The sequence below is a fragment of the Propionicimonas sp. genome (assembly GCF_034927565.1).
Taxonomy (GTDB): domain Bacteria; phylum Actinomycetota; class Actinomycetes; order Propionibacteriales; family Propionibacteriaceae; genus Propionicimonas.
Genome location: NZ_JAYFPT010000049.1, coordinates 1 through 57,206 on the forward strand (window position 1 = coordinate 1; position 57,206 = coordinate 57,206).

Genomic DNA, 57,206 nt, shown 5'->3' on the forward strand with positions numbered 1-57,206 from the left:
GTGTCGTCGGTGAAGGCGGGGACGCCGCCGATCCAGGCATCCAGGGCGCCACCGGACAGCAGACGGTACGGGAACGCGGCGCCGGCCAGGGCACGTTCCAGCCTGGGCAGCGGCAGCGGACGCAGCGCGCCGGCAGCCACCAGGTTGCCGTAGCGACGCCCCTTCCAGACCGGCACCTCGGCGCTCAGCGCGGCGTAACGGAAGCTGGTCACGAACGCCGCGAGGCAGCGCCGCGCCCAACTGAACGGCGCCCGGTCCCCCAGGTTCATCGTCACCACGCCGCCCTCGCGCAGCACCCGCGCGGTATCGGCGAAGAACTCGACGGTTGCCAACTCGCCCGGTACCTGGGAGCCGGTGAAGGCGTCCACGATCACCGCATCGGCGTAGTCGGACGGCATCGCAGCTACCCCGCTGCGACCATCGGTCTCCCGAATCTTGATGCCGCTCCCCCGCGGCAACGGCAACCGTGCCCGCACCTGCCCGACCAGGTCGGAGTCCGGTTCGAGGACGATCTGCGCAGTATGTGGACGGCGGGCCTCCACGAACCGTGGCAGGCTCAGCCCGCCGCCGCCGAGATGCACCACCCGCACCCGCTGCGACTCCGGCCGGTTCAGGACAAAGGCATCCAGCACCTCGGCGATCCGCTGGGTGTACTCGAACTCCAGTCGCAGCGGATCGCGCAGATCCACCCAGGACTGCTCGGTCACTCCGGTGCGCACCACGAAGGCCGCCGGATGGACGTGGTCGGGAACGATCTCGCTCACTGCCGCCGCCCCCACCACACCACGAACGTGGCCACGGCACCGATCGCGGCCGCGATGGCGGCGACATAGCCGGCCACCCCCAGGTAGCCGCCCGGCACCAGGTGCGGGTCGAGGAAGGGATAGGGATACCACCACGGATCACCGGTCAGCGGACTGGTGATCAGTGGCCCGCGGACGAGGGTGTAGCCAGTCCAGATCAGGGGGAACACCAGGATGCCAGCGATCGTGCCCCAGCCGAGCGGCCGCCGTCTCGGCCCGGCCAGGACGTCAACCAGCAGGAACAGCGGCGCCACGACGTGGAGCACTTCGTTCGACCAGGGGACGGTGTGGCCCTGCGGGAGTTCCACTCCGCGCAGCAGCAGGTTGTAGACCACACCGGTAACGATCAGGTAGGTCGCTGCGGCGGCGAGAGCGAAAGCGAGGCCCGCCGATTCCTCGGCCGCTCGCCGATCGCGCGCCGTCATCCAGGCCGCTGCGACCAGCACGACGACGGCCAGCACGTTCGAAAGCACCGTGAAGAAGCTGAAGAAGTTCACCACCGTGGTGGCGACGTCGCGTCCGCCGGCTGCCGCGCCCGTGACCGTCGTGGCGAACTGCGTGGCCAGCGCCGCCATGATCGCGATGGCCATCATGGCGCGTGCCCAGACCATGAGCCCTCCCTGCAGGTTGCTGGGCAGCCTATCGTGGGGCCCTGTCCGCGCTGACCGGCGATGTCGGTGCACCACGGGAAGAACGCCATGGTCGCCCTCCCCGGCCGCGCACCCGGCGCCGGTACCAGGCGGACTCACCTGTGCGGATCAGGGCGGTCCGTACTGGCTGGCCCGTCCGGCCGGTGAGCATCGTGGGCACCCGCGCGCCGAGGGCCTGAGAGCTCAAGGCGGCACCCAAGCACACCGTCGATCCTCGGTCCTCCGCCTGGGGTCTGAGACGGCCTCAGAGCTTCAGACCGCAGCCAGGGTCACGAATCGGGACAGACCAGACCGGATCAGGCTGGATTCGCCTCACGGCCTACGATGCAGGGGTCCAGCTGCAAGGAGTCACGATGATCGTCGCCACACCCGTCACCCCCGACGGAAACGCCGCCCACGCCTGGGGCAAGGCCCACTGGATCGGGGTCGCCGAGGTGACCGACGGCGCCATCACCGCCTGGGAAATCCATGAGGTGGGCTGGGACGTCCTCCACGACGAGGGCACCGAGGGCTCACATCACGCCCGGGTGGTCCGGTTCCTGCAGAACCAAGGCATTGCGGCCGTGGTGGTCGACCACGTCGGTGCCGGGATGTTCCGGATGCTCACCACGATGGGCGTCCCGATCCTGCAGGCCAGCCCGGGGGACGCGCAGACGTCCATCCTGGCCGCGCTGCGCCGGGCCGAGGAGTGAGGCGCCGACCAACCCAGCCCGGCGGAGTCCTCGGGCAGAGGTTGGACAGGCTCGACCGCAGGGATCGACCGGCGGGGGCTGGACGGTGATGGTCGCGACCGGCTCGACCGGCGGGCTGGCAGGGTCGGGCGGCTCGTGGGTGGACCCGGGCTGGCCCCCGTCCACCAGGACGAACGAGGGCGGGAATGGGTAACGGGGCGACGCTGAGCGCACTGACCCCACAGGCGGCGGCGGTGATCGCCGGCTGGGTCGGGTCTCGCGCCGATGCGACGCTGATGGGCGGGCCGCTGCTGCCCTGGCCGCTCACTGCAGAAGCGCTGCTCGAACTGGACTCCGAGCCGACGCGCGAGGTACTGGTCCTCACCGACGCAGCCGGACGGGTGGTCGCCAGCGCCGCCTTCCTCGTCAAAGAGAACGGACGGGTGCTCCGTATCGGCCGGGTGATCGTCGATCCGTCCCGCCGCGGCGAGGGCTGGGGACGGGCCCTGCTGGAAGCTCTCCTGGCACGTGCGGACGCCGACCCGGGGGTGGAGGCGACCGAACTCGGCGTGTTCACCCACAACGCTGTCGCGCGCGGGCTCTACGAGCGACTCGGGTTCACCCCCACCGGGGAGACCAGAGAGGTTCAGGTCGACGGCGAGCAGTGGCAGGCCATCGACCTGAACCGGGTCCGCCCGGGGCTCAGCTGACCCGGGCGGCCTCGACCACCTCCAGGCCGGAACTGTCGGTGTTGACGTCGAACACCACGGTGTCACCGTCGTCGATGTCGCCGGCCAGCACCCGCTTGGCCAGGGCGTCCTCCACGGTCGTCTGTACCAGCCGCTTCAGCGGACGGGCGCCGTACACCGGGTCGAAACCGGTGAGAGCCAGCCAGTCCCGGCCCGCCGGGGAGACCTCGATCGTGATGCGGCGATCCGCCAGCCGGGCGTTCAGCCGGGCGAGCTGGATGTCGACGATCCGCGACAGCGCCTCGGTGCCCAGCGGTTCGAAGATCACGATCTCGTCCAGCCGGTTCAGGAACTCCGGCTTGAACGACTGCCGCACCACCCCCATCACCGCCTTGTTCTTGGTGTCGGCGTCGAGCTGGGTGTCGGCCATGAACTGCGACCCGAGGTTGCTGGTCATGATCAGGATCACATTGCGGAAGTCGACTGTCCGGCCCTGACCGTCAGTCAGCCGGCCGTCGTCGAGTACCTGCAGCAGGATGTTGAAGACGTCCGGGTGGGCCTTCTCGACCTCGTCCAGCAGCACGACCGAGTAGGGACGCCGCCGCACGGCCTCGGTCAACTGGCCACCTTCTTCATAGCCAATGTAGCCGGGGGGTGCACCGACCAGCCGCGAGACGGTGTGCTTCTCGCCGTACTCGCTCATGTCGATCCGCACCATGGCGCGCTCGTCGTCGAACAGGAAAGCTGCCAGCGATTTGGCCAGCTCGGTCTTGCCGACGCCGGTCGGGCCCAGGAAGAGGAACGAGCCGGTGGGCCGGTTCGGGTCGGAGATGCCGGCCCGGGAGCGGCGCACCGCGTCCGACACCGCCGCCACTGCCGGACGCTGGCCGACCAAGCGCTTGCCCAGGGCGTCCTCCATCGCCAGCAGCTTCTCGCTCTCGCCCTGCAGCAGCTTGCCGACCGGGATGCCGGTCCAGCTCGCGACCACCTCGGCGATGTCGCTGGCCGAGACCTCCTCGCTGACCATCCGCTTGGCGTTCTTCTCCGCCTCGGTGGCGCTCTCCAGTTCGGCCTCCAGGCCGGGAATCCGGCCGTAGAGGATCTCGGACGCCCTGGTCAGGTCGCCCTCGCGCTGGGCGCGGTCGGCCTCGATCCGCAGCTTGTCGATCTGCTCCTTGACCTCTCCGACCCGATTCAGGCCGGACTTCTCGGCCTCCCAGCGGGCCTCCAGGCCCCGCAGTTCCTCCTTGGCGTCGGCCAGCTCGGCGCTCAGCCGGGCGTAGCGGTCGCGAGAAGCAGCGTCCTGCTCCTTCTCCAGGGCGAAGGCCTGCATGGTCATCCGGTCGATGTCACGGCGCAACTGGTCGATCTCCTCCGGGGAGGAGTCGATCTCCATCCGCAGCCGGGAGGCCGACTCGTCGATCAGGTCGATCGCCTTGTCGGGCAACTGCCGGGAGGTGATGTAGCGGTTCGACAAGGTGGCGGCCGCGACCAGCGCCGAGTCGGTGATCCGCACCTTGTGGTGCGCCTCGTAGCGCTGCCGCAGGCCGCGCAGGATGGCGATCGTGTCCTCAACGCTCGGCTCGCCGACGAAGACCTGCTGGAACCGGCGCTCCAGCGCCGGGTCCTTCTCGATCCGCTCGCGGTACTCGTCCAGCGTGGTGGCACCGATCATCCGCAACTCACCACGGGCCAGCATCGGCTTGAGCATGTTGCCGGCGTCCATGGACGAGTCCCCGGTCGCACCGGCACCGACGACGGTGTGCAGTTCGTCGATGAAGGTGATGATCTGGCCCTCGGCGTCCTTGATCTCATTCAGGACGGCCTTGAGCCGCTCCTCGAACTCGCCGCGGTACTTCGCGCCGGCGACCATGGACGCCAGGTCGAGAGAGACCACCCGGCGTCCCCTCAGGGAGTCGGGGACGTCACCGGCAACCACCCGCTGGGCCAGGCCCTCGACGACGGCGGTCTTGCCGACGCCGGGCTCGCCGATCAGGACGGGGTTGTTCTTCGTCCGCCGGGCCAGCACCTGCACCACGCGGCGAATCTCGGCGTCCCGGCCGATCACCGGGTCGAGCTTGCCCTCACGGGCGCGTGCGGTGAGGTCAACCGAGTACTTGTCGAGCGCGGACTCGCCGCCCTCATCCTGGTCGGAGGTGATCCGCTTGCTGCCCCGGGACTCGTTGAAGGCGGCCGACAGCGCGTCTGCGCGAACGCCCAGGTCGGCCAAGATCTTCTGTGCCTCGCTCGGGACGGACGCCAATGCGATCAGCAGGTGTTCGGTGGCGACGAACGAGTCGCCCAACTGTTCGGCGCGGTTCTCGGCGTCGGCGATCACCCGGGCCAGCGCACCCGACATCCCCGGCTGGCTCACCGACGAGCCCTGGGCACTGGGCAGTTTCTTGATCGCGCCCTGGGCGGCGGCGTCCACCACCGCGGGGTCGGCGCCGGCCGCGGTCAGCAACGGGCCGACGGTGTTCTCGGGCACCATCAGCAGGGCGTGCAGCAGATGGGCGGGTTCGGCATTCGGGTTGCCGTTGGTGAGTGCCGTCCGGACGGCGGCCGTCACGGCGTCACGCGACCTGGCAGTCAGCTTGGCAGTATCCATAGGTAAGTGTTTCTCCTTGTCAACCCATACCCACGGTGGGTTGGGCTCAAAGTTGAGTTCACTAGACTCAACTAGTCTACCGCCTCGGCTATTCCAGCGGGCTTCCCCGGGACGAAACCTGGATCACCGCACCGCGACACCGGTTGAGCAGGTCGAACCCGGCGTCCTGGCGTCGCCCCAACTCGGCGGGTTGGAGCCGTCGAGAATCAGCATCGCCCTGAAGAACTGCCGCGCTGCCGCTACCAGGCCACCGACCGTCCTACCATGGCGTTGGATCCATGCAAGGAAGCAGTCGCCTGTGACCGACAACCAGACTGCGCCGAGAGCTCGCCGGCTGACAGCCCTCCTCGCCACGCTCACGCTTGCCCTCTCGGCCTGCGCCGGACAGAGCAGCGACACGCTCATCGAGCCGGAGTCCCCGCTGAACGCCTACCTGTCGGCGATCCCCGCCGCGGGCTACGCCGACTTCCCGGTGGACGGCGGCCCGTCCGAGCAGCAGGCCTTCGTGGAGCAGAAGCTGCGGGAGACCGAGAACCTGACCGCGCAGTGCATGGCCAAACAGGGCTGGGACTACACCCCCGACACAGTCTCGACGATCGTCAGCGTCAGCCAGCTCGGGGAAGACGGTCCCTGGGAGCCGGACAACCGGGAGTGGGTGGCCAGGTACGGCTACGGCCTGATCCACAGCCCCGGCCAGGAGGCCGAGGCTGCCAAACCACCGCCGACCCCACCCGGGCCGGGCCCCAACGAGGCCTACGTGTCGTCACTGTCGCAGACCGAACGTGAGGCCTACGACAAGGCCCTCAGCGGCGCCGGCTCCGAGCCGGGCGAGGACGGCAGCGTGGACCCGTACAACTGGCAGGACTCCGGTTGCACGGGCTGGGCCGAGCACGAGGCCAACGGGGACGACTTCTGGGCCAGCAGCGAGTTCACGTCCCTGACCGACGCGATCAACCGGTTCTGGGAGACCTCGGCGTCCGAACCGGGGTACGCCGCGATCGATGCCGAGTGGGCCGCCTGCATGGATCAGGCCGGCCACAGCGGCTTCCGCAGACAGTCCGAGGCCCAGGAGTCGATCTTCACGCTGATGAACGACTACACCAGCAACCAGCCCGACGATGCCGGCGAGGACTTCGGCACTGCGAAGGATCCCGGCTACGCGAAGATCGCCGAGACCGAGGTTCCACTCGCGCTGGCCGATCTGGACTGCCGGGAGAAGACCACCTACAAGCAGCGACACCTGCAGGTCCAGTACGCGCTCGAACAGCAGTTCGTCGACGATCACAAGGTCGAACTCGACGCCGCCCTGGAGAAGTTCGGAACGGGCAGATAGCCCAGGGAAGCAGTCAGCCCAGTGACCACGAAACAATCCCTGCCGAAGGCCCGTCGTCTGGCGGCCGTGCTCGCCACGCTGGCCCTGGGCTTCGCCACCCTCGCGGGCTGCTCGGGACAGGCCGAGGAGAAGCCAGCCGAGGGTAGGTCTCCGCTGGACACCTACCTGGCCGCGATTCACGCCGGCGGACATGGCAGGTTCGCGGGCTTTCCGGAGGAGGGCACGCCGGCCGAGCAGAGGGCCTACAACGCGCAGGTCCAGCGGAAGACCGAGGAACTGGTCGCCCAGTGCATGTCCAAGGCCGGTTTCGAGTATGCCCCGGACACCCGCACCACCCAGGAGGTCGGCGGATCGGACGGCATCCGCGTCGAACCGGACGACCGGGACTGGGTGGCGGCCTACGGCTATGGCCTGATCGACGGCCCGGGCGAGCCGACCGAGGAACGGCCGATCGGGCCCGACCCCAACCAGCCCTACCTCTCCTCACTGTCGGACGCCGAACGAGCGGCGTACGACAAGGCGCTGTGGGGCGCCGGTCCAACGCCGGACGCGGACGGCGAGGACGAGTACACCTGGAAGGGCCAGGGCTGCCAGGGCTGGGCCGGGCACGAACTCGACGGCGAGAGTCTGGAGGAGAGCGGCGAGTTCAACCAGTTGGCCGACGCGATCGCGCGGTTCGAGGAGACCTCGCCGTCCGACCCCGGCTACGCCGCGCTCGACGCCGCCTGGGCCTCCTGCATGAACCAGGCCGGCTACAGCGGCTTCCAGAAGCAGCAGGAAGCCCGCGCCTCGGTCTTCGATGTGATGAACACCTACAACGAGAACGACGACGGCTCGAACCCCGACTTCGGCACCGCCAGGGATCCCGACTACGTCAAGCTCGCCAGGTCGATGGAGATCCCGCTGGCGCTGGCCGACCTCGACTGTCGCGAGAAGACCGCCTACCAGCAGCAACACCAGCAGATCCAGTACGCCCTCGAACAACAGTTCATCGATGACCACAAGGCCGAACTCGACGCCGCGGTGGAGAGGTTCCGGCAGGGAAGGTAGCCCGCCCCACCACCCAGCCCACCTCTCCGGCTCGGCACCCTCCGGCTCGGCACCCTCCGGCTCCGCACCCTCCGGTTCCGCGCAGAAACCGGGCAGGAGAGTTCACCCGTCGGGATAATCCACTCGCCTCGGCTGTACTGCCCGGTTTCTGCACGACGCCCCTGCGGTACTGGCCTTCCGCTGAACGAGCCGGGAGGCGACATCGTTGAGGGTGGGATCGAGTCCGGGGCAGCCTGTTCGGCAGTCAACCTGTCCGAAGTCGCCCAGAAACTCCGGGCTGCCAGGGCCGACTGGAACATCGCCTCGGGCATCCTCACCCCTCGTGGCCCGGTCACCGAGCCATCCACAGATGCCGACGCGGTGAAGGCCACCGACCTCTGCGCAGGCCGGGATCGATGCCGCTCCTCGCACCCGGCTTGACTCCGAGTTTGTGCACTGACTTCGGTAGACAAACTCGGAGTCAGGGCGCGCGAGAGTTGGAGTGTGCAACCTCCGGAAGGACCAGGCGAAGGCCTTCCACACCAGCATTGTCACCAGCGTTGACCCGGCCGTCCCCGTCGAGTTCGAGTTCCGGTCGGCCGGGGTGTAGTCACTGCGCGGCGTTGTTCGGCGGGCGTGGGCCGGTCCGGGGCGGCTGGCCCACGCCCGCCCGTCCGACAGCCTCAGTGACCGGGGCCGCCAGGTCCTCCGAATCCACCGAAACCACCAGGCCCGCCAAAGCCACCAGGGCCACCGTGTCCACCGAAACCACCTGGCCCGATTCCGCCGAGACCGCCGGGGCCGCCAAAGCCGCCTGGGCCGTAGCCGCCGAACCACCTGCGGCCCCCGAACAGACCGAACAACCCGCCAGGACGGTCGAACAGCAGGTCAAACACCGCAGCACCGGCAAAGCCGGCCGCCAGCGAACCGAGCAGCGTCCGTCCGCTGCCGGACTGGCCGAGAATGCGGTCGAGAGCACCAGGCTGGCGCACCTCGAGTCGGGTCGCTGAACGAGCCAGAGCGTTCGGCGATGCGTCGGCAGGCACCTCGTCGGTCTGCGCGAGCGCGCGCAGCACCTGCTGGCGCTCCTCCGGGTCGAGTTGGGCGAACGCCTCGCGGTGGGCCTGCTCGATCTGGTCGGGCGATGCCGTCCTGAGCAGATAGCGGTACCGCTCGATCGCACTGCTGTTCCGGGTCGGGTAGTTCTCGTACGTGGTCATCACTGCCTCCTTCTCCTCAGGAAACCGGAAGATCCTGTGCGTCTGTTGTGGACCTCCGAGTCGTCTCCTGTGACACAGCGACCTCACGGCGTGAGACCCAGTCCTGAGCACGCCAGGTCGGGTCCTGACCGTGCCGAAGATCGCAGCGAAGGAGACTGTCCCGTAGCGAATGCCGCTCTTGGACAGCAGACCAGCAGGACTTCCCAGGACGGTAGGGCGATTCCGGCCCGGCGAGGCAGGACGGCCGCGGCCCCAGCCGCAGGAATGGTGGAACACTGGACGAGGATCGCCGATCCACCGCCACGGAGGACATCATGGCCAGGGCACGCCGGCTCGTCGTCAGCATCGCGATCAGCCTCGCGCTCGCCGGCTGCAGCGCTACCGCTGGCAGTCAGGACGACGCCCTCGCCGAGGCGGATTCCCCGCTGGGCAGCTACCTCCGTGAGGTCATGAACACCGGCCTGGCCCGCAACGCCTCCACCGAGCAGCAACAGGCCTTCCACCTCGACCAGGAGCGCCGGCAGCAGGAACTGATCGCCCGGTGCATGACCGGGCAGGGTTTCGACTACGTCCCCGACACCGGCCAGCACGTCAGCTGGGTCGGCGACGGGGAGGACGAGAACTGGCAGCCGGACGACCGGGCCTGGGTGGAGCAGTACGGCTACGGGCTGACCACGAACCCGTACCAACTCCCCGCCAACCTACCCAAGCCGGATCCGTCCGGGTCGGCGAACGCCAACGACGCCTACCTCGACAGCCTTACTGAGGCCGAGCGCCAGGCCTACCAGAAGGCGTTGTGGGGCACCCTGGACGACGACGCGGACTATGACTGGACGAAGGCCGGCTGCTTCGGCGCCGCCCAGCACCAGGTACAGGGCGAGAACCAGTGGGAGTTGAAGGAGAACCAGCCGATCGTCGACGCGATCCAGAAATTCTGGGCCACGCAGGAGAATGATCCGGCCTACGCAGCGCTGGATGCCGACTGGTCGGCCTGCATGGACCAGGCCGGCTACAGCGGTTTCCGGGCCCAGGCGGAGGCCCGACAGTCGATCGCCGAGCAACTCGACGCCTACCAGGCGAACCCCCCGGCGGGCCAGAGCCCCAGCTATGGCACCCCCGGCGACCCGGTCTACGCCACACTCACCCGGCAGGAGCTCACCTGGGCCCTGGCCGACCTCACCTGCCGCGAGCAGACCGACTACCGCCAACGGCAACTGCGGATCCGGTTCGCCGCCGAAGCCCAGTTCATCGCCGACCACCAGGCGGAACTGGACGCCATGAAGGCGCGGGCGGAGCAGGCGCAGCCGTAGTCGCCGCCCGGTCGTCCCACGGCAGGACGGCCGCCACCGGGTCAGCTGTCCACACCACCTGCACTGCAACAAAATGGCTGCCTGCGGCGTGATCCCCCTGTGGGGCGTCAGCGGCTCCGTCGCCGGATCCACCCTCGCGGCCCGCCGCCGTCCGGGCACTCGGCTGAAGGGCGGCCCGATCAGCGGTTGGGATGGAGGCATGGACGTGACAGCACGGACAGTTCTTTATCGGTTCTTCAGCCTGGGAACCGGCTCGCTTAAGGCTGCCGTGATGAGGTCTGACCATGAGCGCAACCCGACGGCGGCAACCACCCGGCGCCGGCTGTCGGCAAACTCGGTCCAGCGGAGGATACCCACTCGTCCATCCGGACGACGCGGGCGCACCCTGGCTGACAGTAGGTTGACAGCGAAGCTCCCGATCCAGGAACTCCCAACCAAGGAAGACGCCATGTCCACGTCCCGCCGTTCCCTCGTGGTAGCCGCCCTCACCACGCTCACCCTCGCCGTCAGCCTCACCGGCTGTTCCGGCGGTCCGATCGGGGGCGGCGAACCGCTCAAGGCGGAGGACTCGCCGCTGTCGAAGTACCTCAGCGTCCTCTACAGCCAGACCGGCTTCCCGCTCGATGGCACCAAGGAGGAGCAGGAGGCCTTCTACAACGAGCAGCAGAAGAAGGTCGAGGAGTTCGTCGCCACCTGCATGACGAAGGAGGGCTTCGAGTACGTGCCCAACACCACCAGCGGCGGCGTGGTGATCACCAGCGAAGACGACAACCCCTGGAAGCCCGACGATCGCGAGTGGGTGTCGAAGTACGGCTACGGCGCGGTCGACTACCCGGGCCGCGACGAGCAGCCCCAGGCCACCGAGCCCCCGAAAGACCCCAACCAGGTCTATGTCGAGGGGCTGCCGCAGGCCGAGCAGCAGGCGTACTACGAAACCCTCTACGGCAAGTCCAGCGATCAGCCGACCGATGACGGCGAAGCCGCGCAGTACGACTGGAAGAATGCCGGTTGCATGGGCGCCGCCCAGCACGAGATCTATGGCGACAACGTCTTCGACCAGGGCGACCACAAGCCGTTGATGGACGCGCTGAACAAGTTCTACGAGACCATGCAGAACGATCCGTCCTTCACCGAGATCGACGGCGAATGGTCGGCGTGCATGACCGAGGCGGGTCATGACGGGTTCGCAAAACAGCAGGACGCGCAGAACTCGATCTACACCCTGATCAACGAGTACTACGAGAAGAACCAGCCCGCCGACGGCCAGGTCGACCAGAACTTCGGCACTCCCAAGGATCCCGAATTCGCCAAGATCGCCCAGACGGAGCTTCCGCTTGCGCTCGCCGATCTAGACTGCCGCGAGAAGACTGACTACCGCCAGCGCCAGTTGCGCGCGCAGTTCGCGCTGGAGGAGCAGTTCATCACCGACCACAAGGAAGAACTCGACGCCCTCAAGGCGAGCGCAGGACAGGGCAAGGGACAGGGTAGGTAGTGGGACGCCGAGCTGATCGAAGACGCGACCAGGACTCCACGGAGGCAGACAGCCTGCTGCCCGAGTTCTTCGCGCCCGAAACCACCCCCGGCCCGACGGCCGGGCCACCGGCGCCCGAGCCGCCCGCCGAAGCCCCCGCCGGTGAGCCGGGTACCAGCCGGGTGAGCGGCTGGGGACGGGTGTTCCGCGGCAACCGAGCCCTCTGGGTGACGGTGATTGTTGCCGTGGCCTGTCTGATCGCCGGGATCGGGATGGGCCGTTTCGTCCTCTCCCCCGCTGACGCCGCCGCGAACGCCGCAGCCCCGGATCCGGGCTACATCACCGTCCCGGTCGAGTACGGGGAACTGAGCAATGACGTGACCCTGCGCGGCCAGGTCGGCTATGCCGACTCCACCGAGGTGAAGCTGACCGCGAGCGAACTCGCCGACGCCGCCGTCATCACCGGGCACGTGCCCGAGGTCGGGGACGAACTGGACGCCGGTTCGATCGCCCTGGAGATCGCCGGACGTCCGGTGTTCGTGCTGCCGGGCCAACTCCCGTCCTACCGGACGCTGCGGATGGGCGCCTCCGGCCCGGACGTCACCCAGTTGAGGAAAGCCCTCAGAGCGCTGGGCATCGACGTCAGCAAGAGCGGCAAGTTCGACAAGGAGCTTGCCGAAGGTCTTCGCACGCTGTACTCCGACGCCGGCTACACCCCGGCGGTGGACGCCACCGCGAAGGCCGGGGTCACGACCGCGCGGCAGGCGGTTCGGGACGCCGAGAAGGCGCTCGCCAGCGCCAGGACGGCCCTGAAGAACGCCGGGGTGACCAAGTCCACCCGTCAGACGTTGAACAATGCGGTGATCCAGGCCCAGAACGCTGTCAAGGTGGCCAAGGCCAAGCTGGCGGAGGCGAAGAAGGCCGGCGCCCTGGATTCGGAGCTCCTGGAGCTCAAAGGCCAGGTCAAGGCGGCCGAGGGCCAGGTGAAGGTGGCGAAAGCAGCACGCACCGAGGGCCTCAAGGTCGACACCTCGTCCTACAAGGCCGCCGTCACGTCAGCCGAGCAGCAACTCGCGGACGCCAAGAAGCAGCTGACGACGGCCCAGAACGCCGCTCGTCCCTACCTGCCGGCCGCCGAGGTGCTGTACCTCACCCAGTTGCCCCGCCGGGTGGACGTGGTGAACGTCCAGCGTGGCAGCCTGATCGACGGGCCGGTGATGAGCGTCTCGGGTGCCACGATCGAACTCACCGGCTCGGCCGCCGACGCCGATGCCAAACTGCTGGAGATCGGCGGGGAGGCCAGCTTCGAACTGCCTGACGGCACGCCCCATCGTGCCGTGATCGCCAAGATCGAGACCGACCCGGCAGGTGGCCGGGCCACCATCACCTTCACTCCCGATCCGCTCACCACCGAGCAGGCCCAGCAACTCCAGGGCAGCAACGTCCGCGTCCAGATACCGGTCGGGGCCACCGAGGGCAAGGTGCTGTCAGTGCCCTTCGCGGCGCTCACCGCCGGACCGGGCGGGGAGTCCCGGGTCGAGGTGGTGGTCGGTGATCCGCGCGACAAGGAGCACGCCACCACCACGCTGGTGGTGGTCAAGACCGGCCTGGCCGCCGACGGGTACGTCGAGGTCACTCCGGTGGAGGGGACGCTGAACGAGGGCGACCTCGTGGTGGTGGGTACGTGAGCATGCCGCTCCCGCCCGCGGGCGGTGGCCCGAACGCGACGCCTACCGGCGCACCGGCCACGGTCGCGATGGGCGGACCAGTACCGCTGGTCGAGTTCGTCGACGTCACCCGGGCCTTTCCCGGGCCTCCGGAGGTGCAGGCGCTGAAGGACGTCAACCTCGCCATCGGCCAGGGAGACTATGTCTCGATCGTCGGTCCGAGCGGCTCGGGAAAGTCGACGATGTTGAACATCCTCGGCCTGCTGGACCGGCCCTCGGTCGGCCAGTACCGGCTCGCGGGCGCCCACACCGGCGACCTGACCGAGGACGAACGGGCCGCCGTCCGGGCCCGCTTGATCGGGTTCGTCTTCCAGTCCTTCCACCTGATGCAGCACCGCTCGGTGCTGGACAACGTCCTGATGCCGATGCTCTACAGCGGCGTGCCCCGCGCCGAGCGTGAGTCGCGTGCGCTGGCCGCGCTGGAGCGGGTCGGGCTGTCCCATCGGCTGGGCTTCCTGCCGTCCACACTGTCGGGCGGCGAGCGGCAACGTGTGGCGGTGGCGCGGGCGGTGGTCAGCGGGCCACAGCTGCTGCTGGCCGACGAACCGACCGGCAACCTCGACCAGGCCACCTCGGGCGAGGTACTGGCGCTGTTCGAGGAGTTGCACGCCGACGGGTTGACCCTCGTGGTGATCACCCACGACACCGCTATCGCACAGCGCGCCTCCCGGCACATCAGGATTCTCGACGGCCGGTGTTCGGAGGCGGCATGAAACTCCACAACCCCTTCCGTCACCGCCCCTCCCAGCCCGCCTCCGAGGAGGCGGGTGCGGCCGAGGTCGAGCCGCTTGTCCCGCCGATTGCCCGGGCCGACCGGTTCACCGCCCAGGACCTGCTCGCCGAGGCCACCAGCGGCATCGGGTCGAGGCCCGGACGCCTGGTGGTGACCATCCTGGGCACCGTGCTGGGCATCGGCTCGCTGATCGCCACCGTGGGGTTCGCCCAGACCACCGCGCGGCAGATCGAGCGGCAGTTCGACGCCGTGGCCGCTACTCAGGTGGTGATCAAACCGGCCACCGCGCGCACCGGCAGCGGGGACAGCGTGGCGACGATCCGGCTGCCCTGGGACTCGCCGCAGCGCGTGGAGCGACTGGCCGGCGTCGAGCACGCCGCCCTGCTCGCCGACGTCGACCTCCGTGGTGGCACTGTCACCGCTGTCCCGGTGAACGACCCCTCGGCCCCTGCCACGGCACCGCCACCCGTCGTGGCCGCCTCCTCGGGCCTGCTGGACGCCGTCCGGGGCCGGGTGGTGACCGGACGGTCCTTCGACGCCGGCCACGACCAGCGCGGCGACCGCGTGGCGCTGCTCGGTGCCCGGCTCGCCGAGCAACTCGGGGTGAGCCGGGTGGATCGCCAGCCGTCCATCTTCATCTCGGGACTGGCCTACTCGGTGATCGGCATCGCGGACGACATGCAGCGCCGCGCCGACCTGAAGGACGCCGTGATCATCCCGCTCGGCGCCGCACGGGCGGACTTCGGGATCACCGCGGCCTCCGAACTGCAGGTGCAGATCGTGGTCGGTGCCGGGAAACAGGTCGCCGAACAGGCTGCCATCGCGCTTTCGCCGGACGCTCCGGAGAACATCGAGGTCTCGGCACCGGCCGGACGCAGCGAGTTGGGAGCGAACGTCCAGGCCGATGTCAACGTCGTCTTCCTGGTGCTGGGCGTGATCGCCCTGCTGGTCGGCGGGCTCGGGATCGCCAATGTGACCATGCTCGGCGTGATGGAGCGGGTCGGCGAGATCGGCCTGCGCCGGGCGTTGGGCGCCACCCGTCGGCAGATCGCCTCACAGTTCATGGTCGAGTCGGTGATGATCGGCCTGCTGGGCGGTCTGATCGGCGCCAGCCTCGGTGTCTTCGCCGTGGTCGGGGTCGCGCTGGTGCAGCAGTGGACGCCGATCATCGATCCCCTGCTGGCGGTGGCAGCCGCCCTGCTGGGCGCGCTCGTCGGCCTGGTCGCCGGCTGGTTCCCGGCCCGCCGGGCATCCCGGATCGAACCGGTCACGGCGTTGCGAAGCGCCTGACCGCGCCCGCGTTCACAGGCGCGCGGCGATCCGGGGCGTCCGGCGCAGTTGCCGGGCTGCAGCCAGGCAGAGCCCGAGCAGCACCAGGCCGGCCACCACCCCGATGTTGACCACCACCTGCTGCAGCACCGAGTAGCGGAGCTCGACGTTGTCGCCGCGCGGCAGCCACTTGAACGGTGCGACCACGCCCCAGGCGACGTAGGCCAGCCCGAACCAGCGCAGCCACGGCGGCAGGTGCCGACGCTGCCACAGCACGATGCCCAGCGGCACGATCCAGACGTAGTGGTGCGACCAGGAGATCGGGGAGGCCAGCAGGCTGGTCAGTCCCGCGATGCACAGCGCCAACTGCTGCTCGCTGGCCCGATGCAGCGACACCGAGACCACCAGACCGCAGACCACCACCAGCAGGCTGACCGCCAGACCGCCGCGGCTGGCTTCGCCGAACAGCCGGTTCCAGACCCCCAGCACCGACTGGTTGGTGGCGTACACGATGCCGCTGTTGATCCCGGTGTCCCCGGTCAGCAGACCACCCCAGTAGTGCAGCGACGCCTGCCAGAGCGTGACGAACCCCACCAGGGTCGCCGCGGCGAAGGCGAAGAAGGCGACCAGGCCGGGGCGCCGCCGTCCGGCGAAGAAGTTGTGCGCGGCCACCACGGCCGGCGTCAGCTTCACAGCGGTGGCGACGCCGGTGAGCCACCCCTCGGGGAGGATCCTGCGGCGCAACAGCCGTTGCCCCGGCATCGAGTCCACGACGACGGCGGCGACCAGCAGGATGCCGAGATTGCCGAAGCCGAGAGTCTCGGCCACCGGCTCGACGAACAGCACGCAGACCGTCGTCGCCACGCTCAGCATCCAGCCGGAGAAGCCCAGCCGGTACAGCACCGCTGCCAGGGCTGCCACGTTCAGCGCCAGCCACGTCACGGCCGCCACCTCGAACGGCAGCACCGCCCACGGCACCGTCAGCAGGGCGGCGAACGGCGGGTAGATCCAGGGCAGCCCGTCGGCGGTGAAGAAGTCCTGTCCGGCGAGCAGCATGGTGCCGGTGCGCTGGTAGACCTCGAGATCGATCATCCCGGGGTGCCACGGCCACAGCACGCTGCCGGTGATCTGTGTCCCGGCCACGTAGCAGGCGGCCAGCAGCGGCAGCAGCACCAGGCCCACCAGGCTGAGCCGGCCCTTCCAACCCCGGGTGTCCATCGTCTCCTCTCGACTGATCCGTTCAAGCCTAATGGACGCCACCGGGACGCTACGCTCAGGCCAACACCAGGAAGGAAGGCCCATGAAGAAGCACGGGATCCTCAATGCCGACCTCAGCTACGCGATCGCGAAGCTCGGTCACAAGCAGATCGTCTTCGTCGTGGACGCCGGCATGCCACTGCCGGCCGATGCCCCGGTGGTCGACCTGGCCCTGGTACTCGGCGTCCCCTCCTTCGGCCAGGTGCTGGACGCTCTGCTCTCCGAGATCGTGGTCGAGGGCAGCACCATGGCCAGCGAGGCCGAGGGCACGGTGGTCGAACGCTGGTTGGCCGAGCGGAACCTGCACCCGGGACAGGTGAGCCACGACGACCTCAAGACCATGCTGCCGCGGGCCTCGCTGATCGTCCGCACCGGCGAGGCGACCCCCTACGCCAACGTGGCGCTCTACTGCGGCGTGGCCTTCTGACCCGTCACGAGCCTGACTGACTGATGGGGACGGTTCCCAGGTGAGTCACCTGACTCGAATCAGAACCGTCCCCAAGCTGAGTCAGAGCACCAGGGAGACGCCCAGGGCGACCATCACGACGGCGATGACGGCGTCGAGGATGCGCCAGGCCCTCACGGTGGACAGCCAGCGTCCGAGGAAGCGGGCACCGTAGCCGAGCGAGGTGAACCAGGTCACGCTGGCCAGCATCGCCCCGGCCGCGAACAGCCAGCGCTGGTCGCCGTGGCTGGCACCCACCGACCCCAGCAGGAAGACCGTGTCGAGATAGACGTGCGGGTTGAGCCAGGTCAGCAGCAGGCAGTTCAGCGCCACCGCACCGGCCGTGGCGGACGCGATCCCGGCGCGGGTCGCGGTGACCGACCCGGACCGGGCCGGTGCATCACCGGTCGGACCGGGCCGGGTCTGTGCCTCACCGATCGGACCAGACCGGGCCGGTGCATCACCAATCGGCTCCAGGCCGGCCTCCGGCACCACCTGCAGCGCCTCCCCGGAGGGACGCCAGGCCCGCCGGGCGGCCAGCAGTCCGTAGCAGACCAGGAAGGCTGCGCCCAGCCAGCGCACCGCCTCGACCAGCCAGGGCAGCGCGGCGGTGGCCGCTCCGATACCCGAGATCCCGACCACGATCAGCACCACGTCGGACAGCGCGCAGATCGCGACGACCAGGCCGACGTGCTCGCGGCGGATCCCCTGCCGCAGCACGAAGATGTTCTGCGCGCCAATGGCGATGATCAGGGAGAAGCCGAGGCCCAAGCCGGCAAGGACGGAGGTCACGTCAGTGACCGTAGAACCACCAGCCAATGAAGTACAGCTCAGGTTTCTTAGCCAGCATTAGCATTGCTTAGGTGGAACTACCGCTCGACCTGGTCCGGACCTTCGACGCCGTGCTGCGGACCGGCTCGCTGGAGGCAGCCGCCGACGAACTGAGTCTCACCCCCTCGGCGGTCTCGCAACGGATCAAGACCCTGGAGACCCGGCTGGGACGGGTGCTGCTGGTGCGCTCCCGTCCGGTCCGGGCCACCGCGGCCGGCCAGGTGGTGACCCGGCTGGCCCGGCAGTTGGCCGACCTCGAGCACGGCGCACTCGCCGACCTGGGGCTGGCCGGGCCGGACGCCACCACCGTCCCGCTCGCGGTGAACGCCGACAGCCTGGCCACCTGGTTCCTGCCGGCACTCGCCCCGCTGGCCGCCCGCGGCATTGTCTTCGAGCTGCACCGCGACGACCAGGACTTCACCGCTGGCCTGCTCGAATCCGGGACGGTGACCGCGGCCGTCACCTCCCAGGACCGGCCGGTGGCCGGGTGCTCGGTCCGTCCGCTCGGAGCGATGCGCTACCTGCCGGTGGCCGCCCCCGGCTTTGCCGCCCGGTGGTTCTCCGGTGGGGCGACGCCCGAGGCCGCACCGCTGGTCGATTTCGACCGCCGCGACACCGTCCAGACCCGGTACCTGGAGGCCCTCGGGCTGGATCCGGCGCTGCCACCCCGGCACCAGGTGCCGGCCTCCGCTGACTTCGCCACAGCCGTGGAGTTGGGTTTCGGCTGGGCGCTGGTTCCCGAACTCCAGGCCGCCGAGCGGCTGGCCGACGGCCGGTTCGTCCCGATCCTGGGCGACCCGGTGGACGTCACGCTGTTCTGGCAGCGCTGGAAGCTCCGCTCCCCCCTGCTGGCCTCGATCGAGGACGCCGTGGTCGCCGCAGCGCGGGCGAAGCTGCGCCCGATGGGGAGGTGAGAGGACTCTCATCAGCTTCTCCCTGGCGCCTCATCGGGGGTTGGTTTCGTAGAGGTCGTCACGATCCCCGGAAAGGAAACGACCATGAAGATCACCCGTTCGACAGCCGCCTGGGCCGTCACCGGAGCCCTCGGCCTCAGCGTTCTCGGCGGCCTCGGCGTCGCCTGGGCGGACACCACCAGCCCGACGCCGGCGCCAGCGAGTACTGCTTTCGGCACCCCGGGCGCGTCCGCCACTCCCAGCCTGGCCACGCCGTCAACCAGCGACACCGCCACCCAGGCGCCGACCGGGACCGCCGCGCCCACGGTCACGGTGAACACTGCACCGTCCGCGCGGAGCGCCAACACCCCGCAGACCGCCCGGACAGCCGTGACTGCGAACTCCCCGGTGTCCGCCCGGACGCCGAAGAGCCCGGTCACCGCCAAGAGCCCCATCAGCCCGAAGTCCCCGGTCAGCGCGAAGTCTCCGGTCAGTGCGAAGTCTCCGATCAGCCCGAAATCCCCGGCCAGCCCCGTGAGCCCGGCTAGCGCCCGCTCGGCACATTCGGGAGACTGACCCCGTGACGGCCACGTTCACCCGCGAGACGGACCTGCTGACCTCGTCCGAGGCGGCCGATCTGCTCCGGGTGGCGCTGACCGGCGACCCGGAGGTAGTCCTTCCCGGTTTCACCACCCACTTGGACGACCTCCACTACCGGCCCGGCTCGGAGGTCACCGCGATCTACACGGTGACCTTCGAGGCCGGGCCCGGCCAGACCACCACCGAACACCTGCTGGCAACCACCGCGGAGGTCGCCGGCCAGGTGGCCACGCTGAGTCGGGACGGTGTCACGCTGCGGGTCTGGCGGCATCCGGCCGATCCCCGGCTGCCCGGCCTGGCGCCAGCCTGCGACCCCGCCACCGTGCTGGCCTGGCTGGCCACCGCCGACCCGCGGGCCGCCACCCCCGGCAGCCTTCAACTCGACCTGCTGAGCTACCGGCCGCTGCGCCGCGCGGTACTGCGGGCCGTCGTGGACGGCGAGGAGTTCTTCCTCAAGGTGATGCGCCCCGGCTACGACGACCGGCTCGCCACCCGGCAGCAACTCCTGGCCGGCGCCGGACTCACCGTCCCGGTGCTGGCCCGCCCCGCCCCGGGTGTCCTGCTGTCCTCGCGGGCGGCGGGCGAGTCGCTGGCCGGTGTCCTGGTTGCCTGGCAGGACCACGCAGCGTCCCCGCCCACCGCGGACGACCTGCTCGCCCTGCTCGACCGGCTGCCGCCGCAGGTCGCGGAGCTGCCGAAACATCCGTCCTGGAGCGGCAACCTCGCCTTCCACGCCGCCACCGCCCGGCAGCAACTGCCCGCCGACGCCACTCGGGTGGACGCCCTGGTTTCTGGCATCCAGGCCGTCCTGGACGAGGGCCGACACGGGCCCGAGGTACCCACCCACGGCGACTTCTACGAGGCAAACCTCTTCACCGACGGCCAGCACTGGCAGTTCATCGACATCGACTCGGTCGGCCCCGGGCTGCGCGAGGACGACCTGGCCTGCTGCCTGGCCCACCTCGCCGCCCTGCCGCCGCTGGATCCGACCGGTTGGCGCGGCATCCCCCGGGTCGTCGACGCCTGGCAGCGGCGGTTCGAGGAGGTGGTCGACCCGGCCGACCTTCGCGCCCGGGTGGCCGGCGTGCTGCTCAGCCTGGTCTCGGGCGCCGAGTCCGGTCAGGACGCCGTCCGGCTCGCGCTGGCCGAACAGTGGCTGGCAAGCGCCAGGGAAATCCAGCCCCGATGAGAAGACTCTCATCGGCCTGGGCTGGTTCCTCTCATCGGGGCTGCCTAGCCTGAGGGGGTCGAAAGGAGTCGCCATGGTGCTGTCGAAGTCCGCCGTCGCCTGGGCGGTGTCCGGGACCCTCGGTGTCGGTGCCTGCGCGCTCGGAATCGCCGCGATGGGTGCCGGGACCCCGGCCAGCGCCGACCCCCGTCCGGCCATCACCGTCGGGAGCGCGCCGACCAGCCCGCCACCGTCCGCTGGCGCATCGCCGTCGATGACGCCTACCGCGAGTCCGTCCGCCGAGCCGACCACGGCCAAGCCGACGACCGGACCCACTGCCTCCTCGACCAAGCAGCCGCCCCGGCAGACGACCGTGTCCGCGAAGACCGCTCCCTCGGCGAAAACCCCGGCGAGCGCGAAGTCACCCGTGACAGCGAAGTCCCCAGGCACCCCGGTCAGCCCTCCCTCCCCGGTCAGCGCCAACTCCGGGGACTGACCCAAGACCCCCCGTCCAGCCTCTGCCCGCAACCTCCTCCGGTCGGCGTCGGCACGCAGCGCGATGACGGTCGCGTCGAACCAGCCGACACCGATCCGGCACCAGACCTGCATCCAGCACCGGCCGCCACCCGCAGTCACCGGTCCGGCGCCGGAGCTGTCCCCCATACCGTCACACCAGCCGGTAGCCCATCCCCCGGACGGTCTCGAAATAGTCGGCGCCGAGCTTGCGGCGCAGGTACCGGACGTAGACGTCGACCACATTGGAGCCCGGGTCGAAGTCGTAGCCCCAGGCGCCGGACAGCAGTTGCTCACGGCTGAGCACATGCCCGGGATTACGCAGGAACATCTCCGCCAGGGTGAACTCACGTGCGGTGAGGTCCACCTCCCGTCCGGCCACCGAGGCGCGCCGGGTACGCAGGTCGAGCGACAGCGTGCGGTGGGTCAGCACCATCGCCGACTCGCCGCCGGTGTCGGTGCGCAACCGCAGCTGGATCCGGGCCAGCAGTTCCTCGAAGCTGAACGGCTTGGGCATGTAGTCGTCCGCCCCCGACTGCAGCCCGGCGACGGTGTCGGCCACCGACGACCGCGCCGTGAGCATGATCACGGGGGTGGTGACCCCCTGACCACGGATCCGCGCCAGCACTTCGAAACCGTCGATGTCGGGCAGCCCCACGTCCAGCACGATCAGGTCGGCCTCGCCGCCGATCGCCAGGCTGACGGCGTTGTGACCCGAGGGCTCGACCAGGGTGGCGAAGCCGGCCGCCTTCAGCCCCTTGGCGATGAAGGCCGCGATCCGCGGTTCGTCCTCAACGATCAGGATCTGGCTCATCGTCCTCCTTCGCTGTTGCCGTGGTGGGGATGACGATCGAGATCCGGCTGCCGACGCCCACCGCGGAGTCGACGTCGACCCGGCCGCCATGGGCGGTGGCGATCGATGACACGATTGCCAGCCCGAGACCGGTCCCTTTGCCGGAGCGTCCCTTCACCGTGCGGTCGAGAATGCGCTGGCGCTCGTCGGGAGGTATGCCCACGCCCTCGTCACGCACCCACAGGCTCAGTTCGCCGCCCGCGAGCCAGCTGCCCATGCCGATCGTCGAACCGTCCGCCGAGTACTGGACGGCATTGGCTGCCAGCTGCAGCCACGCCTGGGCGATCCGCTGCGGGTCGAGGTCCACCTCGGTGTCGGCCAGTTCGTCCAGCACCCAGTGCCGCCGCCCCAGTCCGGACGCCTTGGCCAGGGTCTCGTCGGTCAGCCGCGCGATGTCGGTCGACTCGGTCGTGACGAAGTCGGGTTGTTCGGCCTTGGCCAGGGTCAGCAGGTCGTCGGTCAGCCGGCGCATCCGGTCGAGTTCGTCGAGCACCAGCAGGCGTGTGGCCGCCACGTCGGCCGGGTCGCCGGTGTCCATCAGCTCGAGGTGACCGCGGACGATGGTCAGCGGCGTGCGCAACTCGTGGCCGACGTCATCGAGCAGGTCGCGCTGGGCGCCGACCGCGGCCTCCAGCCGGTCGAGCATGCCGTTGATCGTGACCGCCAGGGCAGACAGGTCGTCGTTGCCGTGGACCGGGATGCGCTGGCCGATGTCGGTCTCGGTGATCCGCGCGGCGGTCTCGCGCATCCAGCTCACCGGACGCAGCAGCCGTCCGACGAGCAGCCAGATCAGCATCGCCACCAGCAGCAAGGACCCGAGCGCGACCAGGGTGTAGGTCAGATAGACCGGCTGCAGCACGGCCCGCTCGGCGGCGATGTCGGCGACCTGCACCATCGCCCCGGTCTGCCCGGAGGCTGCGAACCGGAGCGGCACCACGATGTAGCGGTACTCCCGCAGTGGCGTGGTCAGGCTGCCGGAGACCACCTGGGGGCTGCTGGCCAACGGCAGCATGGCCGCGACCAGATCGGCGTCCTGTTCGGGACGCAGGCTCACCCCGGCCTGCGCGGTCCAGCGGATCTGGTCGCCCACGATCGCGAACGAACCCTCTGAGGCCGGCAGGACGGCCCGCTGCATGGCGACCTTCAGCAGCGCGTCAGGGCTGGTGAACGGCCGGCCGGTCGCGGGGTCATCCTCGGCCGCCAACAGCTCCACCTCGTCGGCCGCCCGGGAGAGCGAGGCCGCCACCCGCTGCTCGGTACTCGTCCGGCCCTGCACGTAGATCAGGACGCCGGAGAGCAGCAGCGCCAGTCCGGTCAGCACCATCACGCCGGCGATCACGCGCGCCCGGATGCTTGCCGAGGTCCAGATCGCCATCCCCCCAGTCTGCCGGACGCTGTGCGCCGATCGTCAGTGCATGAGAGGACTCTCACGCGTTTGCCGGCACCCCGTGCGCTCACCACCGGACCCGGCAAGTCCTGACCACCGGCAGGTGGGATCTGTCACGCACCTGACCGGGGGTGCGCCCGGCCAGGTGCATTCGACCAGCGTGTCGGGATTCTGCGTCTCGATGTCCACCGGAGCGTCCAAAGCCTCAGCGAGCACCGTCGACATGCAGGATCGCGACAGGCCGGTCGCAGCGGGCAACGATCCGACCCGCCACCAGGGTCACGTCCCCGCTTGCCGGGGCGACGATCCCCACCGATGGTGATCGCGCGTCCCTGGATGGCTCTTACAGTGAGGGGATGAACAGTCGTCCAGGCCCGCTGACCCCGCGCAACCGGGTGCGCGAGCTCTACGCCACGCCGCTGGGTCGCGACATCGTGGACAAGATCCTGCTGCAGAGCGGCGCCCCGGGCTCCCTGGTCAAGCTGGCCGGTGGGCTACGGCTGTCGACACTGGAACGCCTCACCCGGCGCTTCACCGGGCCCGGCCTGGTGGACGCCCTGCTCGGCCTGGTGAACCAGCACACCGAGCCGGTGCCGGACGGGGAGCCGTCCCAGGCCTGGTGGCGGGAGGCAGTGTTCTACCAGATCTACCCACGCTCCTTCTGCGACGCCAACGGCGACGGCATCGGCGACCTGCGCGGCATCAGCTCCCGGCTGGACTATCTGGCCGAGCTCGGCGTTGACTGCCTGTGGCTGTCGCCGATCTTCGCCTCACCCAACGAGGACATGGGCTACGACATCAGCGACTACCGCGCCGTGATGGCCGAGATGGGCACCCTGACCGATGTCGATGAACTCGTCGCCGGCTGCCACCAGCGCGGCATGCGGATCATCCTCGACCTGGTGGTCAACCACACCTCTGCCCGGCACGCCTGGTTCCAGCAGGCGATCGCCGACCCGGACGGACGCTACGGCGACTACTACTTCCTGCGCGAGGGTGCCCCCGACCGGCCGCCGAACAACTGGGACTCGTTCTTCTCCGGCCCGGCCTGGCGGTGGATCCCGGAGGCCGACCGCTGGGCGCTGCACCTGTTCGCCGCGCACCAGATGGACCTCAACTGGTCGAACCCGGCGGTGCGCGACGAGGTGGCCGACATCGTCGGGTGGTGGCTGGATCGCGGCGTCGACGGCTTCCGGCTGGATGTGATCAACTACATCTCCAAGCCGGACGGGCTGCCCGACGGCAACCCGTTCGTCGGACGGTTGATGGAGTTCACCGGCATCGAGCACTACTTCTACGGCCCGCAGCTGGACGAGTATCTGCGGGAATTGCGCCGCGACGGCTTCACCCGCCCGGACGGCAGCGTCGCGGTGATGGTCGGCGAGACCCCCGGCATCGGCGTCGAGGGCGCCCGGCTGCTGAGCAACACCAGCCGGGCCGAGTTGGACCTGGTGTTCAACTTCGACGTGCTGGACCTGCCCGGCCGCACCCGCTGGCACGACTACCGCTACGACCTGAACTACCTCAAGCGGTTCTGGCTGAGCTGGCAGCAGCGGCTGCGCCCGGGCGACTGGATCGCGCTCTTCCTCGACAACCACGACAACCCGCGGATGCTCAGCAAGGTGGGCCACGGGGACGAGCGCGACCCGGCGGTACGGACGTCCATCGCCAAACTGCTGGCCACCCTGCAGCTCACCATGCGCGGCACCCCGTTCCTGTTCCAGGGCCAGGAGTTGGCGGCCACCAACCAGTCCTTCGCCGGCCTCGACGAACTACGCGACGTCGAGTCTCTCAACCGCTACCAGGAGCTGCTGGTTGCCGGGACGGCACCCGAGGCGGCCTGGGCTCAGATCATGGCCGGCGCCCGGGACCACGCCCGGGTGCCGATCCGCTGGGGTGACGACCAGGACTTCGGGCCCACAGCGTGGCTGCCCGGCAGGGACGACACCCCCGGCTTCACGGCGGCCGAGCAGCAGGCTGAGCCCGATTCGGTCTGGCACTGGTACCGGCAGCTGATCGCGCTGCGCCGGGAGCACCCGGCGCTGACCCGCGGCAGTTTCCGTCCGGTCGAGCCGGGACGCAAGGACTACCTGGCCTACGTCCGCGAACTCGACGGCGAGGCCTGGCTGATCGAGGCCAACCTCTCCGGCAGGCCGCGGCGCCGGCCGCGGCACGGCCTGGTGGCCGAGCCCGTTCTGGGACGGCCGGCGGGCCCGACACTGGGGCCCTGGGAGACGATCGTGGGGCGGATCGACGCGGTCCAACAGCGGCGGTAGGACGCAGGTCGCCCCAGGGGATTCAGCAACAACGGCAGCACATGGACCCGCGCCCAGAGCGATCGGCAACGGCCGGAGGCAGGCCACGCCCGGGGCGGCCAAGGCCGAGGATCATTGGCCTGTGGCCCGCACCGCTGAGACCGCCACCCAGTAGGGTCAAGCCATGAAACGACTGACCATCACCCTCCTGGTCGCTCTGAGCCTGCTGCTGGCAGCACCACGCGCCCTCGCCGCGGACCTGACCCCCTGGACCCTTGAGGACGCGAACCTCAGCCTCTCCCTGCCCTCCGACCTCTCGGTGATCACACGCGAGGGCATCCAGAGCAATCCCGAACAACTGCAGGAACTCGGGCTGGACGAGAGCCAGCTGCGACCGATGCTCGAAACCGCGAACGCCTACCTCGACGCGGTCGCCAAGGACGGAAGCCACGAGTACATGGTGATCGTCGTCGAGCCGACCGCACAGCAGCGGGTGTGGAACCTCAACACTGCGACAGACGCCATGCTCACGAGCATGGCCGACGTCCTGGTCAAGCAGATGGCCGGCGAGGGCTACACGACCAGCTACGACGGCACCCACCAGGTCGGGGACGTTCTCTACACGATCTTCTCCGGCGCCGAGGACTCCGGTGCGGATCACTATCTGCAGTACTACACGATCGTCAACAGCCGGATGACCTCCATCACCCTGCACTCCTACACCGGCCCGCTCACCGATGCCCAGAAGGAGACCCACCAGCAGGTGGTCGACTCCGCACAGTTCCTCACCCTGACCGAGGACCCGAACCCCTCCCAGGATCCGACCGGGGGCAAGCGCGATCTGGCCTACAACCTGGGCTACCTCATCGGCACGATCATCGGTGCGCTGGCAGTGGTGGCGGCCATCGTGGTGGCGGTCATCCTGCTGGTCCGCCGCAGCGGCCGCAAGAAGCGCGCAGCCGCCGAGGCCGCGTTCGTACCGGGTATGCCACCCGTCCCGGGTCAGCCGGATGACTACCCGCCAGCCCAGCCAGGTGGATACCCGCAGACCCAGCCGGGCGGCTACCTGCCAGCCCGGCCGGGCGACTACCCGTCCGCTCCGCCGGCTCGGCCCACCGGAGCCGACCCGCAGGCACCGACGCCGCCGACCACCGATCAGCCGGTCGCCGACCAGCCTCCGGTATCCGGCGCTGTGCCGCCGGAGGCAGGCCACCAGTCATCGTCCGGCCCCCAGGAACCACCGGCAGGCAATCCGCCCAGCGCCCCCAGCGCCTGAACCGAGCCGTACGCCAGGGGCCGGGGAGCGTCGCTCCCCGGCCCCTGGTGGTTTGCCGTTGCGCTGTCGTGATCAGCGGGTGATTGCTCGCGGCGTCCGGACGCGCACCCGTCCCAGGTGCACCTCGCCGGTCTGCGCAGCGGTGAACAGCCGGGTCTCGCCGCCGGTGAGGTGCAGGTGTTGTACCAGCGTGGTGAGTTGCGCCACCTGCTGGCGGACGTCCTCCAACTCGGCCTCCAGTTCGAGGATCCGGCGGATGCCCTCCAGGTTGATCCCCTCGGTCTGGGAGAGGTGCTGGATGTGCCGTAGCTTGGCGATGTCCCGCAACGAGTAGCGCCGGCCGCGGCCGCGCGCCCGTCCGGGCACCACCAGACCCAGCCGGTCGTAGCCGCGCAGCGTCTGGGGGTGCATCTCGGCCAGCTGGGCCGCCACCGAGATCACGAAGATTGGGGCGTCGGGGTCGATCCGGTCGGGCAGCCGGGCGGGGCCGTCGGCGGTCATCGGGCAGCTCCGAACAGCCCGGACCGCGGATCGGCGCCATCGACCAGGGCGGTGTACTTTCGCAGCGCCTCGGACGCCTCGGCAGACATCCCGGTCGGCACCTGCACCTCGACGGTGACCAGCAGGTCACCGGTGTCACCACGCGAGGTCTGGGCACCCTTCCCGCGCACCCGGAAGGTGCGGCCGGTCGGGGTTCCGGCCGGGATCTTCAGCCGCACCCGCGCGCCCGACAGGGTCGGGACGTCGATGTCGGCACCGAGGGCCACCTCGGTGAAGGTCACCGGGACGGTCACCGTGAGCTGATTGCCCTTGCGTCCGAAGATCTTGTGCGGACGGACGTGCACGGTGACGTACAGGTCGCCGCTGGCGCCGGAGTTCTCCCCGGGTCCACCGCGGCCGGTCAACCGGATGCGCTGGCCGTCCGCCACCCCGGCGGGGATCCGCACCTGCATGGTGCGGGTGGAGCGGCCGCGGCCGGTGCCGCCGCAGACCGGACAGGGATCCTCGACGACCAGGCCCCTGCCGTGGCAGTCGGGGCACGGCTCGGACACCGAGAACATGCCGCCGGAGCTGGTCGACACCATGCCGCTGCCCTGACAGGTGCGACAGACCTTCGGCACCGTCCCGGCCTTCGCCCCGGTGCCGTGACAGGCCTCGCAGGGTGCGTCGGAGACGGTCTGCATGCTGACGGTGGCACCCTCGACGGCCTGGACGAAGTCAATGGTCACCTCGCCCTCGATGTCGCTGCCGCGCCGGGGCCCGCGAGCCGGCCCACGCCGTCCGCTGCCGAAGAGGTTGCCGAAGATGTCGCCCAGACCGGAGTCACCGACGGTGCGGAACACCTCGTCCATGTTCGGGCTGGCGCCGCCGCCCGTCCCTGAGCGCGGGAACCGGAAGCCGACACCGAACAGGCTGCGGGCCTCGTCGTACTCCTTGCGCTTGGCGGGGTCGGACAGGATGTCGTTGGCCTCGGAGATCTCCTTGAACTTCTGCTCGGCCTCCGGGCTGTGCTGGTTGGCGTCCGGGTGGTACTGCCGTGCCAGCTTGCGGAATGCCTTCTTGATCTCCTCCGGTTTGGCGTCGGAGGAGACGCCCAGGACCTTGTAATAGTCCTTCTCAAGCCAGTCCTTGGTACTCATCGCGCCCTACCTCCTCTCATCACGCCACCGAATCCTGGGCCGGGGGACGGTTCCCCGGCCCAAGCCGGGACAACGGAACCGTCCGCTGTCCCAAGCAGGCTGACCGTGGGCCAGCGGAACCGTCCCTGGGCCCGGACGGACTCACTGTGGATCGGCCACCGCAACACGGGCCGGTCGCAGTATCCGGTCGTTGATCCTCACACCTTTCTGCATCACCGCCGAGACCGTGGTCTCGGTGATCTCGTCCTCGCCGGGGTACGGCATGTGCATCAGCGCCTCGTGGACCTGCGGGTCGAAGACCTCGCCCACCTCGCCGTACACCTCCAGGCCGTATTTGATCGCGAGCTTCTCCAACTCGTCGGCGACCAGCTTGAAGCCGCCCACCAGCTCGTCATGCTCACGTGCGGCCTCAATGCTGTCCATCACCGGCAACAGGTCGGTGACCACCGCCTCGACCCCGCCCTGGCGTGACAGCGCACGGTCGCGGTCGACCCGCTTCTTGTAGTTCGCGTACTCGGCCTGCAGCCGCTGCAGGTCGGCGGTCCGCTCGGCCACCAACTCCTCCAGTTCGCAGACCTTGGCGTTGACCACGGGCCCAGCGTCCGGCAGTTCGTCGGGCTCCCCGCCGGACGCCTCGTGCCTGCGCGGCTGGCCGGTCTTGGGATCGACCCGGCGCCGGTCGTGGACGGTGGGACCGGGCTTGGCGGCCCGGCCCTCGTCAGCGGCCGGGGCACCGGGGGCAGGGACCTCCTGGTCGGGGGTCACCTGCTCCCCGGAAACCTCGTCCGGCGTCGAGCCGTTCGGATAGGTCGGCTCGCTCACTTGGTGTCCTTACCGTCCTCGTCCACGATCTCGGCATCCACCACGTCGTCCTCGGACGGGGGCTGCGTCCACTGCTGGTCGCCGGCTGCGGCGCCGTCCGTCTCCGACTGCTGCTGGGCCTGGGCAGCGGCGTAGATCGCCTGCCCCATCGCCGAAGCCTTGGTGTTGAGGTCGTCCATCGCGGCCTTGACCGCGTCGTTGTCCTCGCCCTTCAGGGCTTCCTTCAGCGTGTCGAGCGCCTCGGTGACCGGCGCCTTGACGTCGTCGGTCAGGGTCTCGGCATTGTCGGCGAGCAGCTTCTCGGTGCGGAAGGCGAGACCGTCGGCCTCGTTGCGCATCTCCACCGCCTCGCGACGCAACCGGTCCTCCTCGGCGTGAGCCTCGGCCTCGCGCATCATCTTGTCGATCTCGTCCTTGCCCAGGGCCGAACCGCCGGTCACAGTCATCGACTGCTCCTTCTGCGTGGCCAGGTCCTTGGCGTGGACGTGGACGATGCCGTTGGCGTCGATGTCGAAGGTGACCTCGATCTGCGGGACACCACGCGGTGCCGGCAGCAGGCCGGTCAGCTCGAAGTTGCCCAGCGACTTGTTGTCCCGGGCGAAGTCACGCTCGCCCTGGTAGACCTGGATCATCACCGAGGGCTGGTTGTCCTCGGCGGTGGTGAACACCTCCGACCGCTTGGTCGGGATGGTGGTGTTGCGCTCGATGATCTTGGTCATCACGCCACCCTTGGTCTCGATGCCCAAGCTCAGCGGGGTCACGTCCAGCAGCAGGACGTCCTTCACCTCACCCTTCAGCACACCGGCCTGCAGGGACGCGCCCAGCGCCACGACCTCGTCGGGATTGACGCCCTTGTGCGGCTCCTTGCCGCCGGTCAGCTCCTTGACCAGGTCGACGACGGCCGGCATCCGGGTGGAGCCACCCACCATGATGACGTGGTCGATCTTGGAGACCGAGGTGTTCGCGTCGGCGATCACGGCGTTGAACGGGGCACGGCAGCGGTCGAGCAGATCCTGGGTCATCCGCTGGAACTCGGCTCGGGTGAGCTTCTCGTCCAGGTGCAGCGGGCCCTCGGCGCCGGCCGTGATGTACGGCAGGTTGATCGAGGTCTCCTGGGTGGCCGACAACTCGATCTTGGCGCGCTCGGCAGCCTCCTGGAGGCGCTGGCGGGCCATCTTGTCCTTGCTCAGGTCGACGCCGTACTTGTTCTTGAACTGGGTGACCAGCCAGTCGACGACCCGCTGATCCCAGTCGTCGCCGCCGAGGCGGTTGTCACCCTTGGTGGCCTTCACCTCGAAGACGCCGTCGGCGATCTCCAGCAGCGAGACGTCGAAGGTGCCGCCGCCGAGGTCGAAGACCAGGATGGTCTGCTCGACGTCGCCCTTGTCGAGGCCGTAGGCCAGAGCTGCCGCGGTGGGCTCGTTGATGATCCGGTCGACGGTCAGGCCCGCGATTTCGCCGGCCTCCTTGGTGGCCTGCCGCTCGGCGTCGGAGAAGTACGCCGGGACGGTGATGACCGCGTTGGTCACCGGCTCACCCAGGTACGCCTCGGCGTCCCGCTTCAGCTTCTGCAGCACGAAAGCGCTGATCTGCTGGGGCTTGTAGGTCTTGCCGTCGATGTCAGTGCTCCAACTGGTGCCCATATGCCGCTTCACCGAGCGGATGGTGCGATCGACGTTGGTGACGGCCTGCCGCTTGGCGACCTCGCCGACCAACACCTCGCCACCCTTGGCGAAGGCGACGACCGAGGGAGTCGTGCGGGCGCCCTCGGCGTTGGGGATGACAGTGGGTTCGCCGCCTTCGAGGACGGCGACGACGGAGTTGGTGGTGCCGAGGTCGATGCCGACTGCTCGTGCCATGGTTGTTAACCTCCAGTGATGTCGTGGTTTCGTGGTTGAGCCTAGCACGCTCAATCACGAGGTTGAGTACACCAGACTCAACTATGGGTCAGCTGAGGGTATTCCCTGCCTGGCCAAGGAACTGGCCTCGCTCTTTCCGGCTCGGGAGGACGCTGTCGCGATTCTGCAGATCGATGCGATCAGAGCGGAAAAATCGCGCATGAGCAGACCTCGACGTGCAGAATCACGACATGGCGGCAACGACCTGCCCGGGGAATGCCGCCGCCGAACCGCCGCCACCCGCGCTCACCCGGCCAGCACGGCGCGGGCAACCGTCACCAGGGCGGGGAAGGAGTGCCACAACTGGTGGCCGAGCCCGCGAACCTCGATGGTCGGGCCGGCAACTCCGGCGTCCTCCAACTGGCGGTCCAGCGCCTCGAAAGCCGGACGGGGGCACAGCGCGCTGCGCTCCCCGCGCACCAGGGCGACTCTCGCCGGACTGGACCGGCCCAGCGCCGCCGGCAGTTCGTCGGCCCTCAGCACCTGGGTCAGGGCCAGCAGGTCGCCGAAGGTGTAGTGCACGGCGTGGTCGCTGAGCATCCGTCCGTGCAACGGCCGCAGCCAGCCCTGGTGCCGGTTGGTGGTCAGGGCGGCCGGCAGCCGGGCCAGGTCAGCGGCGTCGTGGAGGGCCAGCGCCGCCAGACGCCGCGGCGCGATCGCCACCGGCTCGATCAGGCTGAGCACCTCGGGCGTCCCCAGTTCGGCCAACCAGGGCAGGGACGCGGTAGCCAGCGAGCAGCCGGTGGAGTAACCCAGCAGCTGGCGCACCGGCAGTCCGTCCAGGGTGCGCAGCGCAGCCGCAACGTAGCTGAAGTTCAGTTCGGCCCAGGACTGCAGCCGCTGACGCAGCAGATCGCGTCGGACGGCTTCGGGGATCGGGTCACCGTGGTGGCTCAGCCCGGGCAGTTCGCTCACCACGACCGCCAGGCCGCTGGCGTCAGCGAGCAGCTGGCATTTGGCGACCTCCCACTCCCCCAGCGGGGTGTTGAAGCCGGGAACGTAGACCAGCGCCCCGGTGGCATCGGGCGGGGTGGCCACCAGGGCGTCCAGCGGCGCCATCCCCGGCTCGGGACGCAGGGTCAGCCGGCGCACCGGGATCACCGGGCGGCGCAGCGGCGTCCGTCCGATCGGCTGCACGCTCAGCCGTCTCCGCGCCATATCGCCTCCTTCCGCCCAGCGTAGGGCGTACCGGGAAAATCGCCCGGTTCGCGGCGAACTCGCCAGCGCGAAAGAATGGCGGCATGGCAGGAGCAATCGTCTTCGACATGGACGGAACCCTCACCGACACCGAGGCCATCTGGGACACCGTACGGCGCGGGCTGGCCGCGTCCGAGGGCCTGCCGTGGCCGGACGGGGCGACCCAGGCGATGATGGGGATGTCCACCCAGGAATGGTCGGCCCACCTGGTCGAGGCGGTCGGCCTGACCGGCACTCCCGAACAGGCCGCCCAGCGCACCATTGATGGCATGCTGCAGGCCTACCACCAGGGGATTCAGCTACTGCCCGGGGCGGTCGACGCGATCCGGCGGCTGGGCGCCCACTGGCCGCTCGGGCTCGCCAGTTCGTCCCCACGGGTCCTCATCGAAGCCGGGGTGGAGGCGATGGGGGTCACCGGAGCCTTCGCCGTCACCTTGTCGACCGAGGAACTGGACGGCGCCGGGAAGCCCGCGCCGGACGTCTACCTGGAGGCCGCACGGCGGCTCGGCGTCGAGCCGCGGCTCGCGGTGGCCATCGAGGACGCGCCCAACGGCATCAAGTCCGCCCACGCGGCCGGACTGTCGGTGATCGCCGTCCCGCCCCACTTCCATCCGCCGTCGGCCGAGGTGCTCGCCCTGGCCGACGTGGTGGTCGACACCCTGGACGACATCGATGTCGACCTGGTGCAGTCGCTGATCGAAAGGCGTTGAGAATGCTACGTACCGTCCTGCTGCAGGCTGCCCGGAGTGATCGGTTGCGGAAAGTGGTGTCTGCGGCACCGTTCACCAGAACCGTCGTGGCGCGGTTCATCGCCGGGGACACCATCGCCGCGGGGCTGGAGGCGGCAAAGGCGCTGGCCGTCCAGGGCATCCAGGCCACCATCGACGTGCTCGGCGAGGACACCACCGATCCGGCCCAGGCCGAGCGCGCCACCGCGTCCTACCTCGAACTGCTGGCCGGGATCCCGGACGCCGGGCTGGTCGGCTCGGCGGACGTCTCGCTGAAGCTCACCTCGCTGGGCTCGGGGCTGCCCGGTGGCGCCGAACTCGCCTATCGCAACGCCCGCCGGATCTGCGAGGCCGCCCAGGCGGTCGGTGCCACTGTCACGATCGATGCCGAGGACCACACCACGCTGGACCGGATGCACGCCATCGTCGAGCAACTGCGCGTCGACTTCCCCGGGGTGGGGCTGGTGCTGCAGACCATGCTGCACCGCACCGCCGCCGACGCCGTGCAGTTCAGCGGGCCGGGCTCGCGGGTGCGACTGTGCAAGGGCGCCTACGACGAGCCGTCCGGGGTCGCGCTGCAACGGCGGGAAGAGGTCAGCGCCGCGTACGTGGCAACCGCCCGCGCCCTGTTCAAGGGTCAGGGCTACCCGATGCTGGCCACTCACGACCCGGAGATGATCGAGGCCGCGCAGGTACTGGCCGCCGAGAACGGCCGCCGGCCCGGTGACTACGAGTTCCAGATGCTCTACGGCATCCGCACCGACGAGCAGCGCCGGCTCGCCCGCGCCGGCCACCGGGTGCGGGTCTACGTCCCCTGCGGCACCGACTGGTGGGGCTACTTCGTCCGCAGACTGGCCGAGCGCCCGGCGAACCTGCTGTTCTTCCTGCGGGCGCTGGTCGGCCGCTGAGTCAGACGCGCTCAGCTGCCGGCCCGGTCCAGGCCGGACTTCAGGTCGGCGAGCAGGTCGTGGACGTCCTCGACGCCCACGCTGAGCCGCAGCATGCCGTCGGTGATGCCGGCCGCAGCGCGCGCCTCGGGGGACATCGCGGCGTGGGTCATGGACGCGGTGTGCGAGACCAGCGACTCCACCCCGCCCAGCGACTCCGCCAGGCAGAAGTGGTCCAGCCCGTCGACGAACCGGGTGACGGCGGCCTCGTCGGCCAGTTCGAAGGTGACCATCGCCCCGAAGCCGTCCTGCTGGCGGGCGGCGAGGTCGTGGCCCGGGTGGTCCGGCAGGCCCGGATAGTGCACGGCGTGCACCGCGGGGTGGTCGACCAGCAGCTCCACCAGCGCGGCGGCATTGGCCTGGGCGGCCGCCACCCGCAGGTGCAGGGTCCGCAGACCGCGCAGGGTGAGGTAGGAGTCGAAGGCGCCGCCGGTCACCCCCAGGCAGTTGGCCCACCAGGCGAGCTCGTTGTGGTGCTGTTCCTGCGCGGCCACCACCACACCGCCCACGACGTCGCTGTGGCCATTGATGTACTTGGTGGTCGAGTGCAGCACCACGTCCGCGCCGAGGGCCAGCGGGCGCTGCACCATCGGGCTGAGGAAGGTGTTGTCGGCGACCACGAGCGCGCCGACCCGGTGTGCCAGCCCGGCGACCGCGGCGATGTCGGTGATCCGCAGCAGCGGGTTGGACGGGCTCTCGACCCACACCAGCGACGTTCCGGACGTGATCGCCGTCTCGGCAGCGGCCAGGTCGCTGAGGTCGACCAGGTCCAGGTCGAAGCCGCCGCGGCGGGCGAGCGCGTCCAGCAGCCGCCAGGTGCCGCCGTAGCAGTCGAACGGCGCGACCAGACGGCCGCCGGCAGGCATCAACGCGTTCAGGACAGTGGTGGCAGCGGCCATCCCCGAGGCGGTGACCACCGCGCCGAACCCGCCCTCGAGGCCGGCCAGGACGTCGGCCAGCATCGTGCGGGTGGGGTTGCCGGAGCGGCTGTAGTCGTACTCCCCCCGGTCGGCGAGGCTGTCGAACGCATAGGTGGACGAGAGGTAGAGCGGCGGCACCACCGCGCGATGGGCCGGGTCGATGGTGACCCCGGCACGGACGGCGCGGGTCGCCGAGGTGGGCTCCGTCATGGTTGCCGACCCTACTACCCGGCTGTCTGGCTGCTGCGGCGTGCCCACCAGGCACCGGTGCTGTCTGACTGCTGCGGCGTGCCCACCAGGCACCCGGTGTGGCGCGTCCGTGCCCGGCCGAGGCCGGGCAGACACCTGAGCAGCCCTACGACGGGCAGCCGGCTTGGCATCAAGCTTGTGCCCGGTCCCGCCGCCATCACCTGTGCGACGGCCCACCGACCTCAACCACGCCTCTGCCGACCTTCCACCGCTGCCCGTGGCCGACAACCCGTTCTGCGACGAAGCCAGGCCAGTCCCCTGCGCGTGAGGGATAACCCGCGCAACAGCGCCCCCTCCCAGGTGATCCCGGCCAGTCCCCTGCACGTGAGGGACAACCGTTCTTGGTGTGCGGCGGAGGTTAGGTCCAGCCCCCGCATATGAGGGAAAACCCCCGGCCAGCACGATCCCGGGGTCAGCCGCCGTCCAGTCCCCGCGCGTGAGGGACAACCCGGTCACTTGGTGGGCGGCGTCGCGGCCCAGATGTCCAGTCCCCGCGCGTGAGGGACAACCCGCCCGCTGACCGTGGCGGTCAGCCAGGCCGAGGTCCAGTCCCCGCGCGTGAGGGACAACCTGGCTTGTATGGTCTTTAGGGGGTAAAACTCGGGTCCAGTCCCCGAGCGTGAGGGACAACCCCTCACGCTCGCCGGAATCGCGCACCCGCTTCTGTCCAGTCCCCGCGTGTGAGGGACAACCCTGCCTCCGCAAATCGACCCGTCCCTGTCGCGAGTCCAGTCCCCGCGCGTGAGGGACAACCGCAAGGTCTCGCGGCGTTGGCCACGGTTCGATCCTCCAGTCCCCGTGCGTGAGGGACAACCGGGCTGCTCGTCGACGGCTAGCACGTCGATCACCGCCAGCCCCCACGCATCAGGGACAACCGCAGGTGCCTGAGTTCGAGCGGATGATTGTGAACCAGCCCACTGCGCGTGAGGTACAACCCTTGTTCAGTCGCTGGCCGGGAGCCAGCTTCGTCCAACCCCTCCTGCGCGACGACAACCCACTCCAGGGCTTCACTCCGCTGACCATCGTCGCTGGCCCCTCCCCGCGCGACCGACCCCCCTTGCCAACCGCCCCACCCGTGCGGTCGGCCCGCCTGCGCACCGAGGGCGGCGGCGTTCGCTGGGCCGGCGGCGAGCGTCGGCCCAGCCGGCCCCCCGGCAGACCACGGGCGGTGCCATCGACAGTGGACTCGCCGGGAGCACCCCTTCCCAGCGGCGCGCAGGAAAGGTAGCTTCGGCTCCATGAAGATCGAAGATGTGGTGCGTGCCAAGGGCACCGAGGTCGTCACCGTCGGCCCCGAGGCCACGGTCAAGCAGTTGGTCGACCTGCTCGCCGAGCACAATATCGGCGCCGTCGTGGTCACCGCCGACGGGCGCCACATCGACGGAATCGTCAGCGAACGCGATGTGGTGCGCCGGCTCGCCTCGGCGGGCGCCGGGGTGCTGGACGCCCCGGTCTCGCAGATCATGACCGCCCAGGTCAAGACCTGCTCCCCGTCCGAGGATCTGGAGGACACCGCCCGCGAGATGACCTACGGCAGGTTCCGTCACCTTCCCGTTGTGGTCGACGGTGAGTTGAAGGCCGTGGTCTCCATCGGGGATGTGGTCAAGTACCGGATCGACCAGTTGACCGACGAACGCAACCACCTGCTCGGCTACCTGCACACCTGATGCCCGACCAGGCCCCGTCCCGGGCCGTCGCGGCGTTGCAGGCGCTGCGGGTGCCGCACGTGGCCACCCAGTACGAGCGGGCCAACTCACTGACCGAGGCCGCCGCCCAGCGCGGACTGACCCCGGCCGACATCGTGAAGTCGATGGTGGTTCGCCGCGGTGAGGATGACTACCTGTTCGTCCTGGTCGGTGGTGACCGGGAGATCTCCTGGCCGAAGCTGCGCACCCTGCTGGGGGTGAGCCGGCTGTCGATGCCGAGCGCCGCGGTGGCCCTGGCGGTGACCGGCTATGAGCGCGGCACGATCACCCCGTTCGGCTCTCGCCACCCCTGGCCGGTGATCGTGGACGCCGACATCCCCGGCCGCCGGATCTCCATGGGTGGCGGCCGCCACGGGCTGGCGATCGCCCTGGACGCCGACGACCTGGTGTCAGCCCTGGACGCCACGGTGGCCGACATCGCCGACCCGCCGGGGCTCTGACCGTCGAGGTCCGACTGCGCGCCGCACGCTGACAACTCGCCGTCGCGGCGACGCACAATCCGGCGGCAACTCGCTGGTCGAGGGAATGTCCCCCTCGGGCCCCGATCTCGAACCGGATTCGGCAGGTCCAGCTCAGTTGTCGGTGGACGCCCCGATCAGGGGTTCTTCGGCGCTCCACGGGAACGAGATCCACTCGTCGGTGCGCTTCCAGACGTAGTCGCACTTCACCACCGACTGCGATTTCTCGTACAGGACGGCGGTGCGAGTCTCCGCAACGTGCTCGGCGGCGAAGTCGCGCACCAGTCGCAGGGTCTCGCCAGTGTCGGCGACGTCGTCGATGATCAGCACCTTCTGGCCGGACAGGTGCACCGAGGCCGGCACCGGCGGCAGGAATACCGGCATCGGCAGCCGTTCATCCACCCCGGTGTAGAACTCGACATTGATGATGTGCAGGTTCTTGATCCCCATCGCGTAGCTGATCGTGCCGGCCGGCAGCATGCCGCCCCGGGTGATCGAGAGGATCAGGTCGGGGCGGTACCCGGAATCGACCACCTGCCTGGCGAGTTCGCGGGCCGCAACTCCGAACCCGTCCCAGGTAAGCACCTCGCGCACTGTCGTCATTGCTCCATCCTGCCAGTCCGGACCAGGTGGCCATCACCACTGGGCGGAGTTCGCCCGGATCCGGAGTACCACTGACCGGCAGGGTGGGTCGTGGCCGGTGTTGTGCGCTGTACCACCCGACGGGGACCACCGCCGTCCGGGAGGGTGTGCCCCTTAAGCTGGGCCGGTGCATCGGGCGATCATCCTCGTGGACGGACGGGTCCAGGGCGTCGGCTTCCGCTGGTGGGCCGCGGACCAGGCCCGGCAACTCCGGCTGGCTGGCCATGTCCGCAATCTCGACGACGGACGAGTGGAGCTCCTCGCCCAGGGCGAACTGGAGTCGATCGCCGCGCTGGTCCACCGGGTGAACGAGGTACCCAGCACCACCGGGCGGCCGGGCTGGGTCACCGACACCGACCTCACCTGGCACTCTCCGCAGCCGGGCCTCACCGGCTTCTGGGCCTCCTGAGACAGCCGGACACGACGATGGCCAGCCCGCGTCGGGGTGCCCTGGCGGTGGTCGCCGCGGGCATCCTGTTCGGCACCACTGGAACCGCCCAGACCTTCGCGCCCTCAGGTGCCGAGCCGCTATCGGTCGGAGCCGCCCGGCTGTTCCTCGGCGGCGTCCTGCTGGGCCTGATCGGCGTGGTGAGGTGGGCCGGCACCGCCCGGAGATCTCGCACGACACCTCCGGACCCCATCCCCGGGGCCCGGTCGTCACCCACGCCGGTCGGACAGGCCGCCCACAGTGTCCAGCAGCCGCCCCAGGACGCAGAACTTCTTTCTCCCACCCAGGACGTGGGGCCGTTCTCTGTCCCCCAGGACGCGAGGCCCTTCCCTGCCACCCAGGACGCGGAGCCCTACCCTGCCACCCAGGACGCGGAGCCTTACCCTCCCACTCAGGACACGGAACACTCCCCTGCCCGACCCCGGAACGCGAAACCGCTCCCCGACGCGACGTCCCCGGCTCCGACTCCACCCGGGACGCCGAACCTCTCTGCACCGGCCAGTCCCACCTGGAGCCCCGCCCGCCTGCCCCGCTGGCTGCCAGTGGCGCTGTGGGTGGCGCTCGGCGCCGGTTGCGTGATGGCCTACCAGGCCACCTTCTTCGCCGGCACCCGGGCCAACGGCGTGGCTGTGGGAACGGTCGTCGCGCTCGGTTCCAGCCCACTGTTCGCCGGGCTGTTCGAGTGGCTGGCCTTCCGGCGGCGGCCCACGCTGCGCTGGCTGGTCGCCACCGGACTGGCCGTGCTCGGCGTCGTCCTGCTCGCCGGGTTGATCGACGCCTCCGACGCCCGTGCCGACGCCGGCGGCCTGCTGGCCTCGCTGGTGGCAGGGGCCTGCTACGCCGGCTACACGATCGCCACCAAGGCACTGCTGCTGCGCGGCTGGGGGTCGGTGCAGGCAGTGAGTGCCGTGATGGCGGCCGGGGCCGCGCTGGCGCTCCCCGTCCTGCTGGCCGGTGACACCACCTGGCTGACGCTGCCTGCCGGGATCGCGGTGGTGGCCTGGCTGGGAGTGGTCACCGTCGTGGTCACCTATCTGCTGATCGGGGTCGGCCTGATCGGCCTTCCAGCGGCCACCGTGGCGACCCTCACCCTCGCCGAACCGGCTACTGCCACCCTGCTCGGAGTGCTGGTGCTGCACGAGCCGCTTGGTCTCGCGCAACTGCTCGGTATCGTGGCAGTGGCCTCCGGAGTGTTGACCGCAGGGCTGGGCAATTCTCACAGAACACGCACAGCAAGTCCCTAGCCCGTTCATGCCCAGTGCTGGGAGAGTACGGCTATGACCCTCCGTACGCGCACCGGCAACGAACCGCTGACCCGCGCCGACGGCAGCCCGATCAAGGTGCTCGCCGTTGACGACGAACCCAGTATCACCGACCTGCTCTCCATGGCCCTGCGCTACGAGGGCTGGCAGGTGGCCACCGCGGCGTCCGGGCTGGCGGCCGTGAAGACCGCTCGCGAGTTCCGCCCGGACGCGATCGTGCTCGACGTCATGCTGCCCGACTTCGACGGCCTGGAGGTGATGCGCCGGATCCGCACCGAGCAGCCTGACATCCCGGTGATCTTCCTGACCGCCAAGGACGCCGTCGAGGACCGGATCTCCGGGCTCACCGCGGGTGGCGACGACTACGTCACCAAGCCGTTCAGCCTGGAGGAGTTGGTCGCCCGGCTGCGCGGACTGCTGCGCCGGGCCGGCGCCACCACCTCCCGGGAGGACTCCCTGCTGGTGGTCGGCGACCTCACCCTCGACGAGGACTCCCACGAGGTCTTCCGGGGCGGGGAGGAGATCAACCTGACCGCCACCGAATTCGAGCTGTTGCGCTTCCTGATGCGCAATCCGCGCCGGGTGCTCTCCAAGGCACAGATCCTTGACCGGGTGTGGAACTACGACTTCGGCGGCCAGGCGAACGTTGTCGAGCTGTACATCTCCTACCTGCGCAAGAAGATCGACGCCGGCCGGCCGCCGATGATCCACACCATGCGTGGGGCGGGCTACGTCCTGAAACCGGCCGCTGAATGACCATCCCCGTACCGGTGCCGCCGCCGCGTCCGATGGCACGGGGAACGCTCGCCCGCCGACTGGTGCTGCGCACCACCGCCCTGGTGGCGATCGCGACCATCGCACTCAGCTTCTTCACCGCGCTGGCGAGCTTCCAGATCCTGCAGGCCCAGCTGGACGGACGGCTGCAGTCCGCTCTCAACGCCTCACCGCGGGGGCCGGACAGCGGAACCAAGCCGGGCGATCCCGAGGGGTCGGGGCTGATCCGGTTGGTGCAACGGGCGCCGGGGAGTGGCCTGTTCGACTCGACACAGGCCCCCGACGCCCTCACTGCCGACGCGGCCGCCACGCTGGTCGTCCTCGATCCGGCGGACACCCCGGTCACCATGGGGGTGGAGGGTCTGGGGCTGTACCGCGTCCTGGTCAAGGTCGACCAACGAGGACGGATCAATGTCGCCGCGCTGCCGTTCAGCGCTGTCATCACCCCGCTCACCCGGCAATTGTTGATCGCCGGGGGCCTCACGCTGGGCGCGATCGCGCTGTCCTTCGTCGGCGCCCGCCAAGTGGTCGAGCGCTCGCTGCGTCCACTCAACCGGCTGGCCGCAGCCGCCACCGAGGTGGCCAGCCTGCCGCTGTCCTCCGGCGATGCCCATCTGCCCGTCCGGGTCACCGCCGCCGACGCCGACCCCTCGAACGAGGTCGGACGGGTGGGCGCGGCCTTCAACCGGATGCTCGACCACGTCGAGGCCGCGCTGGCCGCCCGGCACCGCAGCGAGACCCGGGTGCGGCAGTTCGTCGCCGACGCCTCCCACGAACTGCGCAACCCGCTGGCGGCGATCCGCGGCTACACCGAACTCACCCTGCGGGACGCCGACACCCTGCCGCCGGACGCCTCGCACGCGCTGGAACGAATCGACGCCGAATCCGACCGGATGTCAGCGCTGGTGGAGGATCTGCTGCTGCTGGCCCGGCTGGACTCGGGCCCGGCCCTCGACCTGCAGCCCACTGACGTCACCGAGCTGGTGCTGAACGCCGTCGACGGCGCCCGGGCCGCCGGCCCACAGCACAGCTGGGTGCTCGACCTGCCCGACGAGATCGTGATGGCCAGGGCTGACCAGCACCGGCTCTACCAGGTGGTGGCGAACCTGCTGGCCAACGCCCGGGTGCACACCCCACCCGGCACCCGGGTGGTGACCCGGTTGCGGCGCGAGGGCGACCAGGCCGTGATCAGCGTGAGCGACAACGGCCCCGGCGTCCCACCCGAGATCCGCGACAACGTCTTCGAGCGGTTTGCCCGCGCGGACGCCAGCCGGGTCCGGCAGGCAGGCGGCTCGTCAACCGGCCTCGGCCTGGCGATCGTGGCGGCCGTCGTGGCCGCCCACGGTGGCACGGTCACCCTCGACAGCGCCCCCGGCCACACCACCTTCACCGTCCGCGTCCCCTCCCCCTGACCCCCATCGGTTGTGCGGAGTTCCGCCGGGTGTCCGGGGCGCCCGTCCCGTCCGAACTCCGCACAACCGACTCGGGGCTGAGCGGGACTTCGCACGGAGCCGGCTCACAGAAGGCTGACAGAGGAACCCCAGCGGTCGCCCAGCCACTGCGGTGACGCTCTTTGCATGACCCAGACCCAGCAGGCGTCCCCGCCACCGCTTCCGTTCGCATCCGATGCGGCCCCCGACGGGGACGCTCCATCGGTGAGCCCGCCGGCAGCCGGTACCGCCTCCGTCCGAGCTGCCGGGCACCCCGGACACCTCGAACGCTGGACGCTCGCCGGTCTGCTGGCGGCCACGGCCGCGCTCTACCTGTGGGGCCTGAGCGCCTCCGGATGGGCGAACTCGTTCTACTCGGCGGCCGCCCAGGCGGGATCACAGAACTGGACGGCCTGGTTCTTCGGGTCACTGGACGGCGGCAACTCGATCACCGTCGACAAACCGCCGGCGGCGATCTGGCTGATGGCGCTGTCGGTGCGGATCTTCGGGCTCAGCTCGTGGAGCATCCTCGTCCCCGAGGCACTGCTCGGGGTGGCGAGCGTCGGCGTGGTCTATGCAACCGTCCGCCGGACGCTGCGGGCCTGGGGCGGGGCGGGCAGCACCCACGGTCTCAGCCCCCGCCAGGCCCACTGGGCTGCGCTGGCCGGAGCAGCTGTCTTCGCCGCAACCCCCGCGGCGGTGCTGATGTTCCGGTTCAACAACCCCGACGCCCTGCTGGTGTTCACCATGGTGCTCGCCGCCTACTTCACCGTGCGAGCCACCGAGAAGGCATCGCGGGGCTGGCTGGCCCTGGCCGGGGTGGTCATCGGGCTGGGCTTCCTGACCAAGATGCTGCAAGCCTTCCTGATACTGCCCGCCCTGGTCGTGGCCTACGCGATCGCCGCCCCCGCATCGTGGAAGAAGAAGATCGTCGATCTGCTCGTCGCGTTCGCGACGATGGTCGTCTCCTTCGGCTGGTACATCGCCGTCGTCGAACTCACCCCGGCCTCGCTGCGTCCCTACATCGGAGGCTCCCAGACCAACTCCATCCTCGAACTCATCATCAGCTACAACGGCCTCGGCCGGATCACCGGCGACCAGGTCGGCTCGGTTGGCGGTGGCGGCAACGGTCGCAGCGCGAGCTGGGGCAGTGTCGGGCTGACCAGGCTCTTCGACGGGGTCTCCGGCGGAATGATCTCCTGGCTGATCCCTGCAGCATTGGTACTCTCGATCGCCGCGCTCGTCCTGCTGGCCCGGCGGCAACCAGCCACTGTTCCCGGCGCCCAGACCCCGCGGCAGGCACTGGCCGGTGGGATCACCATCTGGCTGGGCTGGCTGGTGGTGACCGGCCTGACCTTCAGCCTCATGGAGGGCATCTACCACGACTACTACACGGTCGCTCTGGCCCCGGCGATCGGCGGCGCGGTGGCGCTGGGCGCTGCGGCGCTGTGGGCCAATCGGGGCCTGCCGGCCGCCCGCGCGGTGCTCGCCGTCACCGCTGCCGGGACGGGAGCCTGGGCCCTCAGTCTGACCACCCGGGCAGGCGGGGTGTACCAGGCCCTGGGCTGGGTCGCGCTGATACTGGGGCTGCTCGTCGCCGCAGGTCTGCTGTTCGCCAACCGGCTGCCGCGGGTGCTCGCAAGCGTCCTGGTGGGTGCAGGTTTCGCCGCCGGTATGGTCGGCCCGACGGCCTACGCCCTGAACACCGCCGCGACGCCGCACACCGGTTCGATCGTCACCGCCGGCCCTGTCAGTTCAGGACGGGGTGGCGGAGGTGGCGGCCGCGGCCAGGGCCAACCCGGGCAGCCGGGCACGAACCAGCCTGGCGGAAACGGCCGAAGCGACGGCGGCAGCCCGGACGGGAACGGACGAACCGGCGGCGGGAACCGTCCCGGCGGTGGTAGCGGTCGCCAGGGCAGTACCCAGCCGGGCAGCAACACCCAATCCGGCAACAGCCAGCCGGGTGGCAACAGCCAGTCGGGTGGCAACAGCCAGTCCGGTAGCAACCCTCCGTCCACCGGCACCAGCCAACAGGGCGGCACCGGCCAGAACCGCAACGGCGGAGGAATGGGCGGCCTGCTCAACGGCTCCACCGTCAGCACCGAGCTGGCCGAACTGCTGGCCACCGACTCCGGCTCCTACACCTGGGTGGCTGCAACCATCGGTGCCCAGAACGCGGCCAGCTACCAGTTGGCCACCGAACTGCCCGTGATGGCGCTCGGCGGCTTCAACGGCACCGACCCCTCCCCCACGCTCGACCAGTTCAAGCAGGACGTCGCCGACGGGCGGATCCACTACTTCATCGCCGGCGGGATCGGCGGACGCGCAAACGGCGGCTCGCAGGTGGCAAGCGAGATCGCCACCTGGGTGGCGGAGAACTTCACTGCCCAGAGCGTCGGCAACGCCACCGTCTATGACCTGAGCGGCAACTGAGGTGACCACGATGAGCGCTCTTCCCCGCCCGGCAGCCACCCACCGTCCGACCCGGCTGGCCAGCGTCGACATCGTGGTGCCGGTCTACAACGAGGCAGCCGACCTGGCCGCGTCCATCACCCGGCTCGACACCTTCCTGGCCGAGACCTTCCCCTACGAGTACCGGATCGTGATCGCCGACAACGCCTCCACCGACGACACCTGGATGGTCGCCCGGCACCTGGCTGCACACCGTCCGCAGGTCCACGCCAGCCATCTCGACCAGAAGGGACGGGGACGCGCGCTGCGCCGGGAATGGCTGGCGTCCGAGGCGGACGTGGTGGCCTACATGGACGTCGACCTGTCGACCGACCTGAAAGCCCTGCTACCGCTGATCGCCCCACTGGTGTCCGGCCACTCCGACATGGCGATCGGCTCGCGCCTGGGCCGGGGGGCACGGGTGGTGCGGGGAGCGAAGCGGGAGTTCATCTCGCGCAGCTACAACCTGCTGCTGAAGCTCAGCCTCGGGGTGTCCTTCAGCGACGCCCAGTGCGGTTTCAAGGCCGTCCGGCGGGACGTCGCCGACCAGCTCCTGCCGCTGGTGAAGGACGACAACTGGTTCTTCGACACCGAACTGCTCGTGCTCGCGCAGCGGTCCGGGCTGCGGATCCACGAGGTACCGGTCGACTGGACCGACGACCCCGGTTCGACGGTCGACATTGTGGCCACCGCGGCGGAGGACCTCCGCGGGATCTGGCGGCTGATCCGCGGGTTCGCTACCGGGCGGATCCCGATCGCCCAGGTGCGCGCCGAACTGCGCCCGGCCAGTGCGACGGTGGCGGCCGGGGGACGCCATACCCTGCTCGGCCAGCTGCTGCGGTTCGCGGTGGTCGGGGTGGGCAGCACGCTGGCCTACGTGGCGCTGTACCTCCTGCTCCGGCTGGGGATGCCGGCTCAGGCGGCCAACCTGGTGGCGCTGCTGGTGACAGCGGTGGCCAACACCGCCGCGAATCGCCGGCTGACCTTCGGCCTGTCCGGAACCGAGAAAGTCCTGCAGCACCACATCGGTGGCCTGGCCGCGTTCGGTATCGCGCTGGCCCTCACCAGCGGCTCGCTCGCACTGCTGCACCAGCTGTGGCCCGGCGTCGGGCGGCTGGTTGAACTCGCCGTGCTGGTGGTGGCCAATGCCGCCGCCACCCTGGTCAGGTTCCTGATCCTCCGACTGCTGATGGGCCGCACACCGACGCCGGACCGTAGCGTCCGTCCTCACGCGCGACGCCCCGAGGACATCCTGTCCCCCTGACCCGGCCACATCAGACCCCATCGGTTGTGCGGAGTTCCGCCGGGTATCCGGAGCGCGTTTCCCGTCCGAACTCCGCACAAACGGGTCAGCGCTGGGGCGGAACTCCGCACAACGAGTCAGCGCCGGGTGGCTGTGACCAGGAGATACTCCCAGTCGAAGGCGGACTCTCCCACGCCGAAACGGTGGGCCAGGCCGACCAGGTCCTGGTCGAGCCGTGCGACCAGTTCCGGCTGATCGGCAATGCCACGGTAGGCGGCAATCGTCGGACCGTAGTAGGCCTTGAAGAAGTCACGGAACGCAGCGCCGGTCGCGAAGCTCTCCACCCGCAACACCTGCCGGGTGGCAACCAGGTTGGTCACCCGGTCGCCGAACAGCGTTCGGAGGTGATCCTCCGTCCCCCACAGCGGACCCGGTTGGGCGCCCGCCGGTGGCGCGGCGACGTACGGCTTCATGGTGGCGAACATCTGCCCGATGAAACCCTTCGGCGTCCAGTTGATCAGCCCGATCGTCCCCCCGGACCGGGTGACCCGCACCAGTTCGTCGGCCACCGGCTGGTGGAACGGTGCGAACATCACACCGACGGTTGAGATGGTCGCGTCGAACGTCTGATCGGCAAAGGGGAGGTGCTCGGCATCGGCCTGCTGCCAGTCCAGGTCGAGCCCGGCTGCCTCGGCCCGCCGCCGTCCGATCTCCAGCAGTTCGGGGGTCAGGTCGGTGGCCACCACCCTGGCTCCCCGCTGGGCTGCGGGGAGCGCGGCATTGCCCGACCCGGCGGCGACGTCGAGGACGTCGTGGCCGGGAGCGATGTCGAGGGCGGAGACCAGGACGTCCCCAAGCGGGGCGACGACCTCGGTCGCCACCTTGTCGTAGTCGCCCAGAGCCCACAGTGCCCGATGCTTGGTCTTGATCGGGTCGAGGGCGAGAGGCGTGTTGGTTACTGTGTTTGTCATGCCTCAACCCTCGCCGCGCGGACGGGGGCGACGCCTCGGCGGCACCACCCAACCTCATCCGAACGGCCAATCATGAAACTGGCGGGAACCCGCCACGTCAGACCAGCCGAATCCGGTTCGAACTGCCGGTCAGAGGGGAATGCTCCCCCGGCTCGCGGTTTGGTACCGGATTCGGCCGGGACGAGAAGCTGCTCGGCGACCCGGATCAGCCGCGGGCCAGCAACCGGGCGACAGCGGCGGCACGGGCCGAACGCCCCTGCAGCCCGAGCTTGGTGTAGACGTTCTGCAAGTGGCGCTCGACCGTCCGCAGCGAGACCACCAGGGCGTCGGCGATCGCCTCATTGGACAGCCCCTGGGCAACCAGCCGCACCACGTCCAGCTCCCGCTCGGAGAGAGCGGACAGATCGGCGGAGGGCAGTGGCGTCACCAGGTCACGGTCAGGGGCCAGGAAACGCTCGACCTCGGCGACAAAGACCGCCCAGGCCGGCTCGTCCTCCAGCAGGATGTGGTTGTTGCTGTCCAGCGGTACCAGAGTGGCGTTCGGGATCCCCGAGGCGAGGTGACGTCCCTCCTCGAACTCCACCGACTGGTCGCCGGTCGCATGCAGGACGAGGGTCGGTTGGGTGACCTGCGAGAGCAGGTCGGTCACGTCCGCGCGGTTGTACTCCTTGCGTGAGACGAACACTGTCTCCGCCGACGCGGCGACCTTCTGCAGGTCGTCCAGCCAGCGCATCTGCTCCTCGGTGGCCTCCGGAATCATCAGGGAGGTGAACACCCGCCGGAAGGTCGGTTCCGGACGCCCCCAGCCCACCCGTACCAGCTGACCGAGGGTCTCGGAGAGGGCCAGCGCGTCCGGGGAGGTGTCCCGCTGGCCCACGGCATAGCTGTCGTAGAACACCAGACGGGTGACCCGTTCCGGAAAGCGCACCGCGTAGTCGACCGCGATCGGCCCGCCCTGGGACATCGCCATCAGCGCGAACCTGTCGAAGCCGGCGTCGTCAGCCACCGCCACCAGGTCCGCCAGCCGCGCCTCGTGGGAGTAGTCGGTGACTTCCCAGTCCGACAGGCCGTGGCCGCCCAGTCCGACAGGCCGTGGCCGCGTTCGTCGAACCGGACGACGGTGGCGAACCTGCCCAGGTCGCGGAGGAAGTGCCGCCAGACCGGGCTCTCCCAGTCGGTCAACAGCTGGGACACCCAGCAGGTCGAGATCAGCAGCGGAGGCCCGGAGCCGTGCACCGCATAGGCGATCCGCACTCCGTCCGGGGCACGGGTGAAGCGGACGTCCTGGGTCGCTGGCACGACGCGCCGGACAGGCATGTGACAAGGGTAGCCGTCACCCCGCGCGGCATCACCCCGGCCCACCGCGGATACGCAAGGTCACGCAGCGTCCCTCGTCCGCGCGGACGGCACGGGCGCCCGACCAGCATCGACGGGCCGGCGGATCCGGGCTGAGGAGGGCCTTCCCGCGACAACCGCCTGCGACGAGCCCGCCCAGCGCGACCACGTCGCGACCACGTCGCGACCACGGCCCGGGGCCGGGGATCAGGCGGCCAGGATGGCGTCCACTCTCCCCGCCGCACTCCGGCCCGCCGGCGCGTCGATGGCCGCCCGCACCGAATCCGGGACGACATCACGCAGCCCACGTATCCACCACTCTCCCCGCCGCACTCCGGCCCGCCATCACGTCCAAGCCCGCCCGCACCGAATCCGGGACGGCATCACGCGGCCGACGTGGCGTCCGCTTCTCCCGCACTCCGACCGGCCGACGCGTCGGGCGTCGCCGTCGCCGGGTCCGGGGCGGCGGTACGCAACTCCTCCAGCAGGCGTGCGCGGTCCCGGTCCTGGCGGCGGTCCACACCGGGGCGCCAGTCGAGGGTGGCCCGGCGATGAGCGGGGCCGAGGGCGAGCACCAGCAGCAGAATCGTCCCGCCCCCGATCAGGAATCCGGTCATGCCCCACGTCCTTTCGCACGAGCGGTTGCCCGCGACTCCGCTTCAGGTTGCTGTGAAAGAGGAACCACGTCCTCGCCCACGGCGGGCCGCTGGCTGACTGGGCCGAGACCCCGGACGTCCCGCTGGCAGAAATCCTTCCCCAGGCCTGATATCCGCCACAAGCGGCTGGAACGCCACCCCTCGAAGGATTTCCGCCACTACACTGGCGGTCATGGCGGTGCGCAGCGTGAGCGTGATCCTGCTCGAACCGGTGGCGGTGTTCGAGTTCAGCGTCGCGGTCGAGGTCTTCGGCGTCGACCGCAGCGACCACGGACTGGAGCCGTTCGACTTCCGGGTCTGCGGCATCAAGCCCGGCGTCCCCCTGCAGGCCAAGAACGTCGAACACTTCACCATCACCCCCACCCGCGGCCTGGACGCCGTCGCCGGCACCGATGTGGTGATCGTCGCCGCCAGTCCCATCCGGCGGCGGGAGGACTACCCTCCCGAGGTGCTCGACACCGTCCGCCTGGCCTACCGCGGCGGCGCCACCATCCTCAGTCTCTGCTCCGGCTCGTTCGTCCTGGGTGCCGCCGGCCTGCTAGACGGACGTCGCTGCACCACCCACTGGATGTACGCCGACCTGATGCAACGCTGGTATCCGGACGCGCAGGTGGACCCGTCCGTCCTGTACGTCGACGATGACCGGGTGATCACCAGCGCAGGCACGGCCGCCGGCATCGACGCCTGTCTCTATCTGGTGCGCAAGGAAGTGGGGACGGCGGTCGCCGCCACCATCGCGCGCCGCATGGTGGTACCGCCGCAACGGGACGGCGGCCAGCAGCAGTTCGTCGACCTGCCGATCCCGGCCTGCTCCTCGGACGGGCTGGCACCCGTGCTGGACTGGGTGGTGGAGCATCTCGACCAGGAGCACACGGTGTCCTCGCTCAGCGCCCGGGCGTTGATGAGCGAACGGACCTTCGCCCGGCGCTTCGCCGCCGAGACCGGCACCACCCCGCACCAGTGGCTGATCCGGCAGCGGGTGCTGGCCGCCCGCCACCTTCTGGAGGAGAGCGACCTGCCGGTCGAGCAGGTGGCGGCCCGGGTCGGCTTCGCCTCCCCCGTGCTGCTGCGCGACCATTTCCGCCGACTGGTGGGACTCCCGCCGTCCGAGTACCGGCGGCGGTTCGGCGCTCGCGAGATGCTGCCGGCCTGATCATCCCGGCACCGGGGCGCGCCACAGCACCAGCGGACGGTGCGACTGCGCCACAGCACCCGTGCCCCAGGCCCGCACCGCCACTGGGGTAACTGGTGGGACCGGTGGCCACACTCACCTGCTCCGGCGGCAAGGAAGTTCTGGACGAGCGAAGCAAGGAGTAGCGTCGGACCATGAAGCTCACCCGCGCCGAACTCGCCCGCTACGTCGACCACACGCTGCTGGCACCCACCGCGACGCCTGCTGACGTCACCGCCCTGCTCGCCGAGGCCGAGGAATTGGGCACCTGGTCGATCTGCGTCTCACCGTCGATGCTGCCGGTCACCGGCGGGAACGGCCACGTGAAGATCGCCACCGTGTGCGGGTTCCCTTCCGGCAAGCACACCCCCGCGACGAAGGCGGCCGAGGCTGCCGAATCGGTCGCCCGCGGTGCCGACGAGGTGGACATGGTGATCGACCTCGGGCTGGCGAAGACCGGCAACCGGGAGGCTCTGGTGGCCGAGATCGCCGCCGTGAGGGCGAGCGTGCCGGCCCCGGGGGTACTCAAGGTGATCATCGAGTCCGCCGCGCTGACCGACGACGAGATCGTGCTCGCCTGTCAGGCCGCCGAACAGGCCGGCGCCGACTTCGTGAAGACCTCCACCGGCTTCCATCCGGCCGGCGGGGCCAGCGTCCACGCCATCGAGTTGATGGCCCGGACGGTCGGCGGACGGCTCGGCGTGAAGGCCTCCGGCGGCATCCGCAGCTACGAGACCGCGATCGCCCTGATCGAGGCCGGCGCCACCCGCCTTGGCCTGTCCGGGACGGCGGCGGTGCTCGACGGCGTCACCGCCGAGGGCGACTACTGAGCAGGAGAGGTCGCCCGGGCGACCCGGCTAAGCGAGCCTGACCGACCGCAGCACGGTCGGCACCAGCAGCCCGTCGGGGTCGGCGCCGGCCAGTCCCCGGACACCGAAGCTGTGGGTCTCACCGGGGAACAGGTCGATCAGCAGGCTGTCGACCTCGGCGTTCTCCGCCACCCGGTCGGGGAACAGGCACAGCGAGCGCAGGAAGGACGTGGCCCGGACGGTGACCGTCGCACCGTCGGCATCCGCCGTGGCGTACGCCTGGTAGCCCGGCTCGGGCAGGGCCGCCGCGACGTCCTCGGTCAGCAGCGCGACCGTTCGCTCGGCACCGGCGATCGTTGCGACCAGCGCCAGGTCGGCGACCGGCAGCCCCGCCGGATCCAGCCGCACCGCGATGTCGAGCTTCGAGCGCACCCGCACCACCGCGGAGACCGCCTGTGACCACAGCACCTCACCGGACAGCCGGCGCAGGTCCAGGACGCCCTCGGCCGGCCAGTCGCCGGTACCGTCGTTGACCAGGACCGCCGTCCAGCCGTCCGCCCTGCGCTGCAGGGTGACCAGCCGGTCGGCGTAGGCCGAGCGGACGGCGTACCACAACGGCTTGCGGCGGGCGACCGGTGCGCCGGTGGCGTCGGTCCCCAGATCGAGCATCGACCAGGAGGTGACCGGCCAGCAGTCGTTCAGCTGCCACAGGATCGACCCCCGGCAGCGGCCGCGCAGCGACCGCCAGCGTTCGATGCCGAACCGGACCGCCCGGGCCTGCTGCAGCTGCATCGCGAACAGCCAGTCGTCGAAGTCGTCGACCCCCTCGCCGGGCTCCGGCAGATGCCCCCGGATGCCGTTGCGCAGCTTGAGGTTCCCGTCCTTCGCCTTCTGGTGGACCAGCATGGCCGCCGAGCTGGCGCTGCGGTCGGCCGGGGCCAGCGTCCGCGCCCAGGTCGCAAAAGTGGCCGGGCCCTGGTATCCGAACTCCGCGACGAAACGCGGCGCATAGTCGCCGTAGCCGGTGTAGTCGCGCTCGTTCCAGACGTCCCAGACGTGGATCGTGCCGCGGTCGGGGTCGTTCGCCCGCAGTTCCGGGCTACCGGACGACGGGCTGCCCGGCCAGTACGGACGGGACGGGTCGAGCTCGGCGACGATCCGCGGGAACAGCTCGTCGTAGTAGCCGCCGCCCCAGCTGAGGTCGCCGCCGGGAAGCTCGTCCCAGCCCCACTCCTGGTGGCCCCAGCTCGCCTCGTTGTTGCCGTTCCAGATCACCAGGGACGGATGAGCGGAGAGCCGCACCACGTTGTCGCGCGCCTCGGCCTCGAACTGGGACCAGAACGGCTCCTCCTCCGGATAGGGCGAGCAGGCCAGGGCGAAGTCCTGCCAGACCAGCATGCCGAGCTCGTCGCAGGCCGCGTAGAACTCGTCGGTCTCGTAGAGTCCGCCGCCCCAGACCCGCAGCAGGTCGACATGGGCGTCCCTGGCCTGCTGGATCCGCTCCCGGTAGCGCTGCGGGGTCACCCGGGTGACGAAGGCGTCGTCGGGGATCCAGTTCGCGCCCCGGACGAACACCTCGACCCCGTTGATCACCAGCCCGAAGGTGGCACCTGTGCCGTCGGCGTCCTCGGTAGTGTCCAGGACGGTGGAGCGGAAGCCGGTTCGCCGGCTCTCCCGGTCCAGGACGGTGTCACCGTCGTGCAGCACCACCTCGACCTCGTAGAGCGGCTGGTCGCCGAGGGAGTGCGGCCACCAGGGCTGCACCGGCAGGTCGAGTTCGGCCGAGGTCCAGCCGTCGGGGGCCGGTTCGGCGGGCACCGTCACGGTGGCGTCCGCACCCCGCCCGCTCACCGTCACCGTCAGCTGGGCGCCGCCGGCATCGCCCGCCGTCCGGGCGGCGACCCGCAGCCGTCCTTGCCAGGCACCGTCCGCCGGCTCGGCGGTCGCCAGCACGCTGAGGTCGGCCAGCCGGGCCCGCTGCCAGCCGACCAGCGCCAGCGGCTTCCAGATCCCGGCGGTGATCAACCGCGGTCCCCAGTCCCAGCCGAAGTTGCAGGCCATCTTGCGGATCAGGTTGTAGGGATCGGCCTCGACGTGGTGCCGCTCGCCGACCAGCTGCTGCATCCGGGCGATGTACTCCAGCGCGGGGGCGAAGCCGATCTCCAGCAGATTGCCACCGGGCCGCAACGCCTCGCCGGCGGCGAACGCGTAGCGCCGGTGCATGTTGGCCGTGCTCCCCAGCGGCGTGCCGTTGAGCGTCACGTCGGCGACGGTGTCGAGGCCGAGGCAGACCAGGTCGCAGTGCCCGGCCAGCAGGTCGCTGTCGGGGGCGAGCTCGAACTCGTGGCGGTAGCACCAGGTCTGCGCGCCCACCCAGTGCTGGTCGGCCTCCGAGGTGCCCGGGTACGGGTCGTCGATCAGCCCGGCCGCCAGCAGGTCGGTGTGGACACAGCCCGGGACGGTCGCGGCGATGCCCGCCGCCAGCCGGTCGCGGGCGGCCGGCGGCACCTGCTGCCAGGCCGCGGTGCCCGGGATGGCCCGCAGCGTCCAGCGGGTTCCGGAAAGCTCGAGTCGGGTCCTGCCCACCGGTCATCCTCTCCTCGTCGTCGCGCCGGCTCCGGCGGGTCGAACCGGGAGAAAAGAGCTCCCGGCTGCCTTCCTCGGCGTTCCAGCCCTGGCCGAACCACAGGCTTCCACGGTAGGCGACCAGCCCGCCCCAGGCGAGGATTCCACCGGATCCGAGGTCGCGGTAGGTGAGCGGGTCATCGAGCCGGTAGCGCGCCTGCCCGGTGGCGGTTGACCACGTCCACGACGTGCCGGATCGCGGCGGCACCGCTCAGGTAGCCGCCCGTCCTCGATCTTGGCTGTAGGCACAGCAGAAGCCGATCCCGCCGCTGTTCTCCCAGCGCACCGGCCCCACGGCGGCAGGGTGGCGCCCCAAACCGGGGGATGCCGGCCAGGCCCCACCGCCCCGGTCTGGACGCGTCCGGCCCCCGACATGGCAGTGGGCCCGGCGGTCTCCCGCCGGGCCCACTGGCTGCTGTCAGGCGCTACGCAGAGCTGCCCGCGCCGCGGCGAGCCGGGCAACCGGCACGCGGAACGGCGAGCAGGACACGTAGTTCAGACCGACCTGGTGGCAGAACTCGACCGAGGACGGGTCGCCGCCGTGCTCGCCACAGATGCCGAGCTTGATGTCGGGACGGGTCTGCTTGCCGAGCTCGGCAGCCATCTTCACGAGCTTGCCGACGCCGTTCTCGTCGATCCGGGCGAACGGGTCGTTCTCGTAGATCTTCTTGTCGTAGTAGGCATCCAGGAACTTGCCAGCGTCGTCCCGGCTGAAGCCGAAGGTCATCTGGGTCAGGTCGTTGGTGCCGAAGGAGAAGAACTGCGCCTCGGTGGCGATCTCGTCGGCGGTCAGCGCCGCCCGCGGGATCTCGATCATGGTGCCCACCAGGTACTCCAGCTCGACGCCGGCCTCGGCGATGACCTGATCGGCGGTGGTGGTGACGATGTTCTTGACGAACGCCAGTTCCTTCACCTCGCCCACCAGCGGGATCATGATCTCCGGCACGACCTTCCACTCCGGATGGGCCTTCTGCACGTTGATCGCGGCCTCGATGATGGCGCGGGTCTGCATCTCGCCGATCTCCGGGTAGGTCACGTCGAGGCGGCAGCCACGATGGCCCATCATCGGGTTGAACTCGTGCAGCGAGGCGATCTTCGACTTCAGGTCGTCCACCGAGATCTTCATCTCGGCGGCCAGGGCGACGATGTCGTCCTCCTCGGTCGGCAGGAACTCGTGCAGCGGCGGGTCGAGCAGCCGGATGGTGACCGGGAAGCCCTTCATCGCGGTGTAGATGCCCTCGAAGTCACCGCGCTGCATCGGCAGCAGCTTGGCCAGCGCGGCCTTCCGCTGTTCGACGGTCTCGGAGACGATCATCTCGCGGATGGCCGCGATCCGGTCGGTCTCGAAGAACATGTGCTCGGTGCGGCACAGGCCGATGCCCTCGGCCCCGAACTCGATCGCCTGAGCGGCGTCGCGCGGGGTGTCGGCGTTGGTGCGGACCTTCAGGGTGCGGAACTCGTCTGCCCACTCCATGACGCGGCCGAAGTAGCCGGAGATCTCGGCCGGGACGGTCTTGATCGCCTGGCCGTAGACGTTACCGGTGGAGCCGTCCAGGGAGATCCAGTCGCCCTCGCCATAGGTCTTGCCACCCAGAGTGAACGACTTCTCGTCCGCCCCGAACTTGATCTCACCGAGGCCGGCGACGCAGCAGGTGCCCATACCGCGGGCCACCACGGCGGCGTGCGAGGTCATGCCACCGCGGGCGGTCAGGATGCCCTGGGCGTAGTGCATGCCCTCGATGTCCTCGGGGGTGGTCTCCAGCCGGACCAGGACGACCTTCTTGCCCTGCTTGCCCTCGGCAGCAGCGTGTTCGGCGGTGAAGACCACCTGGCCGGAGGCGGCACCCGGGGACGCCGGAAGACCCTTGCCGATCGGGGTGGCGGCCTTCAGCTCGGCGGTGTCGAACTGCGGGTGCAGCAGAGCGTCGATCTGCTTGGGGTCGATGGAGAGCACGGCCTCCTTCGGGGTGATCTTGCCCTCGTCCACCAGGTCGCAGGCGATCTTGAAAGCGGCGGCGGCGGTGCGCTTGCCGTTGCGGGTCTGGAGCATGAAGAGCTTGCCCTCTTCGATGGTGAACTCCATGTCCTGCATGTCGCGGTAGTGGTCCTCCAGCCGGCCGACGATCTCGACGAACTGGTTGTAGACCGCCGGGTTCTCGTCGCGCAGCTGGTCGATGGTCTCCGGGGTGCGGATGCCGGCCACGACGTCCTCGCCCTGGGCGTTCATCAGGAACTCACCGAACAGACCGGACTCACCGGTGGCCGGGTTGCGGGAGAACGCCACGCCGGTACCGGAGGTGTCGCCCATGTTGCCGAACACCATCGACTGGACGTTGACCGCGGTGCCCCAGTCGGACGGGATCTCGTTGAGCCGGCGGTAGTAGACCGCACGCGGGTTGTCCCAGGAGCGGAACACGGCCTTGATGGCGCCGAACAGCTGGTCGATCGGGTCGGACGGGAACTCCTCGCCGATCTTGCTGAAGTACTCGGCCTTGAACTGGCCGGCGAGCTCCTTGAGGTCCTCGGCGGTCAACTCGACGTCCTGGGTGACGCCGCGGGCTTCCTTCATCTCGTCGATGAGCTTCTCGAAGTACGCCTTGCCGACCTCCATGACGACGTCGGAGTACATCTGGATGAAGCGGCGGTAGGAGTCCCACGCGAACCGCGGGTTGCCGGACTTGCGGGCGATGGTCTCGACGACGACATCGTTCATGCCGAGGTTGAGGATGGTGTCCATCATGCCCGGCATCGAGGCGCGGGAGCCGGAGCGGACGGAGACCAGCAGCGGGTTCTCGTCGTCGCCGAACTTCTTGCCCATCGCAGCCTCGAGGGTGGCGACGTGCTCCATGGTCTCGGCGCGGATGGCGTCGTTGATCTGCTCGCCGTCGGCGTAGTACTGGGTACACGCCTCGGTGGTGATCGTGAAGCCCTTCGGCACCGGCATGCCCAGCCCGGTCATCTCGGCGAGGTTGGCACCCTTGCCGCCGAGCAGGTTCCGCATCGAGGCGTCGCCCTCGGCGAAGTCGTACACATACTTGGTCATAGTGAGGTTGAGTCTCCTTCGATAGCTCCGGGCAGTGCCACATGAGACCGTCGCACGCGGCCCTTCGGCGCCGGCCGGAACACCCCGACGCCATTGGCGTTTTGCGCCTCTTACCGTACCGCCTAACGGCATGAGGTTTCACATCGTTCGCGTCACAACGACCTCAGGTAGTACTTCCACGACCTCGGGGTGCCACCTCGGTCCCGTCCGGGCAGCGAGGTCAGGCGGTCGGACGGGGCGCCGACGGCTCGATCCCGGCGTACCCGGACAGTGGCAGCAGTTGCACCCCGTCCGGATCGTCCAGGCTGGCGAGCAGCCGGCGACCGGCCTCGTCTGCCTCCCCCGCCTGGTCGAGACCGGCGGCCAGCAGGTCGCGCAGCCGTCCCACCCGGACGAGCCGGCCACCGTCGGCGGAGAGCACCGCCCGGTCGGCGGCCAGCGCGATCAGCAGCATGCCGTGCACCGGCGGCTGGCCCGGGCCCACCGACGGCTGGAAGTACGGCAGGTCGAAGGCCAGCCCGCCGTGCCGGGCATAGAACTCCAGCCGGCGGGACGGATCGCCCTGCACCGCGTCGGCGGTGTGGAAGTCCGGCCGGTCGACCTCTGCCACCACCAGCTTCACGCCCGGACATGCCCGCCAGCGGGCCACCGCCGCATCCAGCAGCTTCCCGCCGGTGCCCCGGCTGCGCACCCCGGGAGCAACCGCCAGGTAGACCAGCAGGACGACGCCGTCGGCGAACTCGCCGACCGCCACCGCCTGCGGGCCGTCCACCCCCGGCACCACGAGCAC

50 protein-coding genes (1 of these 50 running past the window's edge) are annotated in these 57,206 nt (G+C 70.0%); 28 read left to right on the forward strand and 22 right to left on the reverse strand.

The window, feature by feature from the left end:
• On the reverse strand, window positions 1-764 hold a 764-nt coding region (locus VB080_RS09795), incomplete at its 3' end, for a fused MFS/spermidine synthase (RefSeq protein ID WP_323418257.1).
• Entirely contained in the window at window positions 761-1,414 is a 654-nt protein-coding gene (locus VB080_RS09800) for a Pr6Pr family membrane protein (protein WP_323418258.1), read from the reverse strand. The genes VB080_RS09800 and VB080_RS09795, both read right to left, overlap by 4 nt.
• A 392-nt stretch (window positions 1,415-1,806) precedes the next feature.
• Here VB080_RS09800 and VB080_RS09805 point away from each other — a divergent pair, with 392 nt between their 5' ends.
• Window positions 1,807-2,145: a NifB/NifX family molybdenum-iron cluster-binding protein gene (locus tag VB080_RS09805; protein WP_323418259.1), complete on the forward strand. Its 339-nt coding sequence runs from the start codon at window positions 1,807-1,809 to the stop codon at window positions 2,143-2,145.
• Window positions 2,146-2,330: 185 nt separating this feature from the next.
• On the forward strand, window positions 2,331-2,834 hold the full coding sequence (locus VB080_RS09810; protein ID WP_323418260.1) for a GNAT family protein: 504 nt from the start codon (window positions 2,331-2,333) through the stop codon (window positions 2,832-2,834).
• On the opposite strand, the gene clpB is transcribed toward VB080_RS09810, so the two are convergent.
• Window positions 2,827-5,421 (reverse strand): ATP-dependent chaperone ClpB, encoded by a 2,595-nt coding sequence (clpB, locus tag VB080_RS09815; RefSeq protein ID WP_323418261.1) that lies wholly within the window; start codon window positions 5,419-5,421, stop codon window positions 2,827-2,829. The two genes, VB080_RS09810 and clpB, sit on opposite strands and share 8 nt — an antisense overlap.
• 298 nt (window positions 5,422-5,719) lie before the next feature.
• On the opposite strand from clpB, the gene VB080_RS09820 reads away from it, so the two are divergent.
• Both VB080_RS09820 and VB080_RS09825 read left to right on the forward strand, forming a co-directional pair.
• A complete protein-coding gene (locus VB080_RS09820; RefSeq protein WP_323418262.1) occupies window positions 5,720-6,754 on the forward strand; it encodes a hypothetical protein in 1,035 nt (344 codons plus the stop codon).
• Window positions 6,755-6,775: 21 nt separating this feature from the next.
• Complete coding sequence (locus VB080_RS09825; protein ID WP_323418263.1) at window positions 6,776-7,804, forward strand: hypothetical protein; 1,029 nt, start codon at window positions 6,776-6,778, stop codon at window positions 7,802-7,804.
• A gap of 662 nt (window positions 7,805-8,466) precedes the next feature.
• On the opposite strand, the gene VB080_RS09830 is transcribed toward VB080_RS09825, so the two are convergent.
• Window positions 8,467-9,003 carry a hypothetical protein gene (locus tag VB080_RS09830; protein WP_323418264.1) on the reverse strand — a complete coding sequence of 179 codons (537 nt, stop codon included), beginning with the start codon at window positions 9,001-9,003 and terminating at the stop codon, window positions 8,467-8,469.
• Between the two features lie 314 nt (window positions 9,004-9,317).
• On the opposite strand from VB080_RS09830, the gene VB080_RS09835 reads away from it, so the two are divergent.
• The 5 genes from VB080_RS09835 to VB080_RS09855 all read left to right on the forward strand — a co-directional run bounded on the left by VB080_RS09835 (window position 9,318) and on the right by VB080_RS09855 (window position 15,534).
• A complete protein-coding gene (locus tag VB080_RS09835) occupies window positions 9,318-10,313 on the forward strand; it encodes a hypothetical protein (protein ID WP_323418265.1) in 996 nt (331 codons plus the stop codon).
• Window positions 10,314-10,761: 448 nt separating this feature from the next.
• Window positions 10,762-11,805, forward strand: a complete 1,044-nt coding sequence (locus tag VB080_RS09840) for a hypothetical protein (protein WP_323418266.1) — start codon at window positions 10,762-10,764, stop codon at window positions 11,803-11,805.
• Window positions 11,805-13,472 (forward strand): hypothetical protein, encoded by a 1,668-nt coding sequence (locus VB080_RS09845; RefSeq protein ID WP_323418267.1) that lies wholly within the window; start codon window positions 11,805-11,807, stop codon window positions 13,470-13,472. The genes VB080_RS09840 and VB080_RS09845 overlap by 1 nt, the downstream gene beginning before the upstream one ends.
• 2 nt (window positions 13,473-13,474) lie before the next feature.
• Window positions 13,475-14,224: an ABC transporter ATP-binding protein gene (locus tag VB080_RS09850; protein WP_323418318.1), complete on the forward strand. Its 750-nt coding sequence runs from the start codon at window positions 13,475-13,477 to the stop codon at window positions 14,222-14,224.
• On the forward strand, window positions 14,221-15,534 hold the full coding sequence (locus VB080_RS09855) for an ABC transporter permease (protein WP_323418268.1): 1,314 nt from the start codon (window positions 14,221-14,223) through the stop codon (window positions 15,532-15,534). The genes VB080_RS09850 and VB080_RS09855 overlap by 4 nt, the downstream gene beginning before the upstream one ends.
• A 12-nt stretch (window positions 15,535-15,546) precedes the next feature.
• On the opposite strand, the gene VB080_RS09860 is transcribed toward VB080_RS09855, so the two are convergent.
• Window positions 15,547-16,731, reverse strand: a complete 1,185-nt coding sequence (locus VB080_RS09860) for a glycosyltransferase 87 family protein (RefSeq protein ID WP_323418269.1) — start codon at window positions 16,729-16,731, stop codon at window positions 15,547-15,549.
• Window positions 16,732-16,813: 82 nt separating this feature from the next.
• Here VB080_RS09860 and rbsD point away from each other — a divergent pair, with 82 nt between their 5' ends.
• The gene (gene rbsD, locus VB080_RS09865; protein ID WP_323418270.1) at window positions 16,814-17,197 is read left to right on the forward strand and encodes a D-ribose pyranase; all 384 of its coding nucleotides are present in this window, start codon (window positions 16,814-16,816) and stop codon (window positions 17,195-17,197) included.
• Window positions 17,198-17,278: 81 nt separating this feature from the next.
• Here rbsD and VB080_RS09870 read toward each other — a convergent pair whose 3' ends face one another.
• The gene (locus VB080_RS09870) at window positions 17,279-18,007 is read right to left on the reverse strand and encodes a LysE/ArgO family amino acid transporter (RefSeq protein ID WP_323418271.1); all 729 of its coding nucleotides are present in this window, start codon (window positions 18,005-18,007) and stop codon (window positions 17,279-17,281) included.
• 71 nt (window positions 18,008-18,078) lie between these two features.
• Here VB080_RS09870 and VB080_RS09875 point away from each other — a divergent pair, with 71 nt between their 5' ends.
• The 4 genes from VB080_RS09875 to VB080_RS09890 all read left to right on the forward strand — a co-directional run bounded on the left by VB080_RS09875 (window position 18,079) and on the right by VB080_RS09890 (window position 21,203).
• Window positions 18,079-18,960, forward strand: coding sequence for a LysR family transcriptional regulator ArgP (locus VB080_RS09875; RefSeq protein WP_323418272.1), 882 nt, complete (start codon window positions 18,079-18,081; stop codon window positions 18,958-18,960).
• An 84-nt stretch (window positions 18,961-19,044) separates the two neighbouring features.
• Window positions 19,045-19,515, forward strand: a complete 471-nt coding sequence (locus tag VB080_RS09880; RefSeq protein ID WP_323418273.1) for a hypothetical protein — start codon at window positions 19,045-19,047, stop codon at window positions 19,513-19,515.
• Window positions 19,516-19,519: 4 nt separating this feature from the next.
• Entirely contained in the window at window positions 19,520-20,728 is a 1,209-nt protein-coding gene (locus tag VB080_RS09885; RefSeq protein WP_323418274.1) for a hypothetical protein, read from the forward strand.
• Window positions 20,729-20,801: 73 nt separating this feature from the next.
• The gene (locus tag VB080_RS09890) at window positions 20,802-21,203 is read left to right on the forward strand and encodes a hypothetical protein (RefSeq protein ID WP_323418275.1); all 402 of its coding nucleotides are present in this window, start codon (window positions 20,802-20,804) and stop codon (window positions 21,201-21,203) included.
• Between the two features lie 171 nt (window positions 21,204-21,374).
• On the opposite strand, the gene VB080_RS09895 is transcribed toward VB080_RS09890, so the two are convergent.
• Window positions 21,375-22,034 carry a response regulator transcription factor gene (locus VB080_RS09895; RefSeq protein ID WP_323418276.1) on the reverse strand — a complete coding sequence of 220 codons (660 nt, stop codon included), beginning with the start codon at window positions 22,032-22,034 and terminating at the stop codon, window positions 21,375-21,377.
• Window positions 22,012-23,448 (reverse strand): HAMP domain-containing sensor histidine kinase, encoded by a 1,437-nt coding sequence (locus VB080_RS09900; protein ID WP_323418277.1) that lies wholly within the window; start codon window positions 23,446-23,448, stop codon window positions 22,012-22,014. The genes VB080_RS09895 and VB080_RS09900 overlap by 23 nt, the downstream gene beginning before the upstream one ends.
• 368 nt (window positions 23,449-23,816) lie before the next feature.
• Here VB080_RS09900 and VB080_RS09905 point away from each other — a divergent pair, with 368 nt between their 5' ends.
• Together VB080_RS09905 and VB080_RS09910 are read left to right on the forward strand one after the other, a co-directional pair.
• A complete protein-coding gene (locus VB080_RS09905) occupies window positions 23,817-25,736 on the forward strand; it encodes an alpha-glucosidase (RefSeq protein WP_323418278.1) in 1,920 nt (639 codons plus the stop codon).
• Window positions 25,737-25,899: 163 nt separating this feature from the next.
• Window positions 25,900-26,991, forward strand: a complete 1,092-nt coding sequence (locus tag VB080_RS09910; RefSeq protein ID WP_323418279.1) for a hypothetical protein — start codon at window positions 25,900-25,902, stop codon at window positions 26,989-26,991.
• Window positions 26,992-27,063: 72 nt separating this feature from the next.
• On the opposite strand, the gene VB080_RS09915 is transcribed toward VB080_RS09910, so the two are convergent.
• The 5 genes from VB080_RS09915 to VB080_RS09935 all read right to left on the reverse strand — a co-directional run bounded on the left by VB080_RS09915 (window position 27,064) and on the right by VB080_RS09935 (window position 32,509).
• Window positions 27,064-27,492: a heat shock protein transcriptional repressor HspR gene (locus VB080_RS09915; protein WP_323418280.1), complete on the reverse strand. Its 429-nt coding sequence runs from the start codon at window positions 27,490-27,492 to the stop codon at window positions 27,064-27,066.
• Entirely contained in the window at window positions 27,489-28,631 is a 1,143-nt protein-coding gene (gene dnaJ, locus VB080_RS09920; RefSeq protein WP_323418281.1) for a molecular chaperone DnaJ, read from the reverse strand. Before dnaJ ends, VB080_RS09915 begins: the two co-directional genes overlap by 4 nt.
• A gap of 141 nt (window positions 28,632-28,772) precedes the next feature.
• Entirely contained in the window at window positions 28,773-29,453 is a 681-nt protein-coding gene (grpE, locus tag VB080_RS09925; protein ID WP_323418282.1) for a nucleotide exchange factor GrpE, read from the reverse strand.
• Window positions 29,450-31,312, reverse strand: coding sequence for a molecular chaperone DnaK (gene dnaK, locus VB080_RS09930; protein WP_323418283.1), 1,863 nt, complete (start codon window positions 31,310-31,312; stop codon window positions 29,450-29,452). The genes grpE and dnaK overlap by 4 nt, the downstream gene beginning before the upstream one ends.
• A gap of 285 nt (window positions 31,313-31,597) precedes the next feature.
• Window positions 31,598-32,509 (reverse strand): hypothetical protein, encoded by a 912-nt coding sequence (locus VB080_RS09935; RefSeq protein ID WP_323418284.1) that lies wholly within the window; start codon window positions 32,507-32,509, stop codon window positions 31,598-31,600.
• 83 nt (window positions 32,510-32,592) lie between these two features.
• On the opposite strand from VB080_RS09935, the gene VB080_RS09940 reads away from it, so the two are divergent.
• Window positions 32,593-33,258, forward strand: a complete 666-nt coding sequence (locus tag VB080_RS09940) for an HAD family phosphatase (RefSeq protein ID WP_323418285.1) — start codon at window positions 32,593-32,595, stop codon at window positions 33,256-33,258.
• Window positions 33,259-33,260: 2 nt separating this feature from the next.
• A complete protein-coding gene (locus VB080_RS09945) occupies window positions 33,261-34,184 on the forward strand; it encodes a proline dehydrogenase family protein (RefSeq protein WP_323418286.1) in 924 nt (307 codons plus the stop codon).
• A gap of 11 nt (window positions 34,185-34,195) precedes the next feature.
• Here the strand turns inward: VB080_RS09945 and metB are convergent, their stop codons facing one another.
• Window positions 34,196-35,353: a cystathionine gamma-synthase gene (gene metB / locus VB080_RS09950; RefSeq protein ID WP_323418287.1), complete on the reverse strand. Its 1,158-nt coding sequence runs from the start codon at window positions 35,351-35,353 to the stop codon at window positions 34,196-34,198.
• Between the two features lie 1,277 nt (window positions 35,354-36,630).
• Here metB and VB080_RS09955 point away from each other — a divergent pair.
• Both VB080_RS09955 and VB080_RS09960 read left to right on the forward strand, forming a co-directional pair.
• On the forward strand, window positions 36,631-37,059 hold the full coding sequence (locus VB080_RS09955) for a CBS domain-containing protein (RefSeq protein ID WP_323418288.1): 429 nt from the start codon (window positions 36,631-36,633) through the stop codon (window positions 37,057-37,059).
• Complete coding sequence (locus VB080_RS09960; RefSeq protein WP_323418289.1) at window positions 37,059-37,538, forward strand: aminoacyl-tRNA deacylase; 480 nt, start codon at window positions 37,059-37,061, stop codon at window positions 37,536-37,538. The genes VB080_RS09955 and VB080_RS09960 overlap by 1 nt, the downstream gene beginning before the upstream one ends.
• Before the next feature lie 132 nt (window positions 37,539-37,670).
• Here VB080_RS09960 and VB080_RS09965 read toward each other — a convergent pair whose 3' ends face one another.
• Window positions 37,671-38,159, reverse strand: coding sequence for a phosphoribosyltransferase (locus VB080_RS09965; protein WP_323418290.1), 489 nt, complete (start codon window positions 38,157-38,159; stop codon window positions 37,671-37,673).
• Window positions 38,160-38,325: 166 nt separating this feature from the next.
• Here VB080_RS09965 and VB080_RS09970 point away from each other — a divergent pair, with 166 nt between their 5' ends.
• The 6 genes from VB080_RS09970 (at window position 38,326) to VB080_RS09995 (ending at window position 45,827) form a co-directional block, all read left to right on the forward strand.
• Window positions 38,326-38,607 carry an acylphosphatase gene (locus tag VB080_RS09970; protein ID WP_323418291.1) on the forward strand — a complete coding sequence of 94 codons (282 nt, stop codon included), beginning with the start codon at window positions 38,326-38,328 and terminating at the stop codon, window positions 38,605-38,607.
• Between the two features lie 17 nt (window positions 38,608-38,624).
• Window positions 38,625-39,890, forward strand: a complete 1,266-nt coding sequence (locus VB080_RS09975) for a DMT family transporter (protein ID WP_323418292.1) — start codon at window positions 38,625-38,627, stop codon at window positions 39,888-39,890.
• 33 nt (window positions 39,891-39,923) lie between these two features.
• Window positions 39,924-40,664 (forward strand): response regulator transcription factor, encoded by a 741-nt coding sequence (locus VB080_RS09980; RefSeq protein WP_323418293.1) that lies wholly within the window; start codon window positions 39,924-39,926, stop codon window positions 40,662-40,664.
• Complete coding sequence (locus tag VB080_RS09985) at window positions 40,661-42,094, forward strand: HAMP domain-containing sensor histidine kinase (RefSeq protein WP_323418294.1); 1,434 nt, start codon at window positions 40,661-40,663, stop codon at window positions 42,092-42,094. The genes VB080_RS09980 and VB080_RS09985 overlap by 4 nt, the downstream gene beginning before the upstream one ends.
• 165 nt (window positions 42,095-42,259) lie before the next feature.
• Window positions 42,260-44,545: an ArnT family glycosyltransferase gene (locus VB080_RS09990; RefSeq protein WP_323418295.1), complete on the forward strand. Its 2,286-nt coding sequence runs from the start codon at window positions 42,260-42,262 to the stop codon at window positions 44,543-44,545.
• Between the two features lie 10 nt (window positions 44,546-44,555).
• A complete protein-coding gene (locus tag VB080_RS09995) occupies window positions 44,556-45,827 on the forward strand; it encodes a glycosyltransferase (protein WP_323418296.1) in 1,272 nt (423 codons plus the stop codon).
• Between the two features lie 116 nt (window positions 45,828-45,943).
• Here the strand turns inward: VB080_RS09995 and VB080_RS10000 are convergent, their stop codons facing one another.
• The 4 genes from VB080_RS10000 to VB080_RS10015 form a co-directional block, all read right to left on the reverse strand.
• Window positions 45,944-46,777, reverse strand: a complete 834-nt coding sequence (locus VB080_RS10000) for a class I SAM-dependent methyltransferase (RefSeq protein ID WP_323418297.1) — start codon at window positions 46,775-46,777, stop codon at window positions 45,944-45,946.
• A gap of 205 nt (window positions 46,778-46,982) precedes the next feature.
• A complete protein-coding gene (locus VB080_RS10005) occupies window positions 46,983-47,783 on the reverse strand; it encodes a LuxR C-terminal-related transcriptional regulator (RefSeq protein WP_323418298.1) in 801 nt (266 codons plus the stop codon).
• The gene (locus VB080_RS10010; RefSeq protein WP_323418299.1) at window positions 47,747-48,094 is read right to left on the reverse strand and encodes a hypothetical protein; all 348 of its coding nucleotides are present in this window, start codon (window positions 48,092-48,094) and stop codon (window positions 47,747-47,749) included. The genes VB080_RS10005 and VB080_RS10010 overlap by 37 nt, the downstream gene beginning before the upstream one ends.
• A 401-nt stretch (window positions 48,095-48,495) precedes the next feature.
• Window positions 48,496-48,729 carry a hypothetical protein gene (locus VB080_RS10015; protein ID WP_323418300.1) on the reverse strand — a complete coding sequence of 78 codons (234 nt, stop codon included), beginning with the start codon at window positions 48,727-48,729 and terminating at the stop codon, window positions 48,496-48,498.
• 211 nt (window positions 48,730-48,940) lie between these two features.
• On the opposite strand from VB080_RS10015, the gene VB080_RS10020 reads away from it, so the two are divergent.
• Both VB080_RS10020 and deoC read left to right on the forward strand, forming a co-directional pair.
• The gene (locus tag VB080_RS10020) at window positions 48,941-49,921 is read left to right on the forward strand and encodes a GlxA family transcriptional regulator (protein ID WP_323418301.1); all 981 of its coding nucleotides are present in this window, start codon (window positions 48,941-48,943) and stop codon (window positions 49,919-49,921) included.
• 173 nt (window positions 49,922-50,094) lie between these two features.
• Window positions 50,095-50,769, forward strand: a complete 675-nt coding sequence (deoC, locus tag VB080_RS10025; RefSeq protein ID WP_323418302.1) for a deoxyribose-phosphate aldolase — start codon at window positions 50,095-50,097, stop codon at window positions 50,767-50,769.
• 27 nt (window positions 50,770-50,796) lie between these two features.
• Here deoC and VB080_RS10030 read toward each other — a convergent pair whose 3' ends face one another.
• The 3 genes from VB080_RS10030 to VB080_RS10040 all read right to left on the reverse strand — a co-directional run.
• Window positions 50,797-53,334, reverse strand: a complete 2,538-nt coding sequence (locus tag VB080_RS10030) for a glycoside hydrolase family 2 protein (RefSeq protein ID WP_323418303.1) — start codon at window positions 53,332-53,334, stop codon at window positions 50,797-50,799.
• A 457-nt stretch (window positions 53,335-53,791) separates the two neighbouring features.
• Entirely contained in the window at window positions 53,792-56,416 is a 2,625-nt protein-coding gene (ppdK, locus tag VB080_RS10035) for a pyruvate, phosphate dikinase (RefSeq protein ID WP_323418304.1), read from the reverse strand.
• 220 nt (window positions 56,417-56,636) lie between these two features.
• On the reverse strand, window positions 56,637-57,206 hold the 3' portion of the coding sequence (locus VB080_RS10040; RefSeq protein ID WP_323418305.1) for a hypothetical protein. It continues 165 nt past the right edge of the window; the window shows 570 of its 735 coding nt (coding positions 166-735); the start codon falls outside the window, past its right edge; its stop codon occupies window positions 56,637-56,639.

Excerpts from the sequence above, each read along its gene's own strand:
- VB080_RS09800 (WP_323418258.1), bottom strand. The coding sequence starts at position 1,414 with ATGGTCTGGGCACGCGCCATGATGGCCATCGCGATCATGGCGGCGCTG.
- VB080_RS09805 (WP_323418259.1), top strand. The coding sequence starts at position 1,807 with ATGATCGTCGCCACACCCGTCACCCCCGACGGAAACGCCGCCCACGCC.
- VB080_RS09810 (WP_323418260.1), top strand. The coding sequence starts at position 2,331 with ATGGGTAACGGGGCGACGCTGAGCGCACTGACCCCACAGGCGGCGGCG.
- clpB (WP_323418261.1), bottom strand. The coding sequence starts at position 5,421 with ATGGATACTGCCAAGCTGACTGCCAGGTCGCGTGACGCCGTGACGGCC.
- VB080_RS09830 (WP_323418264.1), bottom strand. The coding sequence starts at position 9,003 with ATGACCACGTACGAGAACTACCCGACCCGGAACAGCAGTGCGATCGAG.
- VB080_RS09835 (WP_323418265.1), top strand. The coding sequence starts at position 9,318 with ATGGCCAGGGCACGCCGGCTCGTCGTCAGCATCGCGATCAGCCTCGCG.
- VB080_RS09840 (WP_323418266.1), top strand. The coding sequence starts at position 10,762 with ATGTCCACGTCCCGCCGTTCCCTCGTGGTAGCCGCCCTCACCACGCTC.
- VB080_RS09850 (WP_323418318.1), top strand. The coding sequence starts at position 13,475 with ATGCCGCTCCCGCCCGCGGGCGGTGGCCCGAACGCGACGCCTACCGGC.
- VB080_RS09855 (WP_323418268.1), top strand. The coding sequence starts at position 14,221 with ATGAAACTCCACAACCCCTTCCGTCACCGCCCCTCCCAGCCCGCCTCC.
- VB080_RS09860 (WP_323418269.1), bottom strand. The coding sequence starts at position 16,731 with ATGGACACCCGGGGTTGGAAGGGCCGGCTCAGCCTGGTGGGCCTGGTG.
- rbsD (WP_323418270.1), top strand. The coding sequence starts at position 16,814 with ATGAAGAAGCACGGGATCCTCAATGCCGACCTCAGCTACGCGATCGCG.
- VB080_RS09880 (WP_323418273.1), top strand. The coding sequence starts at position 19,045 with ATGAAGATCACCCGTTCGACAGCCGCCTGGGCCGTCACCGGAGCCCTC.
- VB080_RS09890 (WP_323418275.1), top strand. The coding sequence starts at position 20,802 with ATGGTGCTGTCGAAGTCCGCCGTCGCCTGGGCGGTGTCCGGGACCCTC.
- VB080_RS09895 (WP_323418276.1), bottom strand. The coding sequence starts at position 22,034 with ATGAGCCAGATCCTGATCGTTGAGGACGAACCGCGGATCGCGGCCTTC.
- VB080_RS09900 (WP_323418277.1), bottom strand. The coding sequence starts at position 23,448 with ATGGCGATCTGGACCTCGGCAAGCATCCGGGCGCGCGTGATCGCCGGC.
- VB080_RS09905 (WP_323418278.1), top strand. The coding sequence starts at position 23,817 with ATGAACAGTCGTCCAGGCCCGCTGACCCCGCGCAACCGGGTGCGCGAG.
- VB080_RS09910 (WP_323418279.1), top strand. The coding sequence starts at position 25,900 with ATGAAACGACTGACCATCACCCTCCTGGTCGCTCTGAGCCTGCTGCTG.
- VB080_RS09915 (WP_323418280.1), bottom strand. The coding sequence starts at position 27,492 with ATGACCGCCGACGGCCCCGCCCGGCTGCCCGACCGGATCGACCCCGAC.
- dnaJ (WP_323418281.1), bottom strand. The coding sequence starts at position 28,631 with ATGAGTACCAAGGACTGGCTTGAGAAGGACTATTACAAGGTCCTGGGC.
- dnaK (WP_323418283.1), bottom strand. The coding sequence starts at position 31,312 with ATGGCACGAGCAGTCGGCATCGACCTCGGCACCACCAACTCCGTCGTC.
- VB080_RS09935 (WP_323418284.1), bottom strand. The coding sequence starts at position 32,509 with ATGGCGCGGAGACGGCTGAGCGTGCAGCCGATCGGACGGACGCCGCTG.
- VB080_RS09940 (WP_323418285.1), top strand. The coding sequence starts at position 32,593 with ATGGCAGGAGCAATCGTCTTCGACATGGACGGAACCCTCACCGACACC.
- VB080_RS09945 (WP_323418286.1), top strand. The coding sequence starts at position 33,261 with ATGCTACGTACCGTCCTGCTGCAGGCTGCCCGGAGTGATCGGTTGCGG.
- metB (WP_323418287.1), bottom strand. The coding sequence starts at position 35,353 with ATGACGGAGCCCACCTCGGCGACCCGCGCCGTCCGTGCCGGGGTCACC.
- VB080_RS09955 (WP_323418288.1), top strand. The coding sequence starts at position 36,631 with ATGAAGATCGAAGATGTGGTGCGTGCCAAGGGCACCGAGGTCGTCACC.
- VB080_RS09960 (WP_323418289.1), top strand. The coding sequence starts at position 37,059 with ATGCCCGACCAGGCCCCGTCCCGGGCCGTCGCGGCGTTGCAGGCGCTG.
- VB080_RS09965 (WP_323418290.1), bottom strand. The coding sequence starts at position 38,159 with ATGACGACAGTGCGCGAGGTGCTTACCTGGGACGGGTTCGGAGTTGCG.
- VB080_RS09975 (WP_323418292.1), top strand. The coding sequence starts at position 38,625 with ATGGCCAGCCCGCGTCGGGGTGCCCTGGCGGTGGTCGCCGCGGGCATC.
- VB080_RS09980 (WP_323418293.1), top strand. The coding sequence starts at position 39,924 with ATGACCCTCCGTACGCGCACCGGCAACGAACCGCTGACCCGCGCCGAC.
- VB080_RS09985 (WP_323418294.1), top strand. The coding sequence starts at position 40,661 with ATGACCATCCCCGTACCGGTGCCGCCGCCGCGTCCGATGGCACGGGGA.
- VB080_RS09990 (WP_323418295.1), top strand. The coding sequence starts at position 42,260 with ATGACCCAGACCCAGCAGGCGTCCCCGCCACCGCTTCCGTTCGCATCC.
- VB080_RS09995 (WP_323418296.1), top strand. The coding sequence starts at position 44,556 with ATGAGCGCTCTTCCCCGCCCGGCAGCCACCCACCGTCCGACCCGGCTG.
- VB080_RS10000 (WP_323418297.1), bottom strand. The coding sequence starts at position 46,777 with ATGACAAACACAGTAACCAACACGCCTCTCGCCCTCGACCCGATCAAG.
- VB080_RS10010 (WP_323418299.1), bottom strand. The coding sequence starts at position 48,094 with ATGCCTGTCCGGCGCGTCGTGCCAGCGACCCAGGACGTCCGCTTCACC.
- VB080_RS10015 (WP_323418300.1), bottom strand. The coding sequence starts at position 48,729 with ATGACCGGATTCCTGATCGGGGGCGGGACGATTCTGCTGCTGGTGCTC.
- VB080_RS10020 (WP_323418301.1), top strand. The coding sequence starts at position 48,941 with ATGGCGGTGCGCAGCGTGAGCGTGATCCTGCTCGAACCGGTGGCGGTG.
- deoC (WP_323418302.1), top strand. The coding sequence starts at position 50,095 with ATGAAGCTCACCCGCGCCGAACTCGCCCGCTACGTCGACCACACGCTG.
- ppdK (WP_323418304.1), bottom strand. The coding sequence starts at position 56,416 with ATGACCAAGTATGTGTACGACTTCGCCGAGGGCGACGCCTCGATGCGG.